General features: G+C 72.8%; 44 protein-coding genes and 1 pseudogene (1 of these 45 running past the window's edge). 35 read left to right on the top strand and 10 right to left on the bottom strand.

What is annotated here, in order from left to right:
* A protein-coding gene (locus tag ACWGIS_RS23635) for a cysteine desulfurase family protein (protein ID WP_453364452.1) crosses the window boundary here: on the top strand, positions 1 to 454 show its 3' end. It extends 716 nt beyond the left edge of the window; only the last 454 of its 1,170 coding nucleotides appear in the window; its start codon lies off the left edge, out of view; its stop codon occupies positions 452 to 454.
* A 40-nt stretch (positions 455 to 494) separates the two neighbouring features.
* Here the strand turns inward: ACWGIS_RS23635 and ACWGIS_RS23630 are convergent, their stop codons facing one another.
* Entirely contained in the window at positions 495 to 1,175 is a 681-nt protein-coding gene (locus tag ACWGIS_RS23630) for an N-acetylmuramoyl-L-alanine amidase (RefSeq protein ID WP_453364451.1), read from the bottom strand.
* A 60-nt stretch (positions 1,176 to 1,235) separates the two neighbouring features.
* Between ACWGIS_RS23630 and mnmA the strand changes: the two genes are divergently transcribed.
* Positions 1,236 to 2,363 carry a tRNA 2-thiouridine(34) synthase MnmA gene (gene mnmA, locus ACWGIS_RS23625; protein WP_453364450.1) on the top strand — a complete coding sequence of 376 codons (1,128 nt, stop codon included), beginning with the start codon at positions 1,236 to 1,238 and terminating at the stop codon, positions 2,361 to 2,363.
* 70 nt (positions 2,364 to 2,433) lie between these two features.
* Here the strand turns inward: mnmA and ACWGIS_RS23620 are convergent, their stop codons facing one another.
* Positions 2,434 to 2,757 (bottom strand): DUF427 domain-containing protein, encoded by a 324-nt coding sequence (locus ACWGIS_RS23620; protein ID WP_453364449.1) that lies wholly within the window; start codon positions 2,755 to 2,757, stop codon positions 2,434 to 2,436.
* A gap of 51 nt (positions 2,758 to 2,808) precedes the next feature.
* Here ACWGIS_RS23620 and ACWGIS_RS23615 point away from each other — a divergent pair, with 51 nt between their 5' ends.
* The 14 genes from ACWGIS_RS23615 (at position 2,809) to ACWGIS_RS23550 (ending at position 21,089) form a co-directional block, all read left to right on the top strand.
* Positions 2,809 to 3,348: an LOG family protein gene (locus tag ACWGIS_RS23615; protein WP_453364448.1), complete on the top strand. Its 540-nt coding sequence runs from the start codon at positions 2,809 to 2,811 to the stop codon at positions 3,346 to 3,348.
* 7 nt (positions 3,349 to 3,355) lie between these two features.
* Entirely contained in the window at positions 3,356 to 4,054 is a 699-nt protein-coding gene (locus tag ACWGIS_RS23610; RefSeq protein ID WP_453364447.1) for an SDR family oxidoreductase, read from the top strand.
* Positions 4,055 to 4,087: 33 nt separating this feature from the next.
* Positions 4,088 to 5,095, top strand: coding sequence for a methionine synthase (locus ACWGIS_RS23605; RefSeq protein WP_453364446.1), 1,008 nt, complete (start codon positions 4,088 to 4,090; stop codon positions 5,093 to 5,095).
* Between the two features lie 15 nt (positions 5,096 to 5,110).
* A complete protein-coding gene (gene ligA, locus ACWGIS_RS23600; RefSeq protein ID WP_453364445.1) occupies positions 5,111 to 7,315 on the top strand; it encodes an NAD-dependent DNA ligase LigA in 2,205 nt (734 codons plus the stop codon).
* Between the two features lie 260 nt (positions 7,316 to 7,575).
* Positions 7,576 to 9,816: a putative bifunctional diguanylate cyclase/phosphodiesterase gene (locus ACWGIS_RS23595; RefSeq protein ID WP_453364444.1), complete on the top strand. Its 2,241-nt coding sequence runs from the start codon at positions 7,576 to 7,578 to the stop codon at positions 9,814 to 9,816.
* 496 nt (positions 9,817 to 10,312) lie between these two features.
* Positions 10,313 to 10,609 (top strand): Asp-tRNA(Asn)/Glu-tRNA(Gln) amidotransferase subunit GatC, encoded by a 297-nt coding sequence (gene gatC, locus ACWGIS_RS23590; RefSeq protein ID WP_003966094.1) that lies wholly within the window; start codon positions 10,313 to 10,315, stop codon positions 10,607 to 10,609.
* Positions 10,610 to 10,614: 5 nt separating this feature from the next.
* Positions 10,615 to 12,120 (top strand): Asp-tRNA(Asn)/Glu-tRNA(Gln) amidotransferase subunit GatA, encoded by a 1,506-nt coding sequence (gene gatA, locus ACWGIS_RS23585; RefSeq protein ID WP_453364443.1) that lies wholly within the window; start codon positions 10,615 to 10,617, stop codon positions 12,118 to 12,120.
* Positions 12,117 to 12,359: a hypothetical protein gene (locus ACWGIS_RS23580; protein ID WP_453364442.1), complete on the top strand. Its 243-nt coding sequence runs from the start codon at positions 12,117 to 12,119 to the stop codon at positions 12,357 to 12,359. Before gatA ends, ACWGIS_RS23580 begins: the two co-directional genes overlap by 4 nt.
* A gap of 16 nt (positions 12,360 to 12,375) precedes the next feature.
* Complete coding sequence (gene gatB, locus ACWGIS_RS23575; protein ID WP_453364441.1) at positions 12,376 to 13,890, top strand: Asp-tRNA(Asn)/Glu-tRNA(Gln) amidotransferase subunit GatB; 1,515 nt, start codon at positions 12,376 to 12,378, stop codon at positions 13,888 to 13,890.
* 274 nt (positions 13,891 to 14,164) lie between these two features.
* Entirely contained in the window at positions 14,165 to 16,426 is a 2,262-nt protein-coding gene (locus ACWGIS_RS23570) for an MMPL family transporter (protein WP_453364440.1), read from the top strand.
* A gap of 97 nt (positions 16,427 to 16,523) precedes the next feature.
* The gene (locus ACWGIS_RS23565) at positions 16,524 to 17,075 is read left to right on the top strand and encodes a hypothetical protein (protein ID WP_453364439.1); all 552 of its coding nucleotides are present in this window, start codon (positions 16,524 to 16,526) and stop codon (positions 17,073 to 17,075) included.
* A 185-nt stretch (positions 17,076 to 17,260) separates the two neighbouring features.
* On the top strand, positions 17,261 to 17,446 hold the full coding sequence (locus tag ACWGIS_RS23560; protein ID WP_453364438.1) for a hypothetical protein: 186 nt from the start codon (positions 17,261 to 17,263) through the stop codon (positions 17,444 to 17,446).
* Between the two features lie 191 nt (positions 17,447 to 17,637).
* Positions 17,638 to 20,745: a helix-turn-helix transcriptional regulator gene (locus tag ACWGIS_RS23555; RefSeq protein WP_453364437.1), complete on the top strand. Its 3,108-nt coding sequence runs from the start codon at positions 17,638 to 17,640 to the stop codon at positions 20,743 to 20,745.
* Between the two features lie 32 nt (positions 20,746 to 20,777).
* Positions 20,778 to 21,089, top strand: coding sequence for a DUF6191 domain-containing protein (locus tag ACWGIS_RS23550; RefSeq protein ID WP_453364491.1), 312 nt, complete (start codon positions 20,778 to 20,780; stop codon positions 21,087 to 21,089).
* A gap of 42 nt (positions 21,090 to 21,131) precedes the next feature.
* Here ACWGIS_RS23550 and ACWGIS_RS23545 read toward each other — a convergent pair whose 3' ends face one another.
* Positions 21,132 to 22,301, bottom strand: a complete 1,170-nt coding sequence (locus ACWGIS_RS23545; protein ID WP_453364436.1) for a PQQ-dependent sugar dehydrogenase — start codon at positions 22,299 to 22,301, stop codon at positions 21,132 to 21,134.
* A gap of 88 nt (positions 22,302 to 22,389) precedes the next feature.
* The gene (locus ACWGIS_RS23540) at positions 22,390 to 23,388 is read right to left on the bottom strand and encodes an aldo/keto reductase (RefSeq protein ID WP_453364435.1); all 999 of its coding nucleotides are present in this window, start codon (positions 23,386 to 23,388) and stop codon (positions 22,390 to 22,392) included.
* Positions 23,389 to 23,462: 74 nt separating this feature from the next.
* Between ACWGIS_RS23540 and ACWGIS_RS23535 the strand changes: the two genes are divergently transcribed.
* The 6 genes from ACWGIS_RS23535 (at position 23,463) to serA (ending at position 33,593) form a co-directional block, all read left to right on the top strand.
* Entirely contained in the window at positions 23,463 to 24,404 is a 942-nt protein-coding gene (locus tag ACWGIS_RS23535; protein ID WP_453364434.1) for a 2-hydroxyacid dehydrogenase, read from the top strand.
* Between the two features lie 403 nt (positions 24,405 to 24,807).
* Entirely contained in the window at positions 24,808 to 27,852 is a 3,045-nt protein-coding gene (locus ACWGIS_RS23530) for an EAL domain-containing protein (protein WP_453364433.1), read from the top strand.
* A gap of 239 nt (positions 27,853 to 28,091) precedes the next feature.
* A complete protein-coding gene (locus ACWGIS_RS23525; protein WP_453364432.1) occupies positions 28,092 to 29,963 on the top strand; it encodes an acetolactate synthase large subunit in 1,872 nt (623 codons plus the stop codon).
* A gap of 26 nt (positions 29,964 to 29,989) precedes the next feature.
* Positions 29,990 to 30,514: an acetolactate synthase small subunit gene (gene ilvN / locus ACWGIS_RS23520; protein WP_355781014.1), complete on the top strand. Its 525-nt coding sequence runs from the start codon at positions 29,990 to 29,992 to the stop codon at positions 30,512 to 30,514.
* A gap of 156 nt (positions 30,515 to 30,670) precedes the next feature.
* A complete protein-coding gene (gene ilvC / locus ACWGIS_RS23515) occupies positions 30,671 to 31,672 on the top strand; it encodes a ketol-acid reductoisomerase (protein ID WP_121406125.1) in 1,002 nt (333 codons plus the stop codon).
* Between the two features lie 331 nt (positions 31,673 to 32,003).
* Positions 32,004 to 33,593, top strand: coding sequence for a phosphoglycerate dehydrogenase (gene serA, locus ACWGIS_RS23510; RefSeq protein ID WP_453364431.1), 1,590 nt, complete (start codon positions 32,004 to 32,006; stop codon positions 33,591 to 33,593).
* 103 nt (positions 33,594 to 33,696) lie between these two features.
* Here the strand turns inward: serA and ACWGIS_RS23505 are convergent, their stop codons facing one another.
* Positions 33,697 to 36,711 carry a helix-turn-helix transcriptional regulator gene (locus ACWGIS_RS23505; protein WP_453364430.1) on the bottom strand — a complete coding sequence of 1,005 codons (3,015 nt, stop codon included), beginning with the start codon at positions 36,709 to 36,711 and terminating at the stop codon, positions 33,697 to 33,699.
* Between the two features lie 553 nt (positions 36,712 to 37,264).
* Positions 37,265 to 38,821 carry an MFS transporter gene (locus ACWGIS_RS23500; RefSeq protein WP_453364429.1) on the bottom strand — a complete coding sequence of 519 codons (1,557 nt, stop codon included), beginning with the start codon at positions 38,819 to 38,821 and terminating at the stop codon, positions 37,265 to 37,267.
* A 122-nt stretch (positions 38,822 to 38,943) separates the two neighbouring features.
* Here ACWGIS_RS23500 and ACWGIS_RS23495 point away from each other — a divergent pair, with 122 nt between their 5' ends.
* A complete protein-coding gene (locus ACWGIS_RS23495; protein ID WP_453364428.1) occupies positions 38,944 to 39,534 on the top strand; it encodes a TetR/AcrR family transcriptional regulator in 591 nt (196 codons plus the stop codon).
* A gap of 46 nt (positions 39,535 to 39,580) precedes the next feature.
* Here ACWGIS_RS23495 and ACWGIS_RS23490 read toward each other — a convergent pair whose 3' ends face one another.
* Complete coding sequence (locus ACWGIS_RS23490; RefSeq protein ID WP_453364427.1) at positions 39,581 to 40,858, bottom strand: PucR family transcriptional regulator; 1,278 nt, start codon at positions 40,856 to 40,858, stop codon at positions 39,581 to 39,583.
* Between the two features lie 168 nt (positions 40,859 to 41,026).
* On the opposite strand from ACWGIS_RS23490, the gene ACWGIS_RS23485 reads away from it, so the two are divergent.
* The 3 genes from ACWGIS_RS23485 to ACWGIS_RS23475 all read left to right on the top strand — a co-directional run bounded on the left by ACWGIS_RS23485 (position 41,027) and on the right by ACWGIS_RS23475 (position 44,356).
* The gene (locus ACWGIS_RS23485) at positions 41,027 to 41,953 is read left to right on the top strand and encodes a proline dehydrogenase family protein (RefSeq protein ID WP_453364426.1); all 927 of its coding nucleotides are present in this window, start codon (positions 41,027 to 41,029) and stop codon (positions 41,951 to 41,953) included.
* Between the two features lie 127 nt (positions 41,954 to 42,080).
* On the top strand, positions 42,081 to 43,712 hold the full coding sequence (gene pruA / locus ACWGIS_RS23480; protein ID WP_453364425.1) for an L-glutamate gamma-semialdehyde dehydrogenase: 1,632 nt from the start codon (positions 42,081 to 42,083) through the stop codon (positions 43,710 to 43,712).
* A 104-nt stretch (positions 43,713 to 43,816) separates the two neighbouring features.
* Entirely contained in the window at positions 43,817 to 44,356 is a 540-nt protein-coding gene (locus ACWGIS_RS23475) for a GNAT family N-acetyltransferase (RefSeq protein ID WP_453364424.1), read from the top strand.
* 7 nt (positions 44,357 to 44,363) lie between these two features.
* Here ACWGIS_RS23475 and ACWGIS_RS23470 read toward each other — a convergent pair whose 3' ends face one another.
* Positions 44,364 to 45,404 carry a zinc-binding dehydrogenase gene (locus ACWGIS_RS23470; RefSeq protein ID WP_453364423.1) on the bottom strand — a complete coding sequence of 347 codons (1,041 nt, stop codon included), beginning with the start codon at positions 45,402 to 45,404 and terminating at the stop codon, positions 44,364 to 44,366.
* A gap of 101 nt (positions 45,405 to 45,505) precedes the next feature.
* On the opposite strand from ACWGIS_RS23470, the gene ACWGIS_RS23465 reads away from it, so the two are divergent.
* A complete protein-coding gene (locus ACWGIS_RS23465) occupies positions 45,506 to 46,405 on the top strand; it encodes a LysR family transcriptional regulator (RefSeq protein ID WP_453364422.1) in 900 nt (299 codons plus the stop codon).
* 266 nt (positions 46,406 to 46,671) lie between these two features.
* Entirely contained in the window at positions 46,672 to 46,800 is a 129-nt protein-coding gene (locus tag ACWGIS_RS23460; protein WP_121406138.1) for a hypothetical protein, read from the top strand.
* A gap of 93 nt (positions 46,801 to 46,893) precedes the next feature.
* Here ACWGIS_RS23460 and ACWGIS_RS23455 read toward each other — a convergent pair whose 3' ends face one another.
* A complete protein-coding gene (locus ACWGIS_RS23455; RefSeq protein WP_453364421.1) occupies positions 46,894 to 48,459 on the bottom strand; it encodes a purple acid phosphatase family protein in 1,566 nt (521 codons plus the stop codon).
* Positions 48,460 to 48,613: 154 nt separating this feature from the next.
* Between ACWGIS_RS23455 and ACWGIS_RS23450 the strand changes: the two genes are divergently transcribed.
* Together ACWGIS_RS23450 and ACWGIS_RS23445 are read left to right on the top strand one after the other, a co-directional pair.
* Positions 48,614 to 49,666, top strand: coding sequence for a 3-isopropylmalate dehydrogenase (locus ACWGIS_RS23450; RefSeq protein ID WP_453364420.1), 1,053 nt, complete (start codon positions 48,614 to 48,616; stop codon positions 49,664 to 49,666).
* Positions 49,667 to 49,917: 251 nt separating this feature from the next.
* On the top strand, positions 49,918 to 51,006 hold the full coding sequence (locus ACWGIS_RS23445; RefSeq protein ID WP_453364419.1) for a branched-chain amino acid aminotransferase: 1,089 nt from the start codon (positions 49,918 to 49,920) through the stop codon (positions 51,004 to 51,006).
* Positions 51,007 to 51,087: 81 nt separating this feature from the next.
* Here the strand turns inward: ACWGIS_RS23445 and ACWGIS_RS23440 are convergent, their stop codons facing one another.
* Positions 51,088 to 52,521, bottom strand: coding sequence for a cytosine permease (locus tag ACWGIS_RS23440; RefSeq protein WP_453364418.1), 1,434 nt, complete (start codon positions 52,519 to 52,521; stop codon positions 51,088 to 51,090).
* A gap of 166 nt (positions 52,522 to 52,687) precedes the next feature.
* Here ACWGIS_RS23440 and ureA point away from each other — a divergent pair, with 166 nt between their 5' ends.
* From ureA to ACWGIS_RS23415, 5 genes and pseudogenes are all read left to right on the top strand, one after another.
* Complete coding sequence (gene ureA / locus ACWGIS_RS23435) at positions 52,688 to 53,392, top strand: urease subunit gamma (protein ID WP_453364417.1); 705 nt, start codon at positions 52,688 to 52,690, stop codon at positions 53,390 to 53,392.
* Complete coding sequence (locus tag ACWGIS_RS23430) at positions 53,389 to 55,113, top strand: urease subunit alpha (protein ID WP_453364416.1); 1,725 nt, start codon at positions 53,389 to 53,391, stop codon at positions 55,111 to 55,113. The genes ureA and ACWGIS_RS23430 overlap by 4 nt, the downstream gene beginning before the upstream one ends.
* 10 nt (positions 55,114 to 55,123) lie before the next feature.
* Positions 55,124 to 56,161: an agmatine deiminase family protein gene (locus ACWGIS_RS23425; RefSeq protein ID WP_453364415.1), complete on the top strand. Its 1,038-nt coding sequence runs from the start codon at positions 55,124 to 55,126 to the stop codon at positions 56,159 to 56,161.
* An 80-nt stretch (positions 56,162 to 56,241) separates the two neighbouring features.
* On the top strand, positions 56,242 to 56,802 hold the full coding sequence (locus ACWGIS_RS23420) for a TetR/AcrR family transcriptional regulator (RefSeq protein WP_453364490.1): 561 nt from the start codon (positions 56,242 to 56,244) through the stop codon (positions 56,800 to 56,802).
* Positions 56,803 to 57,291: 489 nt separating this feature from the next.
* A pseudogene (locus tag ACWGIS_RS23415) lies at positions 57,292 to 57,671 on the top strand (citramalate synthase); the annotation flags it as partial.

The raw sequence follows: 57,671 nt of genomic DNA, 5'->3' as shown, positions 1-57,671 counted from the left end.
CGGGACCCTCGACGTGCCCGCCGTCGCCTCGTTCGCCGTCGCCGGACGGCTGGCCGCCGAGCAGCGCGAATGGTTCGCCCGGGAGATCGGCGCGCTGCGCGACGACCTGGTGAGCGCCGTGCGCGAGGCCGTGCCCGACGCGCTGCTCGGCGGCGACCCCGACCCCTCCGGACGGCTGCCGGCCAACGCGCACTTCACCTTCCCGGGCTGCGAGGGCGACTCCCTCCTGCTGCTGCTCGACGCCCAGGGCATCGAGTGCTCGACCGGGTCCGCCTGCACGGCGGGCGTCGCCCAGCCCAGCCACGTCCTCCTGGCCACCGGCGCCGACCCCGAACTGGCCCGCGGCACCCTGCGCTTCTCCCTCGGCCACACCTCCACGGAGGCGGACGTCGAGGCACTGGCCCGCGCGATCGGCCCGGCGGTGGAACGCGCCCGCACGGCGGGCCTCACCTAGGTTCTGCCCCGCCGCCGTACCGGTGCCGTGCCGATGCGCGTCAGGCAGGCGTCGTGCTCGCGCGCCGCACCAGCCGTATGTACCGGTCCCAGTCCCAGTGCGGGCCGGGGTCCGTGTGGTCCGTGCCGGGGACCTCGACGTGCCCGATCAGGTGCTCCCGGTCCACGGGTATCCCGTACCGCGCGCAGATCCCGGCCGCCAGCCGCGCCGAGGAGGCGTACATCGCGTCGGTGAAGGACGCGGGGCGGTCGACGAAGCCCTCGTGCTCGATGCCGACGCTGCGTTCGTTGTACTCGCGGTTGCCCGCGTGGAAGGCGACGTCCAGCTCGCGGATCATCTGCGTGACGTGCCCGTCCCTGCGCACGATGTAGTGGGCGGCCGCCCCGTGCCCCGGGTCCTGGAAGACCTTCACGGCGTCCCGGAAACTGCCCTGGGTGACGTGGACGACGACCCGGTCTATGCCGTAGTCGTCGGGGCGGTCCGCGCGCCGCCAGTTCGCCGGGGACGCCGCCACCCAGCGGGCTCCCGCGAAGTCCACCGCTCCCGCCTCGCGCGGCTTCTCCACCCCGGGCAGCCGCCACCACAGGTGCGTCAGCTCGTCCCGGGCCAGCGCGACACTGCCCACCGCCGCCGCCGTGCCGCCGATGAGCAGTGCCCGGCGGCCGAGGCGCCGGTCTCCGTCCGCGCGGCCCCCGCCGGGCGCGCCCTTCGTCTCCCCCATGCGCTGCTCAACGGATATGCGGGGGCTCCGGTTCCCGGCGCCCCGTACTCTGGAGGGGCTATGACTGAGACCCCGCAGCGCACCCGCCCCCTTCGCGTACTCGCCGCCATGTCCGGCGGTGTCGACTCCGCCGTCGCCGCCGCCCGCGCCGCCGAGGCCGGGCACGACGTCACCGGAGTGCACCTCGCCCTCTCGGCGAACCCCCAGTCCTTCCGGACGGGCGCGCGCGGCTGTTGCACCATCGAGGACTCCCGCGACGCCCGCCGCGCCGCCGACGTCATCGGCATCCCCTTCTACGTGTGGGACCTCGCCGAGCGCTTCCGCGAGGACGTCGTGGAGGACTTCGTCGCCGAGTACGAGGCCGGGCGCACCCCGAACCCCTGCCTGCGCTGCAACGAGAAGATCAAGTTCGCGGCGCTCCTCGACAAGGCGCTCGCCCTCGGCTTCGACGCCGTCTGCACCGGCCACTACGCCCAGGTGATCGTCCGCGAGGACGGTACCCGCGAGCTGCACCGCGCCTCCGACATGGCCAAGGACCAGTCGTACGTCCTCGGGGTGCTCGACGACCGCCAGCTCGCGCACGCGCTGTTCCCGCTCGGCGACACCGTCACGACGAAGAACGAGATCCGCGCCGAGGCGGAGCGCCGCGGCCTCGCGGTCGCCAAGAAGCCCGACTCGCACGACATCTGCTTCATCGCCGACGGCGACACCCAGGGCTTCCTCGCCGGCCGCCTCGGCCGGGCCGAGGGTGACATCGTCGACGAGTCCGGCGCCAAGCTCGGCACGCACGAGGGCGCGTACGGATTCACCATCGGCCAGCGCAAGGGCCTGCGCATCGGCACCCCGGCAGCCGACGGCAAGCCGCGCTACGTGCTGGACATCTCACCGGTCAACAACACGGTCACGGTCGGTCCCGCGGACGCCCTGGACGTCACCGCGCTGACCGCGATCAAGCCCCGCTGGTGCGGCGCCGCGCCCTCCGGCCCCGGCACGTACACCGCGCAGCTGCGCGCCCACGGCGGAGAGACCGAGGTGGCCGCCGAGCTGGTCGACGGCTCCCTGGAGGTCACGTTCACCGAGCCCGTCCGCGGCGTCGCGCCCGGCCAGGCGATCGTCCTGTACGACGGCACGCGCGTGGTCGGCTCGGCGACGATCGCGACGACCACGCGCGCGAAGGCCGCCGTCTAGGGCACGTCCGGCCCCATGGTCGCCGGCCGTCCGCGGACCGACCCGCGGGCGGCCGGCTCCTCACCGGCGCTCAGACGACCTCCACCTCGTAGAAGCACAGGTGGTCCTTGATCCGCGCCACGTCCGGCTTGGGATCGGGATACGCCCACACCAGGTCGGGCGCGTCGGGCAGCGACCAGTAGGAGGCCGTGCCCTTGAACGGGCAGTACGTGTGGGTCTCCGAGGGCGTCAGCAGGTCGAGACGGACGTCCTCCGGCGGCAGGTAGTAGCGCACGGGACAGCCGGTCTCGCGCAGCAGCAGTGGCCGCTCGGTCTCCGCCAGTACCCGGCCGCCGTGCACGACGCGTACGCGTTCGGTGCCTTGCTCGATCGTGATCGTGTGTCCTTCAGCCATATCCGGACAGCACCGGCGGGCCCGCGCTTCTTCCCCTCGTACGGTGGACGCATGAACATCTGTGTCTTCCTCTCCGCCGCCGACCTCGACGACCGCTACACCCGGCCCGCCCGCGAGTTCGCGGAACTGCTCGGCAAGGGCGGCCACACCCTGGTGTGGGGCGGCTCCGACGTCGGACTGATGAAGGTGGTCGCCGACGGCGTGCAGCAGGCCGGCGGACGGCTGCTGGGCGTCTCCGTCGACTTCCTGTCGGCCAAGGCCCGCAAGGGCGCCGACGAGATGGTCGTCGCCCGCGACCTCGCCGAGCGCAAGGCGCTCCTCCTCGGCAAGGCCGACGCCGTAGTGATCATGGTCGGCGGCACCGGGACCCTCGACGAGGCCACCGAGATCCTGGAGATGAAGAAGCACGGCATGACCGAGATGCCGGTGGTCCTGCTCAACACCGCGGGCTTCTACGACGGCCTCAAGGAGCAGTTCCGGCGCATGGACGACGAGGGCTTCCTGCCCCGGCCCCTCACCGACCTGGTCTTCTTCGCCGAGGAGCCGGTCGGCGCGCTGGCCTACCTCGAGGAGAGCCACGGCACCCGGTGATGCGAGCATGGCGGGCATGGCTACACATGTGATCACCGGGGCCGGTTCCGGCATCGGCGCCGCCGTCGCGCGCCGCCTGCACGCGCGCGGGGACGAACTCGTGCTGCACGCGCGCGACGCGGGCCGCGCGAAGGAGCTGGCCGGGGAGTACCCCGGCTCGCGCACCCTGGTCGGCGACCTCGCGGACCCCGACAAGCTCTCCTGGGCGTTCTCCCACCAGTCGCTGCCCGACCGGATCGACTCGCTCCTGCACATCGCGGGCGTGGTCGACCTCGGTCCGGTCGGCGAGCTGACGCCCAAGACCTGGCGCCACCAGCTCAACGTCAACCTGATCGCCCCGGCCGAACTCACCCGCCACTTCCTGCCCCAGCTGCGCCTCGCCCAGGGGCACGTGGTGTTCGTCAACTCCGGTGCCGGACTCAGCGCCCACGCCGACTGGTCCGCTTACGCCGCCTCCAAGCACGGCCTGAAGGCGCTGGCGGACTCCCTGCGCCACGAGGAGCACGCCAACGGCGTCCGCGTCACCTCCGTGTACCCCGGCCGCACCGCGAGCCCGATGCAGGCCAAGGTGCACCAGCAGGAGGGCAGGCCCTACGAGGCGTCCCGCTGGATCGACCCCGAGTCGGTCGCCACGACCGTGCTGCTGGCCCTGGACCTGCCGCGGGACGCCGAGATCAACGACCTGACGGTACGACCGGGCCGCTGACCTGGCGGCGGAGGGATTCCGTAGGCTGCCGGGGTGAGCGAAAACAGCGTGTTCAGGTTCGGGCCGGCGACCGGCGTCGGATCCATGCCGGGCGGCGACGCCCGGGAGGCCGCCAAGACCGTCGTCGGATCGTTCGAGGACTTCCCGTTCCTGCCCGAACTCCCCGCGCGCGGACCCGGGGCCGACATGATCGGCCGGACCGCCGGCCTGCTCGTCGAGCTGTACGCGCGCGTGGAGCCCAGCGGCTGGCGGCTCGGCGACCGGCCCGGACGGGACACCCGGCGGGCCCGGTCCTGGCTCGGCGAGGACCTGGACGCCTTCGAGGAGTTCACCCAGGGCTACGAGGGCCCGCTCAAGGTGCAGGCGGTCGGCCCCTGGACGCTGGCCGCCGCACTGGAGCTGCGCAACGGCGAGGTGGCGCTCTCCGACCCGGGCGCCTGCCGGGACCTCGCCGGATCGCTCGCGGAGGGGCTGCGGACGCACCTCGCCGAGGTGCGGCGGCGGGTACCGGGCGCCGACGTCGTCCTCCAGCTCGACGAGCCCTCCCTCATGTCCGTGCTGCGCGGCCAGGTCAGGAGCGCCAGCGGATACCGCACCCACCGCGCCGTCGACCGGCAGGTGATCGAGTCCACGCTGCGGGACGTCGTCGGCGTGCACGGCGGGGGACCGGTCGTCGTGCACTCGTGCGCGCCCGACGTGCCGTTCGCGCTGCTGCGCCGGGCGGGCGCCGCGGCGATCTCCTTCGACTTCTCGCTCCTCACCGAGCGTGACGACGACGCGATCGGGGAAGCGGTGGAGGGGGGCACCCGGCTGTTCGCGGGTGTCGTGCCCGGCACGGACGCCCCATTGTCAGACCCTGCCGGTAGCGTCATGGGTGTCAGGACGCTGTGGCGCAGGCTGGGACTGAATCCGGGACTTCTCGCGGAGGCGGTCACGCTCACTCCGTCGTGCGGGCTCGCGGGGGCCTCCCCCGACTACGCGCGCACGGCGCTCGCCCACTGCGCCCGGGCGGCGAGATCCCTCGCGGACAACCCTGAGTAACGGGAGGACGACACGGTGGCCGGCGACCAGGACGCACAGACCGCCTCGACCGCGCACCCCTTGCCCGCCGAGGCACGGGAGAAGCACGCGCAGCTCGCCGAGCAGATCGAGGAGCACCGCTTCCGGTACTACGTGAAGGACGCTCCCGTCGTCAGTGACGCGGAGTTCGACAGGCTGCTCCGTGCGCTGGAGGCGCTGGAGGAGGAGTACCCGCAGCTGCGGACGCCGGACTCGCCGACGCAGAAGGTCGCGGGTGCCTACGCGACCGAGTTCACGGCCGTCCAGCACCGCGAGCGCATGCTCTCCCTGGACAACGCCTTCGACGACGCGGAGCTCACCGCCTGGGCCGACCGCGTCGCCAAGGACGTCGGCACCCCCGGCTACCACTTCCTGTGCGAGCTCAAGGTCGACGGCCTAGCGGTCAACCTCACGTACGAGCACGGCCGCCTCACGCGCGCGGCGACCCGCGGCGACGGCCGCACGGGCGAGGACATCACGCCGAACGTCCGCACCATCGCGGAGATCCCCGACCGGCTGAAGGGCGACCGCGTCCCCGACCTCGTGGAGATCCGCGGCGAGGTGTACTTCCCGATGGAGAAGTTCGAGGAGCTGAACGCCCGTCTGGTCGAGGGCGGCGACAAGCCCTTCGCCAACCCGCGCAACGCGGCGGCGGGTTCACTGCGCCAGAAGGACCCCCGGGTCACCGCCACCCGCCCGCTGCACATGGTCGTGCACGGCATCGGCGCGCGGCAGGGCTTCGACATCGAGCGCCTCTCGCAGGCGTACGAGCTGCTGCGTGAATGGGGCCTGCCCACCGCCCAGCACAACAAGGTGGTCGACGACCTCGCCGGTGTACGGGAGTTCATCGCCCACTTCGGCGAGAACCGCCACTCCGTGGAGCACGAGATCGACGGGGTCGTCGTCAAGCTCGACGAGATCCCGCTCCAGGGGCGCCTCGGCTCCACCTCCCGCGCGCCCCGCTGGGCCATCGCCTGGAAGTACGCGCCGGAGGAGGTCAACACGAAGCTGGTCAACATCCGCGTCGGCGTCGGCCGTACGGGACGCGTCACGCCCTACGCGCAGGTCGAGCCCGTGACCGTGGCCGGCTCCGAGGTCGAGTTCGCGACCCTGCACAACCAGGACGTGGTGAAGGCCAAGGGCGTCCTCATCGGGGACACGGTGGTGCTGCGCAAGGCCGGTGACGTCATCCCGGAGATCCTCGGGCCGGTCGTCGACCTGCGCGACGGCAGCGAGCGGGAGTTCGTGATGCCGGCCGAGTGCCCCGAGTGCGGCACACCGCTGGCACCCGCGAAGGAGGGCGACATCGACCTCCGCTGCCCGAACGGCCGCACCTGCCCGGCCCAGTTGCGCGAGCGCCTCTTCTACCTCGCGGGCCGCAAGAGCCTCGACATCGAGAACTTCGGCTACGTCGCCGCCGCGGCCCTCACCAAGCCGCTGGAGCCCGCCGAGCCGCCCCTCGTGGACGAGGGCGACCTCTTCGACCTCACCATCGAGCAGTTGCTGCCCATCAAGGCGTACGTGCTGGACCAGGACAGCGGTCTGCCCAAGCGCGACCCCAAGACCGGCGAGGAGAAGATCGTCACGGTCTTCGCCAACCAGCAGGGCGAGCCGAAGAAGAACGCCCTCGCCATGCTGGAGAACATCGCCGCGGCCCGACAGCGCCCGCTCGCCCGCGTGCTGACCGGACTGTCGATCCGCCACGTCGGACCGGTCGCGGCCGAGGCCCTGGCGCGCGAGTTCCGCTCCATCGACCGCATCGAGCAGGCCACCGAGGAGGAGCTCGCGAACACCGACGGCGTGGGCGCGATCATCGCGGCCTCGCTGAAGCAGTGGTTCGCCGTCGACTGGCACCAGGAGATCCTCCGCAAGTGGCGGGCCGCCGGCGTGCGCATGGAGGAGGAGGACTCCGGCGAGGACCAGGGCCCGCGCCCCCTCCAGGGCCTCGTGGTCGTCGTCACCGGCACCCTCGAACACCACACGCGGGACGGCGCGAAGGACGCCCTGCAGAGCCGCGGCGCGAAAGTGACCGGATCCGTCTCCAAGAAGACGTCCTTCGTCGTCGTGGGTGACAACCCCGGGTCGAAATACGACAAGGCCATGCAGCTGAAGGTTCCGGTTCTGAACGAGGACGGGTTCGCGGTCCTGTTGGAGCAAGGGCCGGAAGCCGCCGCCGAACTCGCACTTCCGACCGAGGAGTAGCGGTTGAAGGCCACCCGTTCGGCGCATATCAGATGCATACGGGTGGCCGGGTCGCATTCGGGCAACCGTCGACGACCGCTGCCCGTGGAAGCCTTCCGCGGCCTACTGTTGAGACGTGCGTCTGCCGTGCCCGGCCGCGGCCGGCGCATCCCCTTGGCCCTCACGGGCCGGGTGAAGGCTTTTCAGACGCGGAGCCGCGGATGGTTCGCCGGGCACCGGACCGCGTGGCGTGGGCACCGCCGGCTGTGAGAGGGACGGGAATGGAACCGACCGAGAGCGCCGCTCCGGGCTCCCGGCTGCGCCTGCGCCGGATGTCCGGCGCCTGGCTGGCCGGACTCCGGACGGGGCGGCCGTCGGCGGGCGCGCGCGTGGACGCCCGCGGCGCCGCACAGCTCACCGTCGGGAACTCCCCGAAGTCCTACGGGCACCCCACCGCGCGCGCCGCGGATCCCTCCGGCCACGAGACCGAGCGGCACCTGTCCTGGCCGACGCTGCCCGCCGCCGTCGTGGGATCGGCCGCCCTCGTCCTCGGCGCCGGTTTCCACCGCGCCTTCAGCGGGCACCACGCGCTCTTCCCGTCCGGCACCGCCGGCTGGTCGCTCGCCGTGCTCACCGGCGTCATCGTCGGCCATCTGGTCGCCCTCGGCCGCTCCCGCTGGTGGGGCGGCACGGGCTCGGGCGCCGCCCTCACCCTCGCGGTCCTGCTGCTGTACGGCTGGGTGCCCGCCGGCATGGTGAGTCTCACCGTCGTCGTGCTGGTCGGCGTCGCCCGCCGCAACCGCTGGCGCCAGGGCGTCCTGCACGGCGCGGTCGACATCCTCGGCATCGGCGCCGGCGCGCTGGTCCTGGCCGCCTTCGGCCGGGTCCCGTCCGTCGAGACGCCCTGGGACCCGCAGACCTGGACCCTCTACGCGGCACCCGAGGTGGTCCTCGTCGCCGCCGGCTACCTCGCGGTGACCCGTGCCCTGCTCTGGTACCTGCACGCGCCGCGCACCGGCGGACTGCCCACCGTCGCGCGCACCGCCCTCGCCCGCCAGGGCCTCGTCGCCGTCGCGCTGCTCGGCATCGCGCCCCTCATATGCGTGGTGGCGCAGGCGCTCCCCCTGCTGCTGCCGCTGTTCGCCGTCCCGCTGATCGCGCTCGACTCCACGCTGTGGATAGCCCGCGCCCGCGCCGAGGAGCAGCTGCGCGACCCGCTGACCGGGCTGCCCAACCGGCAGTGGCTCCTGGAGCGGACGTGGACGGCGCTGGACGACGCCGAGCGGATCGGGGCCCGCGCCGCCTTGATGCTGATCGACCTCGACCGCTTCCGATCGGTCAACGACACGCTGGGGCACCTCGCGGGGGACCGGCTGCTGCTCCAGATAGCCGACCGGCTGCGACTGGCCCTGCCGCGCGGAGCGGAGGCCGCGCGGCTCGGCGGTGACGAGTTCGCCGTCTTACTGCCGGTGGCGGACTCCACGACCTCCGCCACCCGGCTGGCCCGCGGTCTCGTCGCCGCCCTCGGGTCGCCCCTCGACCTCGACGGCCTCACGCTCGTCCTGGAGGCGAGCGCCGGCCTCGCCGTCTTCCCCGACCACGCGCTCGACGCGGAGGGACTGCTGCGCCGCGCCGACGTGGCGATGTACCAGGCGAAGCGGGACCGTACGGGGGTGGAGGTGTACGAGTCCAAGCGGGACTCCAACACCCCGGACCGGCTCGGCCTGCTCGGCGACCTGCGCCGGGCGCTCGACGCCGGTGACGTGGAACTGCACTACCAGCCCAAGGTCCGCTTCGACGGACAGGTGGCCGGGCTGGAGGCCCTGGTCCGCTGGGTGCACCCGGAGCGCGGGAAGGTGCCGCCGGACGAGTTCATCGCCATCGCCGAGTCCTCCGGGCTGATGCCGCACCTCACGGAGTACGTGCTGGAGACGGCCCTCGCCCAGGTCGCGCGCTGGCGGGCGCAGAAGCTGTACGTGCCGGTCGCGGTGAACGTGTCCCCGCGTGACGTGCACACTCCAGGGTTCGCCGGGTCGGTCGCCGCCCGTCTCGCCCGGCACGGGGTGCCCGCCGGAGCGCTCCAGCTGGAGATCACGGAGCACGTGCTGCTGGAGGACCCGCAGCGTGCCGCGGACACCCTGGCCGCGCTCACCGGGCACGGCGTGAAGATGTCGCTCGACGACTTCGGCACCGGTTACTCCTCCCTCGTCCATCTGCGGCGGCTGCCCGTCAGCGAGCTGAAGATCGACCGGTCCTTCGTGGCGCGGCTCGCGGTGGACAACGAGGACGCGGAGATCGTGCGGTGCACGGTCGATCTGGCGCATTCGCTCGGTCTGCTCGTCGTCGCCGAGGGGGTCGAGGACGACGAGACGTGGGAGCGGTTGCGGGATCTCGGCTGTGACGCCGTGCAGGGGTGGCTGGTCGCGGCGGCGATGCCTCCGGAGGAGGCCACGGCGTGGTTGCTCGCGCGGGGGGCTCGGGGGTGGCAGCGGCCTCGCGCCGCGTTGCCCGCGGCGGACTAGGTCTCTCTTCCCGGGGTGCCTGGACCGGCCTTCGGCCGGATGTCTCCCGCCCACGCGCCACCTGTTGCTGCTTCCCGATGGGCTGGCCTTTCCCGTGCCTGCCGTTCGCCGTTGGCGTCCGGCCGGCCGTGGGGGTGTCCTGGACCGGCCTTCGGCCGGATGTCTCCCGCCCACGCGCCACCCGTTGCTGCTTCCCGGCGGGCTGGCCTTTCCCGTGCCTGCCGTTCGCCGTTGGCGTCCTCCGGCCGTGGGGGGTTTCTGGACCGGCCTTCGGCCGGATGTCTCCCGTCCACGCGCCACCCGTTACTGCTTCCCGGCGGGCCGGGCTCTCCCGTGCCTGCCGTTCGCCGTCGGCGTCCGGTCGGCCGTGGGGGGCCGGCTTCGGGCGGTTCTTCGTGGTCGGGCCCGGGCCCCGGGGAAACCCGTGCGCGGGCATCCGTGCCCGCCCCATAGGATTGGGGCCAAACCACACTCACTCACCCCAGAGGATCGCTGCATGCCTGGCATCACGCGCGAGGAGGTCGCCCACCTCGCACGGCTGGCGCGTCTGGAGCTGAAGGGCGAAGAGCTCGACCACTTCGCCGGCCAGCTCGACGACATCATCGGCGCGGTCGCCCGCGTCAGCGAGGTCGCCGACCAAGACGTACCGCCGACCTCTCACCCGCTGCCGCTGACGAACGTCATGCGCGCGGACGAGGTCCGTCCGTCGCTCACCCCCGCGCAGGCGCTCTCCGGCGCCCCGGCCCAGGAGCAGCAGCGTTTCAAGGTGCCGCAGATCCTGGGGGAGGACTAATCACCATGACGGACACCAACGTCAACATCATCAAGCTGACGGCCGCGGAGATCGCGGACCGGATCGCCGCCGGCGAGCTCACCGCCGTCGAGGTCACCGAGGCCCACCTCGCCCGTATCGGCGCGGTCGACGAGAAGGTGCACGCCTTCCTGCACGTGGACCGCGAGGGCGCGCTGGCCCAGGCCCGCGCCGTCGACGCCAAGCGGGCGCGGGGCGAGAAGCTCGGCCCCCTGGCCGGCGTCCCCCTGGCGCTCAAGGACATCTTCACCACCGAGGGCGTGCCGACCACCGTCGGCTCCAAGACCCTCGAGGGCTGGATCCCGCCGTACGACGCCACGGTCACCAAGCGCCTGAAGGACGCCGACGTCGTCATCCTCGGCAAGACCAACATGGACGAGTTCGCCATGGGGTCCTCGACGGAGAACAGCGCCTACGGTCCGACCGGCAACCCCTGGGACCTCACCAGGATCCCCGGCGGCTCCGGCGGCGGCTCCTCCGCCGCGCTCGCCTCCTTCCAGGCGCCGCTCGCGATCGGCACGGACACCGGCGGCTCGATCCGCCAGCCCGCCGCCGTCACCGGCACCGTCGGCGTCAAGCCGACCTACGGCGGCGTCTCGCGCTACGGCATGGTCGCCTTCTCCAGCTCCCTCGACCAGGGCGGCCCCTGCGCCCGTACGGTCCTGGACGCGGCCCTCCTGCACGAGGTCATCGCCGGGCACGACCCGCTCGACTCGACCTCCATCGACGCGCCGGTCCCGCCGGTCGTCGAGGCGGCCCGCAACGGCAGCGTGGCGGGCATGCGCGTCGGTGTCGTCAAGCAGTTCGCGGGCGAGGGCTACCAGGCCGGTGTCGTCCAGCGCTTCAACGAGTCGGTCGCCCTCCTCAAGGAGCTCGGCGCCGAGATCGTCGAGCTGGACTGCCCGTCCTTCGACCTGGCCCTGTCGGCGTACTACCTGATCGCGCCCTCCGAGTGCTCCTCGAACCTGGCGCGCTTCGACGGCCTGCGCTACGGCCTGCGCGTCGGCGACGACGGCACCCGCTCGGCCGAGGACGTCACCGCCCTCACCCGCGAGGCCGGCTTCGGCGACGAGGTCAAGCGCCGCATCATGCTCGGCACGTACGCCCTGTCCAGCGGCTACTACGACGCCTACTACGGCAGCGCCCAGAAGGTCCGCACGCTCATCACGCGCGACTTCGAGAAGGCCTTCGAGCAGGTCGACGTGATCGTCTCGCCGACCACGCCCACCACCGCCTTCCCGATCGGCGAGCGCGCCGACGACCCGATGGCGATGTACCTCGCCGACCTGTGCACCATCCCGACCAACCTCGCGGGCAACGCGGCCATGTCGCTGCCCTGCGGTCTCGCCCCGGAGGACGACCTCCCGGTCGGTCTGCAGATCATCGCCCCGGCGATGAAGGACGACAGGCTCTACAAGGTCGGCGCCGCCGTCGAGGCCGCCTTCGTGGAAAGGTGGGGTCACCCGCTGATCGAGGAGGCTCCGTCGCTGTGAGCAAGACCCTGTCGAAGGCCAAAGGCTTCAAGAAGTCCAAGTCCGGCCTGTACCTGTCCATGGCCACCACCGCTTTCGGCGCGGTCAGCGTCGCCAAGCAGGCCAAGCTGGCCCGCACCGACAACGACACGCTGCGCCTGATCGACGCCGCCGTGTCCGCCGCCGCCATCGTCACCGGCCTCGCCATCCTCTACCGGGAGCTCAAGCGCCTGGGCGACGACGACGTCCTGCTGGGCTGAGAGGGAAGTTTTCACCGTGACCACCACGACCGACCTGGTGTCGTACGAGGACGCGCTGGCGTCGTACGACCCCGTCATGGGCCTCGAAGTCCATGTCGAACTCGGCACCAAGACGAAGATGTTCTGCGGGTGTTCCACCACGCTGGGCGCCGAGCCCAACTCGCAGACCTGTCCGACCTGCCTCGGCATGCCCGGCGCGCTGCCCGTCGTGAACGCGACCGGCGTCGAGTCCGCGATCAAGATCGGCCTCGCGCTGCACTGCGAGATCGCCGAGTGGTGCCGCTTCGCCCGGAAGAACTACTTCTATCCGGACATGCCGAAGAACTTCCAGACCTCCCAGTACGACGAGCCGATCGCCTTCAACGGCTACCTGGACGTCCAGCTGGAGGACGGTGAGGTCTTCCGCGTGGAGATCGAGCGCGCCCACATGGAGGAGGACACCGGCAAGTCCACGCACGTGGGCGGTGCCACCGGCCGCATCCACGGCGCCTCCCACTCGCTGCTCGACTACAACCGCGCCGGCATCCCGCTCATCGAGATCGTCACCAAGCCGATCGAGGGCGCGGGCGAGCGCGCCCCCGAGGTCGCCAAGGCGTACGTCGCCGAGCTGCGCGAGCTCATCAAGGCGCTCGGCGTCTCCGAGGCCCGTATGGAGATGGGCCAGATGCGCTGCGACGTCAACCTGTCGCTGCGCCCGCACGGCCGGGAGAAGTTCGGCACGCGGAGCGAGACGAAGAACGTCAACTCGCTGCGCTCGGTGGAGCGCGCGGCGCGCTACGAGATCCAGCGCCACGCCGCCGTCCTCTCCTCCGGCGGCACGATCATCCAGGAGACCCGCCACTTCCACGAGGACACCGGGTCCACGACCTCGGGCCGCGTGAAGGAGGAGGCCGAGGACTACCGGTACTTCCCGGAGCCCGACCTCGTCCCCGTGGCGCCGTCCCGCGAGTGGGTCGAGGAGCTGCGCGCGGGCCTGCCCGAGCAGCCGCTGGCCCGCCGCAACCGGCTGCGCGAGGAGTGGGGCGTCGGCGCCCACGACATGCAGTCGATCCTCAACGCCGGGGCCATCGACCCGATCGTCGCGACGATCGAGGCCGGTGCCGACGCCGCCTCCGCCCGCAAGTGGTGGATGGGCGAACTGGCCCGCAGCGCCAACGAGTCGGCGACGTCCCTGGAGGACCTCCCGATCACCCCGGCGCAGGTCGCCCGGGTGGCGCAGCTGGTCGCCGCCGGTGACCTGAACGACAAGCTCGCCCGGCAGGTCATCGAGGGCGTTCTCGCCGGCGAGGGCACCCCGGACGAGGTCGTCGACAAGCGCGGTCTGAAGGTCGTCTCGGACGAGGGCGCGCTGACGACCGCCGTCGAGGAGGCCATCGCCGGCAACCCGGGCATCGCCGACAAGATCCGCGGCGGCAAGGTCCAGGCCGCGGGCGCGCTCGTCGGAGCGGTCATGAAGGCCACCCGTGGCCAGGCCGACGCGGCCCGCGTCAAGGAGCTCATCCTGGAGAAGCTGGGCGTCAGCGAGGGCTGAGTCCCGGTTCCCTGTCTCCACCCACCTCGGGGGGACGCGCCGTTCGCGGCGCGTCCCCCCGAGTGCGTCCTGGCGCGCCGCCCGGGGTGACGGAAGTCGCGGAAGTGTCCTGTGAGCTGCGTCGTGCTCCTGTGAGTAAGCCCACGAAAGGGACAAAAGATCTCTTCCGACTGTAAGAGTGTCTGGGCATTGCTCATACGTTCTTTGCGGGCTGTTCCGTTACATTGTCGGCTGTTCCCGATCAAAGACCACGAATCATCCAGGGAGCACGTCCGTGGCAGCCCTTGCGCGCTGGTGTGTCCGACACCGCCTCGTCGCCGTTCTGCTGTGGCTCCTCGCTCTGGGCGGCACGACCGCCGCCGCGGCCGTGGCGGGCTCCGCGTACTCGAACGACTACGAGGTCCCCGGCACCGAGTCCGGCAGCGCCACCCGGCTGCTCCAGGAGGGCTTCCCGAGCCTCGGCGGCGACGCCGACACCGTGGTCTGGCACACGGCACCGGGCAGCGTGCGCTCCGCGGACGTCGAGCAGACGATGAGCCGCACCCTGGACCGGATCGCCGGCCTCCCCGGCGTCGCCTCGGTCGTCAGCCCGTACGAGGGCCGCCACAGCGGGCAGATCAGCGCCGACGGACGCACGGCGTACGCGGCGGTCACCTTCGAGGACCGGGCCGAGAACATCGACCCCGCCGAGGCGAAGGCCGTCGTCGACACCGCCCACGAGGCCGGGACCGACGGACTCCAGGTGGAACTGGGCGGCACCGCCGTCGCGGCCACCGAACCGGCCGGGGGACACCTCGCCGAGGTCATCGGCGTCCTGGTCGCCGCCGTGGTCCTCTTCCTCGCCTTCGGCTCCTTCGCCGCCTCCATGCTGCCCATCGCCACCGCACTCGTCGGCGTCGGCACCGCCTACGCCGCGATAGTGCTCCTCGGGCACGCCATGACCGTCGCCGACTTCGCGCCGATGCTCGGGATGCTGATCGGGCTCGGGGTCGGCATCGACTACGCGCTGTTCATCGTGACCCGGCACCGGCGGGGCCTGAAACGGGGCCTGCCGGTCGCGGAGGCCGCGCAGAACGCCGTGGCCACCACCGGCCGGGCCGTCGTCTTCGCCGGCGCCACCGTCTGCATCGCCCTGCTCGGCATGCTCATCCTGCGGCTCGGCTTCCTCAACGGCGTGGCGATCGCGGCCTCGCTGACCGTGGTCCTCACGGTCGCCGCCTCCGTGACCCTGCTGCCCGCCCTGCTGTCCTTCATCGGGCCGCGCGCGCTCAGCCGGCGCGAGCGGCGGCGGCTGGCCGAGCACGGACCCGAACCGGAGATCACCACCGGGCTCGCCGCCCGCTGGTCCGCGTTCGTGGAGCGGCACCCGAAACTGCTGGGGAGCCTCGCGGTGGCCGTCATGGCGCTCCTCGCGCTGCCGACGCTCTCCCTGCACCTGGGCACCTCCGACCAGGGCAACGGGCCCACCTCGTCGACCACCCGGCAGGCCTACGACCTCATCGCGGACGGCTTCGGACCCGGCGTGAACGGTCCCCTGACCCTCGTCACCCCGGTCGGCGGCGCCGCGGACCGGCTGGCGCTCGACAACCTCGACGCCACGCTGAGGTCCACCGAGGGCGTCGCCTCGGTGACCCCCGTGACGTACGGATCCGGGGGCGGCACCGCGTACCTCACCGTCGTCCCGGAGTCCGCCCCGCAGTCCCAGCGGACCAGCGAACTCGTCGACCGGCTGCGCGGCGAGGTGCTGCCGCGCGCCGAGACGGGCACCTCGCTCGACGTGCACGTCGGCGGGGTGACGGCGAGCTACGACGACTTCGCGGACGTCATCGTCGGCAAACTCCCGCTGTTCGTGGGCGTGGTGATCGGACTCGGCTGCGTCCTGCTCCTGGTCGCCTTCCGGTCCCTCGGCATCCCGGTCAAGGCCGCCGTCATGAACGTCGCCGCCGTCGCCGCGGCCTTCGGCGTGGTGGTCGCGGTCTTCCAGTGGGGCTGGGGCAGCGAGCTGCTGGGGCTGGGCAGGGCCGGGCCGATCGAGCCGTTCCTTCCCGTGATCATGGTCTCGGTGCTCTTCGGCCTCTCCATGGACTACCAGGTGTTCCTGGTCAGTCGGATGTACGAGGAGTGGCTGGAGACCGGCGACAACCGGCGGGCCGTGCGCGTCGGCCTCGCCGAGACCGGCCGCGTGATCAACTCGGCCGCCGTCATCATGATCTCGGTCTTCCTCGCCTTCGTGCTCAGCGGCGACCGCGTCATCGCGATGTTCGGGATCGCCCTCGCGGCGGCCGTCGCCCTCGACGCCTTCGTCCTGCGCACGCTGCTCGTCCCCGCCCTGATGCACCTGCTGGGCGACGCCAACTGGTGGCTGCCGGGCTGGCTCGACCGGCGCCTGCCCCGGATCAGCATCGAACCCCCCGAACGCCGTACCCCCCAGGGCGCCGGAGCGAGCGTCCCCGGGAAGCGCCGCGAGGACGACGTCGCCCTGGTCGGCGTACTGGAGAACGAGCGACGGCGCGACGTGAGCGACGCCGTCGGCTGAGGGCGGGCGCCGGCGCGTCTCCTCATGCGCCGATCGTTATGCACCGACACAGAGAACATTAAGAAACCTCTCAGACTTCGTCCGTACCGTGCGACGCATGGGAACCAAGACAGCTGACGAGGCCGGAACCGAGACCGGCACCGAGGCGCAGAGCGACGAGAAGACCGAGCACGTCACGAAGGCCGGCCTGCCGGACGGGACCGCGGCCGAGGAGCAGGACGCGGCCGAGGCCGAGGAGCGGGCCGCCCGGGACTCCTCCGGAGTGGGCCAGGGTGCCGCCGCGGTCGTCTCCGCCGGGCTCGGCGTCGTCTCGCTCACCGGCAGCTGGGTCGGCACCGTGGCCGCCGCCCGCGAGACGCTCGTCGGCCAGCTCCGGACCTCGTCGTCCGCGAGCGTCGCCAAGCAGGTCCAGGAGGTCTACGGGGACGCCTGGCAGGTCACGGCGCTGATCGGCGGCCTGTTCGCGCTGGCCGCCCTGATCGTCGGCGTCGTCGTGCTGGCCCGCCCCGCCTTCGGGGCCCCCGGCAGGCCGCAGGCGCCCTGGATCAAGTCGGTCGCCTGGGCCGGCGTCGCACTCGGCGTCGTGGGGCTGCTGCTGGCCGTCGCCAAGTACTCCGACCTCCTGCTCGGACTGCCTTCCACCAGCTGAGACCCCGTACCCCCGCACGACCTGAGGGGCCTTAGAGCCGCCGTGAGTCACCCACGGCCGTTCTAAGGCCCCTTCCGCGTCCAAGATGCGGAACTCTCCCGATGTGGCGGACCCCCCTGGGAGACGAGAGTTGAGTCATCGCACCGAGCGAGGACCGAGACCGACAGCTCTTCAGGGGAGACGAGATGTACGAGTACGAGATCCACCAGACCCGCTCCGCCGACCTCATCCGCCAGGCCGACCACCACCGCATGGTCCGGGAGGCCCTGCGCAGCCGCCGGGCCGCCGCCCGCGCGTCAGCCGGCCAGGACACCGGAGGGCAGGCCCATACCGACCGCCCCCGCCGGCACCGGTTCGCCCGCGTCGCGTGAGCGCCGGGGCGGGGGAGGACGGCCGTACGGGGGTCGGCCGCCCTCCCTCCGACGCCCTCGTCCCGGCAGCCGACACGGCTGCCGGGACGACGGCCGTTCCGGCTCCCGGCAGCGGTCCGGCCACCTCGCGCACGGGGCGGGCCGGGGCCGCGCCGCCGATAATCGGTGCCGCTCGGTCGGACCCCTGTGCGATGCTCGGCGCTGTGGAAACCAGGTCTGTCAGCCCGGTGTTCATCGGCCGAGCCGACGAACTGGAGGCCCTGCGCGAAGCCCTCGCCCGTGCCGCCGCCGGCGAGCCGCAGGCGCTGCTGCTCGGCGGTGAGGCCGGCGTCGGCAAGACCCGCCTGATCGAGGAGTTCGCCACCGCGGCCGCCGCCGGGGGAGCCGTCGTCGCGGTCGGCGGCTGCGTCGAGATCGGTGCCGACGGACTTCCCTTCGCCCCGTTCTCCAGCGCCCTGCGCGCCCTGCGCCGCGAACTCCCGGACGAACTGGCCGCGGCGGCCGCGGGACAGGAGGAGGAACTGGCCCGGCTGCTGCCGGAACTCGGCGAGGCCACCCGCGGGCGCGGGCACGAAGAGGACGGCATGGCCCGCCTGTTCGAGCTCACCGCCCGGCTCCTGGAGCGCGTCGCCGCCGCCCGCACCGCCGTCCTCGTCCTGGAGGACCTGCACTGGGCCGACGCCTCCACCCGGCACCTCCTGGCCTACCTCTTCCGCACCCTGCGCAGCGGCCGCCTCGTCGTCGTCGCCACCTACCGCGCCGACGACATCCACCGGCGCCACCCGCTGCGCCCCCTGCTGGCCGAGCTCGACCGGCTCCGCACGGTCCGCCGCATCGAGCTGAGCCGGTTCAACCGCGTCGAGGTCGGCCGCCAGATCGCCGGCATCCTCGCCCACGAACCCGACCCGGCCCAGGTCGACGAGATCTTCGAACGCTCCGACGGGAACGCCTTCTTCGTCGAGGAACTCGCCGTCGCCTCCCACGAGGGCGGCTGCGCCGGCCTCACCGACTCCCTGCGCGACCTGCTGCTCGTCCGCGTGGAAGGGCTGCCCGAGGACGCCCAGCGGGTCGCCCGGATCGTCGCCGAGGGCGGCTCCACCGTCGAGTACCCGCTCCTCGCCGCCGTGGCCCGGCTCGCCGAGGACGACCTGATCGAGGCGTTGCGGGCGGCCGTCGGCGCCAACATCCTGCAGCCCGCGCCCGGCGGCGACGGCTACCGCTTCCGGCACTCCCTGGTCCGCGAGGCCGTCAGCGACGACCTGCTGCCCGGCGAGCGCTCCCGCCTCAACCGCCGGTACGCCGAAGCCCTCGAAGCCCGCCCCGAGCTGGTCCCGGCCGACGCGCGCGCCACCCGCCTGGCCAGCTACTGGTACCACGCCCACGACGCCGCCAAGGCCCTGCCCGCCGTCCTGCACGCCGCGGTGGAGGCCCGCCGCCGGCACGCGCCCTCCGAGCAACTGCGCCTGCTGGAAAGGGCGATGGAGCTGTGGGAGGTCGCCCCCGAGACCGTACGGGCCGGACTGCGCCCCGTCGACTACACCGAGGTGTACCCTCCCCCACTGTCCGAAAGACGTGGGGGGACCCCCAGCGGCTGCGACCCGGCGACCACGCCCCTGCGCTACCTCGACCTGATGGCCGAGGCCGCCGTCGCGGGGCGTCTGTGCGGGGAACGCGAACGCGCCATGAAGATCACCAAGCGGGCGCTGCGCCTCCTGGAGGACGAGCCGGATCCGTTGCGCGCGGCCTGGTTCTGGGTCCAGCGCTCCCGCCTCGTCCAGGGCCAGGCCCGCGGCGACGGCTGGAAGGAACTCGCCACCGCCCAGGACCTCGTACGCGGTCTGCCGCCGTCGGAGGTGCACGCCGAGGTGCTCGCCATGGTCGCCGGCTGGTCGATGCTCCACGACCCCGGCCCCGACGCGCTCTCCGACGCCCAGCGCGCCGTGGAGTACGCGCGCATGGTGGGCGCCGACGACATCGAGCTGAACGCCCGGCTCACCCTCGGCGGCCTGATGGTCGACGCGGGCGCCACCGAGGCCGGACTCGCCGAGATGTTCGAGGTCAGGGACCGGGTGGTGGAGCGCGGGGTCACCCAGGTCGTGGGCCGCAGCCACGTGAACCTGCCGTCGGTCCTGGAGGGCGTCGGCCGCTCCGAGGAGGCGGTCTCCATCCTCCGCGAGGGCCTCACCCTCACCCGGCGGATGGGTCTGCTGGACTCCGAGGCATGGGTGTGGACCAACCTCTCCGAGTCGCTCTACTCGCTGGGCCGCTGGGACGAGGCGACGGAGGCCGCGACGAACGCCCACACCACCGGGCAGAGCGCCAAACCGCGCGGCGGCGCCTCCAGCCGGCTCGCCCACATCGCCCTCGCCCGGGGCGAGTTGGCCGCCGTGGCCCGTCATCTGGCCGCCGCCCGCGGGTTCTACGGCACCCACGACCCGATGCCGCAGAACTCCCTGCCGCTGCTGCGCATAGCCATCGGCCTGGCCGCGGGCGAGGGCCGTCACGAGGAGGCCCGCACCGCGCTGTGCGAGGCCCTGGACGCGGGTTTCCCGCCCGGCACCCAGCGCTACGGCTGGCCGCTGCTGCTGGCCGGCACCACGGCCGAGGCCGACTTCCGGGGGCTGCCCCCGGCCGGGCCGGGCCGCGCCGAGATCCTCGGCCGCATCCGCGCCGCCGCCCGCTCCCTCGCCACCGGAGCGCCCATCTGGCGGGCGTACGAGCAGTGGGTGCGCGCCGAACTCCGGCGCGCCGAGGGCACGGCGGCCCCGCGGGTCTGGTCCGACGTGGTCACCGCCGTCGAACCCCTGGCCCGCCCCTATGACCTGGCCCGCGTCCGGCACCGCCTCGCCGAGTCGCTGCTCGCCTCCGGCGCGGACGACGACGACCGGGCCCGCGCCACCGAACTGCTGCGGCTGGCCGGCGCGGTCGCCGGGCACCTCGGAGCCCGGCCCCTCGCCGACGCCGTCGCCCTGCTCGCCCGGCACGCACGCCTCACCCTGTCCCACGCCCCGGCCGAGCCCGTACGGGCGGCCGGTGCCTGCGCCGACCCCGTGGAGGCGCTCGGGCTCACCAGCCGCGAGCGGGACGTCCTGCGTCTCGTGGCCGCCGGCCGCAGCAACCGCCAGATCGCCGAGCGGCTGTTCATCTCGCCGAAGACGGCCAGCGTCCACGTGTCGAACATCCTCGCGAAGCTCGGTGTCTCGGGTCGCGGGGAGGCCGCCGCGCTGGCACACCGGCTGCGGCTGTTCCCCCCGGAGACACCGGCCGCCCGGGCGACGGGCGGCGGACCTACGCTGTGAGGAGCCGGGCCGAGGGAGGCGCCGTGTTCAACATGTTCGAGGAGCTGTTCGCACCGGGCCGCAAGCACACCGACGACGAGCGCAAGCGGCTGGAGCTGAGCCGCGTCGACCTGAACGACGGCGACCCCGGGCGGGGCCCGATAGACCTCACCTCGGGCAAGGTCGTCGTCCGCGCGCGGCCGCCCGCCCCGGACCCGCCGGAGGAAACGCCCGCGGCCGGTCCGGCGCCGCGGGACCCGGCGACGGAGCCCGCCACCCCGCCCGGCGCGGACCGAACGGAGCCCGAGCCGTCCGGCGCGGACCGACGGGCCCCCGCGGAGCCCGAGCCGCCCGGCGCGGGGTGATCCGGCCGGCTCGCTCACCGCGAGCCGGCCCGTCCGGCGCCCCTACTTCACCGCGAGCTCCAGGATTCTGTCGTCGCCGCCCTCGGGGGAGCCGCGGCCGTCCGTCTCGCTCGTCACCAGCCACAGCCGGTCGCCGCCCGCGGAGACCACCGTGCGCAGGCGGCCGTACTCGCCCTTCAGGAACGCCTGCGGTTCGGCGGACGCCTCGGTGCCCTTCAGGGGAATCCGCCACAGCCGCTGGCCCCGCAGGCCCGCCATCCACACCGACCCCTCGGCGTAGGCGATGCCGCTGGGGGACGCCTCGTCCGTGTGCCACTGGGCGACCGGGTTCTCGAACGCCTTGTCGTCGCTCTTGCCCTCGGCGTCGGGCCACCCGTCGTTGTCGCCCGGCCCGACGTGGTTCAGCTCGTCCCAGGTGTCTTGCCCGAACTCGGACGCCCACAGGCGCTGCTTGTCGTCCCAGGCCAGCCCCTGGACGTTGCGATGGCCGTACGAGTACACGACGGAGTCGCCGAAGGGGTTCCCCGGAGCCGGCTCGCCCTCCGGGGTCATCCTCAGGATCTTGCCGCCCAGCGACTTCTTGTCCTGGGCGAGCCCCGTGTCGCCGGTCTCGCCCGTGCCCGCGTACAGCATGCGGTCCGGGCCGAAGGCGATCCGGCCGCCGTTGTGGATGACGCCCTTGGGGATGCCCCGCAGGATCGTGTCCGGGGCGCCCAGCTGCTCGCCGGCCGGCTTCTCCTCCTCGTACAGCAGGCGGGCGATGCGGTTGTCCGACGCCGTGGTGAAGTACGCGTAGACCATGTGGTCCGAGGCGTACGCGGGGGAGAGCGCCAGCCCCAGGAGGCCCCCCTCACCCGACGCCGCGACCCCCGGCACCCTGCCCAGCTCCGACTTCTCACCGGTCTTGGCGTCGATCCGCGTGATCGTGCCCTCGTCGCGCGAGGCGACCAGCAGGTCGCCGTCCGGCAGCGGGGCCAGGCCCCAGGGCGACTTCAGGCCCTCGGCGACGGTACGCACCACCTCGACCGAGCCCTTCGCGGGCGGCGCGCTCTCCCCGGGCGCCCCGGAGGACGAGGCCGCCGGGGTCCTCCTGTCCGGCCCCGCGCTCCCGGTGGCGTCCGGCCCTCCTCCGTCGTCGGAGGAGCAGCCGGCCGTCAGCAGGAGCGCGGCCGTGGCCAACACGGCCGTCACAGCTCGACGTTGCACGATCAAGGTCCCTTCGACGCGGTGGTCCTACTGTTCATACACCGCCCGCGCGCCACAGGTTCCCGATCACCGCCGCCGACGCCGGGAGATCCGGTCAGTCCCAGGATCCCCGCGCCGCCGGAAGCCGCGCCACCGCCGCCAGATCCTCGGCCGACAGCCGCAGCTCCGCCGCTCGCGCGTTCTCCGTCGCCCACCGCTCCCGCTTGGCCCCGGGCACCGGCACCACGTGCGGGCCCTGCGCCAGGACCCAGGCCAGCGCCACCTGCGCGGGCGTCACCCCGTCCCCGTACCGCTCGGCGATCCTGCGCAGCCCGACGACGATCGGCTGGTTGGCGGCCATCATCTCGGCGGTGAACCGCGGGTGCCGGGCGCGCAGGTCGTCCGGCTCGAACCCCTCGCCGGGCGTCAGCGTCCCGGTGAGGAACCCGTTGCCCAGCGGCATCGCGGCGAGGAAGCCCACCCCGCGCGCCGCGCACCACGGCAGCAGCGCGTCCAGCGCCTCCGGCGACCACACCGACAGCTCGGCCTGCACGGCGCTCACCGGGAACACCTGCTGCACGCGCTCCAGTTGCCGGATCGTCCCGTCGTGCAGCCGGGCCCCCGGACGACGGCGGGAGCGCGCGCCGACCGCGCACAGTCCGAGCGCCCGGACCTTGCCGGCCGACACCAGCTCCGCCATCGCCCCCCAGGTCTCCTCGACCGGTATCTCCGGGTCCGCGCGGTGCAGCTGGTAGAGGTCGATCACGTCCGTCTGGAGCCGGCGCAGCGAGGCGTCGCAGGCCCGTCTCACGTAGCCGGGGCGGCCGTTGGCCACGATGTGCTGCTCGCCCACCAGCAGTCCGACCTTGGTGGACACGAACGCCTCCGAGCGCCGCTCCTTCAACACCCTGCCCAGCAGCAGCTCGTTGGTGAAGGGGCCGTACATGTCGGCGGTGTCCAGCAGCGACGAGCCGAGATCCAGGGCCCGGTGAACCGTCCGCAGCGACTCGTCGCTCCGCTGCCGCGAACCGGTGTACGCCCAGTTCATCGGCATGCACCCCAGTCCGACGGCCCCCACATCGAGCGTCGCCGCACCGATCGTCCTGCGCTCCACCTGGCCGCACCCTCCCTCTCTGGCACCCCAAACTAACCAATGGACCCGTGCGGCCTTCGCATAGCCTCCTGACCATGACTTCCGATGTGTGGCTCCCGTTCCGCGCGGACGAGATCGACGGCCTGCCCGACGGCCTCGACTACCGCTTCTGGAACGGTGACCAGGACTTTCCCGCGGACCCCGCCGAGTGTGCCTTCTACGTCGTGCCGTACATGAAGGGGGCCGAGGTCTCCGCGCGCCCGCTGCCCCGCATGACGTCCGTCCAAGCCCTGCAGACCCTGTCCGCGGGCATCGACCACGTCGAGCCGGGCCTGCGCCACCTGCGTCCCGGCGTGCGGCTGTGCAACGCCCGCGGGGTGCACGAGGCCAGCACCGCCGAACTCACCCTGGCGCTCGTCCTCGCCTCGCTGCGCGGCATCCCCGACTTCGTCCGGGGACAGGACCGCGAGGAGTGGCGCTCCGGGTTCCGCCCGGCCCTGGCCGACAAGTCCGTCCTCATCGTGGGATACGGGTCGATCGGCGCCGCCATCGAGGACCGGCTCGCACCCTTCGAGCTCGCGCGGGTGGCGCGCGTCGCACGCTCCGCCCGCACGACGGAGCGCGGTCCGGTGCACCCGCTCACCGAACTCCCCGCCCTGCTGCCCGAAGCGGACGTCGTCATCCTGTCCACGCCGCTCAACGACACCACCCGTGGCCTGGCCGGGGCCGACTTCCTCGCCCGCATGAAGGACGGCGCCCTGCTCGTCAACGTCGCCCGCGGCCCCGTCGTGGACACCAAGGCCCTCCTCTCCGAACTGGAGAGCGGCCGGATCACCGCGGCCCTCGACGTCACCGACCCCGAACCGCTGCCCCCGGGGCACCCGTTGTGGCATGCGCCGGGCCTGCTCGTCAGCCCGCACGTCGGCGGACCCACGTCCGCGTTCCTGCCCCGCGCCAAGCGGCTGCTGGTCGCACAGTTGACCCGGTTCGCGCGCGGGGAGGCGCTTCACAACGTAGTGCTCACAACCGGCGGTTGATCGGCGTACCGTTCACTCCCCGTCCGGTTCGGGCACCCTTCGCAGTCGCCCGAACGCGTTCCGTACGGGCATACGTGCTGGTCGTCACGGAGCGTAGAGGAACTATGTCCCTGAGTGACGATACTGGTGTATCGTCCCGACAGGGGCTGCGCCGCGCACCGTTCGGCGCCGGGGACGAAGAGTCAAGACTGCGAGGGGGGCGACGGGCGATGCACGGCCTATGGACCAACGATCCGACGCGGCGGGGCCGCCGACGGCGACCCTGGCGGGCGGCGACGCGCAGGCGCGGCCACGGCCACAGCGGTCATCACCACCACCGCAGGCACAGCGGCCGCAGGAGGCACACGCACCCCGCACCCCGCGATCAGCGGGACCCCGCGGCGGCACGGACCGGGTGGGCGCGGTGAGTTCCCCGCCGCCGCCCACCGCCTTCGAGGGAGCGCTGCGCCCGCAGCGGCTCCTCGGGACGCTGCTGACCCGCAGGCCGGCACCCGGCGGCGGGGCCGGCATGCGGTCGCAACTCGTCCTGGCCCTGGTGTGCGCGGCCTACGGAATCGGGGCCGCGCTCGGCTGGGGCTCGCCCCGCGCCGCCCTCGTCATGGGCGACTTCGGCCTGAGCGCCGCGGCGGGCGCCGCCGCGGTCTCCTGCTACCTGTACGCCCGCAGGCGACGCATCCGCTTCCGGCCCGCGTGGCTGCTGTTCTCGCTGTCCTCCGCGATGGCCTCGCTGGGCAACCTGGTCTGGGGGTGGTACGAGGTCGTGCTCGGGATCACCGTGCCCAGCCCCAGCTACGCCGACCTGTTCTTCCTCTGCTTCGCCCCGCCCGCGATCGTGGGCCTCCTGGTGCTCGCCAAGAGGCCCGTGACGAAGGCCGGCTGGGTCTGCCTGGCCCTGGACGCCTGGCTGATCGGCGGCTCGCTGCTCACGCTGTCGTGGAGCCTGGCGCTGGCGCAGGCGGCCAAGATGGACGGCCCGAGCGTCGCGCACACCGCGCTCTCGCTCGCGTACCCCCTCCTGGACATCGCCCTCGTCAGCATGGTGCTCGCCCTGCACTTCCGGCGCTCGGCGGTCAACCGGTCCGCGGTGAACACCGCCATCGGCGCCCTCGCCCTCACCGTCATGTGCGACGCCCTGTTCACCTCGCCCCTGCTGCACAACAACTACCGCTCGGGGCAACTCCTCGACGCGGGCTGGTTCGCCGGCTCCCTGCTGCTCGCCTACGCCCCCTGGGTCGGCCTGCGCGACGGCCGCCACCCGGACCGCGAGGGGCACACGCGCGTGGTGCACGAGCACGTCCCCGGGCAGCGCCCCGGAGGCCACCTCCACGAACCGGCCCAGGACGAGGCACCGGCCCAGGACCGGACACCCGCTCCGGGGCACACCCCGCTGCCGGGGCCCGCGCACGGCGGCGAGCGCGGACGCTGTCCGGCCACCCGGCCCATCACCGGCTCGCTGGCCGCGCTGACGCCCTATCTCGCCGCCGCGGTCTGCACGCTGGGCATCCTCTACAACGTGCTGAACGGCCACAGCGTCGACCGCGTGGTGCTGATCACCGGCGGCACGGTCGTGCTCGCCCTCGTCGTGCGCCAGGGCATCATGCTCCTCGACAACATCACCCTCACCCAGGAACTGGCGCAGAAGGAGAACCACTTCCGCTCCCTGGTGCAGGGGTCCAGCGACGTCATCATGATCGCCGCCCCCAACGGCATCCTCCGGTACGTCAGTCCGGCCGCCGCCGGGGTGTACGGCCGGCCCGCCGAGGAGCTCGTCGGGTCCGAACTGGCCGCGCTCATCCACCCCGAGGACCTCGGCTGCGTGGTGCACGAGGTGCGCCGCTTCCTGGCCGCGAGTCCCGCCGAGGAGCCCACCACCCGGATCGAGTGCCGCTTCAAGTCCGGCGACGGCGGGTGGCTCAATGTCGAGTCCACCGTCAACCGCCACCACGGCGGCCTCATCTTCAACAGCCGTGACGTGACCGAAAGGGTGCGCCTCCAGGCGCAGTTGCAGCACAACGCCGAGCACGACCCGCTCACCGACCTGCCCAACCGGGCCCTGTTCGGCAAGCGCGTCCAGCAGGCCCTGTCCGGCCGCCGCTCCACGGACCGCGGCACCGCCGTCCTCTTCATCGACCTCGACGGCTTCAAGGCGGTGAACGACACCATCGGCCACCAGGCGGGCGACGAACTCCTCGTCCAGGCCGCCCGCAGGCTCCAGGACTCGGTACGGCAGGGCGACACGGCCGCCCGCCTCGGCGGTGACGAGTTCGCCGCCCTCATCGTCGGCGACGGCGCCCGCGACCGCTCCGCCCGCGAACGGCACATCATGGACCTGGCCGACCGGCTCCGGATCACCCTGTCGCAGCCGTACGCCATCGACGGCAACGATGTCCGGGTCGCCGCCTCCATCGGCGTCGCCTTCGCCGAACCGGGCCTCGGCGCGGGCGAGCTCCAGCGCAACGCGGACCTCGCCATGTACCGCGCCAAGGGTGCGGGCAAGGGCCGTGTCGAGCTGTACGCCCCCCAGATGCAGCAGGACGTCGTCCGCAAGGCCGAGCTGGCGACCCGGCTGCGGGCCGCCCTGCACGACGGCGAGTTCGCCCTGCTCCACCAGCCCGTCGTCGCCCTGGAGAACGGCCGGATCACGTCGGTCGCCGCCCAGGCCCGCTGGCGCTCCTCCCAGGGCGTCTTCTTCACCCCGGCCGAGTTCCTGCGGGTGGCCGAGGACAACGACCGCACCGCCGAACTCGGCCGCTGGATGCTGGAGCAGGCCGTCGAGCAGGCCGCCGAGCGCACCGCCACCGGTCTGTCCGTCCCCGTCGCCGTGCGGATGAGCGCCCGCAGACTGCTGGACCGCTCCATGCCGCTCGGCTCCGTCGAGGCGCTGCTGACCCGGCACGGCCTCGCGTCGGGCGCCCTGGTCGTCGAGCTGTCCGACATGGACCCGCGGGTCTCCCTGGACGAGCTGGAGCGCCGGCTGAACGCGCTGCGGCGCATGGGCGTCCGGATCGCGCTGGACGGCTTCGGCAGCGGCTACGCGGCCATCACGGCGCTGCGCCGGCTCCCCGTCGACGTACTGAAACTCGACCGCGGGCTGGTCGAGGGCGTCGTGGAGTCCGCGCGGCTGCACAAGATCACCAGCGGGCTGCTGCGCATCGCCACCGACCTCGGGCTGCAGTCCGTGGCCGACGGCGTGGACCTGCCGGAGCAGGTCGTCGCCCTGCGCGCGATGGGCTGCACGCACGGGCAGGGCATGGCGTTCTCCGGACCGCTCGACGAATACCGGCTGCGCCGGGCCCTGTCCCTCGGCCACTACGCGGTCCCGCACGGCCCGGTCGAGCCCGCCTTCGCCGGCGGCGGCGCGGGAAGGTACGGCAGCGGCCTGCCCGCCGTCTACGGGGGCGGCACGGCGCTCCGTTCACATAATGAGACTCCCGTCCCACCCACTTGACAGTCGGTGCGTGCCGGGGGGAGGGTCAATGCCATGCGCACCCGAATTCTCGTACTTGGAAAGCGCGTCGGCTGAAGCTGGGGCACACCGGAGGACGATCCGGAACACCCAGCGACCGCACCCGGCGCGCTCCCCTCGCTTGCCTCACGGCACGAGGGGTTTTTTGTTGCACAGACGCCTTTCCATCAGCAAACGCACACCGCACAAACCTCGCAAAAACCCTCAGCATCGAGAAGAGAATGCCGATGACCGAGCAGGCCACCGGGGCCCACCATCCGCAGCCGCGGCCCCGTTCCGGAGGACATCAGTCCGCCCCCGAGCACGTCACGGGTGCGCAGTCCCTCATCCGCTCTCTCGAGGAGGTCGGGGCCGACACGGTATTCGGCATTCCCGGCGGTGCGATCCTCCCGGCGTACGACCCGCTGATGGACTCGACGCGCGTGCGGCACGTGCTCGTCCGTCACGAGCAGGGCGCGGGCCACGCGGCCACCGGCTACGCGCAGGCCACCGGCCGGGTCGGCGTCTGCATGGCGACGTCGGGCCCCGGCGCCACCAACCTGGTCACGCCGATCGCCGACGCGCACATGGACTCCGTGCCGCTGGTCGCCATCACCGGCCAGGTCGCCTCCAAGGCGATCGGCACGGACGCCTTCCAGGAGGCGGACATCGTCGGCATCACGATGCCGATCACCAAGCACAACTTCCTGGTGACCAAGTCCGAGGACATCCCGCGGACGATCGCGGAGGCCTTCCACATCGCCTCCACCGGCCGGCCCGGCCCCGTCCTCGTCGACATCGCCAAGGACGCCCTCCAGGCGAAGACCACCTTCAGCTGGCCGCCCACCCAGGACCTGCCCGGCTACCGCCCGGTGACCAAGCCGCACGCCAAGCAGATCCGCGAGGCCGCCAAGCTGATCACCGCCGCCAAGCGGCCGGTCCTGTACGTCGGCGGCGGCGTCCTGAAGGCGAAGGCCACCGCCGAGCTCAAGGTCCTCGCCGAACTCACCGGAGCGCCCGTCACCACCACCCTGATGGCGCTCGGCGCATTCCCCGACAGCCACCCGCTGCACGTGGGGATGCCGGGCATGCACGGTGCGGTCACCGCCGTCACCGCGCTGCAGAAGGCCGACCTGATCGTCGCCCTCGGAGCCCGCTTCGACGACCGCGTCACCGGCAAGCTGGACAGCTTCGCCCCGTTCGCCAAGATCGTCCACGCCGACATCGACCCGGCGGAGATCGGCAAGAACCGCGCCGCCGACGTGCCGATCGTCGGTGACGCCCGCGAGGTCATCGCCGACCTGGTCCAGGCCGTCCAGAAGGAGCACAGCGACGGCCACCTGGGCGAGGCCGCCCGGTCGAAGTACGCGGCCTGGTGGAAGGACCTCGACCGCTGGCGCGAGACGTACCCGCTGGGTTACGAGCAGCCCGAGAACGGCTCGCTGTCGCCGCAGCAGGTCATCGAGCGCATCGGCCAACTCGCCCCCGAGGGCACGATCTTCGCGGCGGGCGTCGGCCAGCACCAGATGTGGGCCGCGCACTACATCCAGTACGAGCAGCCCGCGACCTGGCTGAACTCGGGCGGCGCCGGGACGATGGGCTACGCGGTCCCGGCCGCGATGGGCGCCAAGGCCGGGGCCCCGGACCGCACGGTCTGGGCGGTCGACGGCGACGGCTGCTTCCAGATGACCAACCAGGAACTCACCACCTGCGCCCTGAACAACATCCCGATCAAGGTCGCCATCATCAACAACGGCGCCCTCGGGATGGTCCGCCAGTGGCAGACCCTCTTCTACAACCAGCGGTACTCCAACACCGTGCTGCACTCCGGCCCCGGGGCCAGCGGCAAGGAGCCCAGCGCCGGCACCCGCGTCCCCGACTTCGTGAAGCTGTCGGAGGCCATGGGCTGCCACGCCATCCGCTGCGAGTCCCCGGACGACCTCGACAAGGTCATCGAGGAGGCGAACTCGATCAACGACCGCCCGGTCGTCGTGGACTTCATCGTCCACGAGGACGCGATGGTGTGGCCGATGGTCGCCGCCGGCACCTCGAACGACGAGATCATGGCCGCCCGGGACGTCCGCCCCGACTTCGGCGACAACGAAGACGACTGAGAGCCGCAGGAGAAGGAACGCCACCCATGACCAAGCACACGCTCTCCGTCCTGGTCGAGAACAAGCCGGGTGTCCTCGCCCGGATCACCGCCCTGTTCTCGCGTCGCGGTTTCAACATCGACTCCCTCGCGGTCGGTGTCACCGAGCACCCCGACATCTCCCGCATCACCATCGTGGTGAGCGTCGCCGACCTCCCCCTGGAGCAGGTGACGAAGCAGCTCAACAAGCTCGTCAACGTCCTGAAGATCGTCGAACTGGAGCCGGGTTCCGCCGTTCAGCGGGAACTCGTTCTGGTGAAGGTGCGCGCGGACAACGAGACGCGCTCGCAGATCATCGAGATCGTCCAGCTGTTCCGCGCCAAGACCGTCGACGTCTCCCCGGAGGCCGTCACCATCGAGGCCACCGGCGGCAGCGACAAGCTGGAGGCCATGCTCAAGATGCTGGAGCCGTACGGCATCAAGGAGCTCGTCCAGTCCGGCACGATCGCCATCGGCCGCGGCGCCCGCTCCATCACCGACCGGTCGCTGCGCGCCCTCGACCGCTCCGCCTGACCCTTCCGGCCGGGGACCGACCGTCCCCGGCCACGGCACGACCGGAAACGGGCGGTCCGCACCCGCCGACCGCCCGCATCCCGAGACCCGAAGACTTCCCTTCCCCCGCCCGCCGTACGGTGGGACGCAGCACTACCGCAAACGAGGAGAACCCCAGTGGCCGAGCTGTTCTACGACGACGATGCCGACCTGTCCATCATCCAGAACCGCAAGGTCGCGGTCATCGGTTACGGCAGCCAGGGCCACGCCCACGCGCTGTCGCTCCGTGACTCGGGTGTCGACGTCCGGGTCGGTCTGCACGAGGGCTCGAAGTCCAAGGCCAAGGCCGAGGAGCAGGGCCTGCGCGTGGTGACGCCGTCGGAGGCGGCGGCCGAGGCCGACGTCATCATGATCCTGGTGCCGGACCCGATCCAGGCCCAGGTCTACGAGGAGTCCATCAAGGACAACCTGAACGACGGCGACGCGCTGTTCTTCGGCCACGGCCTGAACATCCGCTTCGGCTTCATCAAGCCCCCGGCCGGCATCGACGTCTGCATGGTCGCCCCCAAGGGTCCGGGCCACCTGGTGCGCCGTCAGTACGAGGAGGGCCGCGGCGTCCCCTGCATCGCGGCCGTCGAGCAGGACGCCACAGGCAACGCCTTCGCGCTGGCGCTCTCGTACGCCAAGGGCATCGGCGGCACCCGCGCCGGCGTCATCAAGACGACGTTCACCGAGGAGACCGAGACCGACCTGTTCGGCGAGCAGGCCGTCCTCTGCGGTGGTACCGCCGCGCTGGTCAAGGCGGGCTTCGAGACGCTGACCGAGGCCGGCTACCAGCCGGAGATCGCGTACTTCGAGTGCCTCCACGAGCTGAAGCTCATCGTCGACCTGATGTACGAGGGCGGCCTGGAGAAGATGCGCTGGTCGGTCTCCGAGACCGCCGAGTGGGGCGACTACATCACCGGCCCGCGGATCATCACGGACGCCACCAAGGCGGAGATGAAGAAGGTCCTCGCGGAGATCCAGGACGGCACGTTCGCCCAGCAGTGGATGGACGAGTACCACGGCGGCCTGAAGAAGTACAACGAGTACAAGACCCAGGACGAGAACCACCTCCTGGAGACCACCGGCAAGGAGCTGCGCAAGCTCATGAGCTGGGTCAACGACGACGAGGCGTAGGTCTCGGGGCGACGGGCCGGGGCAATACGCTCCGGCCCGTCGCCGAACCCGGGGTAACGGTGTTGTCCACTGAGGCCAGCCACGTCCGGGTGATCCTTCCGCGGAGGCGCAAGACGGCCCCCGCAGCAGCACTAGACTGCTGCACAACAAACGCGTCAGGCCCACAGCGTCGTGCGTCTTCCACGCGGCTCAAGCGACACCGAGGAAGTGAAGGCACGCCCCCACGCCACTCGGCGCGGGACGGCACCAGCACCTCCCCGGGGCCGCCGACAACCCTCCACCGCATGCGGCCGTCGGGACGGCCGTCCGCATTGGACTTGTGAGGACTCACGTGAGCTCGAAACCTGTCGTACTCATCGCTGAAGAGCTGTCGCCCGCGACCGTGGACGCCCTGGGCCCGGACTTCGAGATCCGGCAGTGCAACGGCGCGGACCGCGCCGAGCTGCTGCCCGCGATCGCCGACGTGGACGCGATCCTGATCCGGTCGGCCACCAAGGTCGACGCGGAGGCCGTCGCCGCCGCGAAGAAGCTCAAGGTCGTCGCACGAGCCGGCGTCGGCCTGGACAACGTCGACGTCTCCGCCGCCACCAAGGCCGGCGTCATGGTCGTCAACGCCCCCACCTCGAACATCGTGACCGCCGCCGAGCTGGCCTGCGGCCTCCTGCTCGCCACCGCGCGCCACATCCCCCAGGCCAACACCGCCCTGAAGAACGGCGAGTGGAAGCGCAGCAAGTACACGGGCGTCGAGCTGGCCGAGAAGACCCTCGGCGTCGTCGGCCTCGGCCGCATCGGCGCGCTGGTCGCCCAGCGCATGTCCGCGTTCGGCATGAAGGTCGTCGCCTACGACCCCTACGTGCAGCCCGCGCGCGCCGCCCAGATGGGCGTGAAGGTCCTGTCGCTGGACGAGCTGCTCGAGGTCGCCGACTTCATCACCGTGCACCTCCCCAAGACGCCCGAGACGCTCGGCCTGATCGGCGACGAGGCGCTGCACAAGGTCAAGCCCTCGGTGCGCATCGTGAACGCCGCCCGCGGCGGGATCGTCGACGAGGAGGCGCTGTACTCGGCGCTCAAGGAGGGCCGCGTCGCCGGCGCCGGCCTCGACGTGTACGCCAAGGAGCCCTGCACGGACTCCCCGCTCTTCGAGCTCGACCAGGTCGTCTGCACCCCGCACCTCGGCGCCTCCACCGACGAGGCCCAGGAGAAGGCCGGCATCGCCGTCGCCCGCTCCGTGCGCCTCGCCCTCGCCGGTGAGCTCGTACCGGACGCGGTGAACGTGCAGGGCGGTGTCATCGCCGAGGACGTGAAGCCCGGTCTGCCGCTCGCCGAGAAGCTGGGCCGCATCTTCACCGCCCTCGCCGGTGAGGTCGCCGTCCGCCTCGACGTCGAGGTCTACGGCGAGATCACCCAGCACGACGTGAAGGTGCTCGAACTCTCCGCGCTCAAGGGCGTGTTCGAGGACGTCGTCGACGAGACCGTGTCGTACGTGAACGCCCCGCTGTTCGCGCAGGAGCGCGGCGTCGAGGTACGTCTGACGACCAGCTCCGAGTCCCCGGACCACCGCAACGTGGTCACCGTCCGCGGCACGCTCGGCGACGGCCAGGAGGTCGCCGTCTCCGGCACGCTGGCCGGCCCCAAGCACCTCCAGAAGATCGTCGCCGTCGGCGAGTACGACGTGGACCTCGCGCTCGCCGACCACATGGTCGTGCTGAGCTACGAGGACCGCCCCGGTGTCGTCGGCACCGTCGGCCGCGTCTTCGGCGAGGCCGGTATCAACATCGCGGGCATGCAGGTCGCCCGTGCCGCCGTCGGCGGGGAGGCCCTCGCGGTCCTCACGGTCGACGACACCGTCCCGCAGTCCGTCCTCACCGAGGTCGCCGACGAGATCGGCGCCACGTCGGCCCGCTCGGTCAACCTCGTCTGAGTCGCGCACAACCGCCGCGCGCCGTACGGGAGTACGGGCCGCGCGAGCTGAGGGCCGGGTCACCTTCGGGTGGTCCGGCCCTTCGGCGTCCGGCGGGCGGACGTCAGGGGGACGCGGTGCGCTCCGGCTCGATCAGGCCCTGCCGGTAGGCGATGGCGACGGCCTCCGTGCGCCCGGCCGCGCCCAGCTTGCCGAGGATGTTCGAGACGTGGACGCTGGCCGTCTTGCCGCTGATGAACAGCTCCTCGCCGATCTGGCGGTTGGTGCGGCCGAGGGCCAGGAGCCGCAGCACGTCGTACTCCCGGGCGGTCAGGACCGCGGCGCCGTCCTGCGCGGCGGGCCCGGCCTGGGCGAGCCGGCCGCGCCGGGCCAGGGCGTCCAGGTCCTCGCACAGGGGCACGGCACCGAGCCGTTCGGCGGTCTCGTGGGCGGCGCGGATCTGCTCGGCGGCCTCCTCGCGGCGGTCCGCCGTCAGCAGCGCCTCCGCGAGCCGCCGCCGGCACCGCGCCAGCTCGTACGGGTCGCCGTACCCGAAGGCCGCGACGGCCTTCTCCCAGGCGGTGACGTCGGGACCGGTGCGGGCGCGGGTCCACTCGGCCTCGGCGCGGGCCAGCCAGGCGAGCCCCTCGGGACCCTGCCGTGAGCCGTCCTCGCCCTTGGTGGCGGTGGCCCGGGCCAGCTCGACCAGCTCGTCCGCCGTCTCCGTCCACCGGCCCGCCTCCGTACGGTCGCCGGCCGTCCGCAGCTGCTCGGCCCGGTCCGCGACCGCGGCCAGGGCGAGCCCGGCCAGGTGCACCGCGACGTCCGGCCGTTCGGCCCCCGCCTCGCCCGCGAGCGTGGTGATCGTCGTACGGACCCGGGCGACGGCCGCCTCCGCGTCACCGCGCAGCGCCGCGGCGTCGGTCAGCACGATGCCCGCGACGAGCGTGGCCATCCAGTCGAACGGGCCGTCGAGCAGGGCGTGCGCGCGGTCGGCGGCCGTGTGGTCGCCGCGCGCCAGCGCCACGTACAGGGCGGGGCCGGTCGCGAAGCCGCCGGCGCTCGGCAGCCGCCCGGCGTCGGCGGCGGCCGCGCGGGCGCAGTCGTCCCAGCGGCCCAGCGTGTAGAACAGCAGGGACTGGAGGTAGCGCAGTTCCAGCGCGTACGGCGAGGACAGCAGGCCGGAGCGGCCCGCGCGGTCGAGTCCGTCGGCGAGCCAGGTCAGGCACTCGTCCAGGTCGCCCGACTCGTAGCAGCCGACCGCCAGGTTGAACAGAGCCCGCATCTCCACCGAGACGTTGCCCGCGAGCCGGGCAAGGCCGCGTGCCTCCGCCAGTCTGCGGCGGCCCTCGGGAGTGCGGCGGTTGTGCCCTTCGAGCCCGACCAGGGAGATCGTCAGGTCCGCCTGGGCGTCGCGGAGTCCGAGGTCCTCGGCGACGCGCAGGGCCTGCCGGGCGACGCGCTGGGCGTCCTCGTCGTGGCCCATGTAGCGGGCGGCCATGGAGTGGGTCGCCGCGGCCCAGACCCAGGTGCGCGACGGCGGCTCGGCGGGGATCATCGCCAGCGCCTCACTGCTGTACGTGAACGCGGCCTTCAGCCGGTCGACGCGCATGAGGTTGCCCGCGAGGGTGTAGCGGACGCGCACGGCCAGTTCGGAGTCGGCGTCCGAGCCCGCCCGCGCGAGCGCCGACCGGGTCAGGGTCACCGCCCGGTGGCTCTCGCCCGCGTGCGCGGCGGCGGCCGAGGCGCGCAGGGTCAGCGTGACGGTGTCGAGGCTGTCCTCGGGCCGGGCGGTGGGCGCCACGGCGGGCCACAGGTCGAGGGCGGACTCCAGGTGGCGCAGTTCCTCGGCGGGTGCGCCGACGCCGGCGGCGTGGTCGGCGGCCTCCAGGGACGCGCGCAGGGCGTCGGCGAGGTCGTGGCTCTCCCGTGAGTGGTGGGCGCGCTCGGCCGCGCTCTTCGCCGGGTCACCGCGGCCGGCCAGCAGCCGGGCGAACTCCCGGTGCAGCCGCACCCGTTCACCCGGCAGCAGGTCGGCGTACACCGCCTCGCGGATGAGGGCGTGCCGGAAGGTGTACGTGTCCTGCTCGGCCGGGACGAGGAGCTGCCGGCCGACGGCCTCGCGCAGCGCCGACTCCAGTTCCTCCTGCGGGAGTTGGACGGCGTCGCGCAGCAGCTCGTGCTCCACGCGGCGGCCGGCCACGGCGGCGGTGCGCAGCACCTGCTGGGCGGTGGCGGGCAGTTGCTCGAAGCGGATGAGCAGGACGTCGGCGAGGCCGCTGGGCACGGCGTCCGCCGCCGGGTCCGGAGAGCCGGGTACGGCGTCGGCGGTGGCGGCGAGCAGTTCCTCCGCGTAGAAGGCGTTGCCCTCGGCGCGCTCGACGATGCGGCGGACCGTGGTGTCCGGCACCGGGCCGGTGTTGAGGGCGCGCACCAGGGTGGCCACCTCCGCGTCGCGCATCGGGCGCAGCTCCAGGCGGTCGACGGCGGGCAGCCGGACCAGCTCGGCGAGCAGGGGGCGCAGCGGGTGGCGGCGGTGCAGGTCGTCGGCGCGGTACGAGGCGAAGACGGCGAGCCGCCGGGCGGGGGCGCCGGCTCCCGTCCCCGGTGCCGACGGGCCCCGGGTGTGCGGGAGTTGGAGCAGACCGCGGCTGAGCAGGAAGCGCAGCAGGTCGCGGGAGGACTGGTCCGCCCAGTGCAGGTCCTCCAGGACGAGGAGGAGCGGGGCGATCGCGGCGGCGTCGCCCAGCAGGCCGGCGACGCCCTCGAACAGGCGCAGGCGCCCGCCCGCGTCCGAGGCGCCGTCGGCCCCGCTGCCGAGGAGGCGGTCGACTGCGGGGTGCGCGGCGAGCGCGGGGGCGAACCGCTCGTCCGCGGCGAGCGACCCGAGGATCTCGGTGAACGGCAGATACGGCAGGCCCACGTCGCCGAGGTCCACGCAGTGGCCGGTCAGGACGGTCATGCCGGTCGTGGCGGCGTGTGCGGCGGCCTCGGTCAGGACGCGGGTCTTGCCGACGCCGGCGTCGCCCGCCACCAGTACGGCGCGGGGGTCGCCGGCTCCGGCGCGGTCCAGCACGCCGGTGAGCCGGGACAGTTCCTCTGACCGGCCGATGAACGGCGTACCGAAAGTCTGTGCCACGGGTCCATCCTGGCATGCGGTGGTGACTCGGCACCCTGCAATAAGGGTGCCCTCCGGGGGCTGCGCCCCCGGCCCCCCGCTTCGGCCTGGACGGCCTCGTCCTCAAGCGCCGGACGGGCTGGACTTCCTGGGCCGGGGTTTGGTTCCTCGGCTTGGCTGCTGGCGCGGTCGTGGGGCTGCGCCCCCTGCGCCTCCGTCTGCGGGCTCCCGGGGTTGTCGGTGCCGTGGGGGGGGGGGGCCGCCGCCGCCCCCCGCGCGCGGCGGGCCGGGGCGGGGACCAGGCCCCCGCCGGCCGGGGGCGGGGCTGGACGGCTTCGTCCTCAAGCGCCGGACGGGCTGAGTTTCCTCGGCCGGGGTGAGGTCCTTGGGCCGGAATTGCCCGGCCGTCCAGGGGCTGCGCCCCCGGACCCCGCTTCGGTCTGGACGGCCTCGTCCTCAAGCGCCGGACGGGCTGAGTTTCCCCGGCCGGGGTGAGGTCCCCGGCCGAGGTGAGGTTCCCGGGCCTCCAGGTGCGCTTCCTCGGCGGAGTCGTAGTCCCCTGCCTCCCCGTCCCTCAGGTCAGAGTCGCTTCCTCAGTGGGCCGGGGGTCCGGGGTCGGGCGTGGGGTGGTGCGGTGGCGGAGGGTTGTGGTGGTCAGGGCCGCCGCCGCCAGGAGGAGCAGCGCTCCGGCGACGGCCGCGGCGTTCATGCCGCTGGTGAAGGCGTCGCGGGCGGCCGTCGTCAGGGCGTCGCCCGCCCGGTCGGGCAGGTGGCGGGCGGTGGCCAGCGCGCCGCCGAGGGTCTCGCGGGCCGTGGCCGGGGCGGCGGACGGCATCTCGTGGCGGTAGACGGCCGTGCCGATGGAGCCGAGGACCGCCATGCCCAGCGCGCCGCCGAACTCCGCGCCCGTCTCCAGCAGGGACGACGCGGTGCCCGCGTTGCCGACGGGGACCGTGCCGAGGGCGAGGTCCATCATCTGGGACATCACGGTGACGATGCCGGAGGCGAGGACGCCCGCGCCGGCCAGCACCAGCCACATCGAGTCCGTACCGGCGAGGACGAGCAGCCCGTAGCCGCACGCGGCGACGACGAAACCGCCGGCGACGACGTGGGCGCGGTCCACGCCCCGCTGCACCAGGAGCGCGGCGACCGGCGCCGCGACCCCGACCAGGACCGTCGGCAGCAGCGCCCAGAGGGCGGCCTCCATGGAGCTCTTGCCGAGCACGGACTGCAGGTACTGGGTGGTGAAGAACGCCGAGCCCATCATCCCGAACGAGGAGACCAGGTTGAGGACGACCGCCGGTGCGAAGCCGCGCCCGCGGAACAACTCCGGTGAGATCAAAGGGGAGTCGGCGGTGCGCTGGCGGTGGACGAAGAGCGCGGTGAAGAGCAGGCCGACGGCGACGCAGGCCACGTACCGCGGCTGCCAGCCCTCGGAGGGGATCTCCTTGACGCCGTAGATCAGGGGCAGCACGGCGGCCATCGACAGCGGCACGCTCACCAGGTCGAAGCGGCCGGGCCGGGGGTTCCTGGACTCGGGCAGCAGGACCGGGCCGAGGACCAGCAGCAGCACCATCGCGGGCAGGTTGACGAGGAAGACCGAGCCCCACCAGAAGTACTGGACGAGGACACCGCTCATCACCGAGCCGAGCGCGATACCGCCGGTCATGACGCCGGACCACATGCCGATGGCCTTCGCGCGCTGGCCGGGGTCGGTGAACATCGTGCGGATGATCGCCATGGTCGACGGCATCAGCGTCGCGCCGCCGACGCCGAGGAGGGCGCGGGCCGCGATCAGGGTCTCGGCGCTGTTGGCGTACGCGGCGAGGACCGAGGCCGTTCCGAAGGCGGCGGCGCCGAACAGGAGCAGTCTGCGGCGTCCGACGCGATCGCCCAGGGAGCCCATCGTCATCAGGAGCCCGGCGAGCACGAACGCGTAGATGTCGAAGATCCAGAGCTGCTGGGTGCCGCTCGGCTCCAGGTCGGCGCTGATCGCGGGGATCGCGAAGTACAGGACCGAGACGTCCATGGAGACCAGGAGCAGCGGAAGCATCAGAACGCCGAGGGCGGTCCATTCGCGGCGGCCGGCACGGGGGCCGGGCACGGGGGAGGGGCTCGTCGAGTGCGTCATGGCCGTGACTGTACGGGCGTATTACACGCCTGTCTAGAACGCTTGTATAAGATCAGCGCCGGAGACGTGTGTATGGGACGGCTGTATGGGACGCTTGTGTGGATCCGGGTACGCTCGTCCGCATGGGACACCGTGAGGATCTGCTCGAGGGCGCCAAGCGCTGCCTGCTGGAGAAGGGGTTCGGGCGCACCACCGCCCGCGACATCGTCAAGGAGTCGGGCACGAACCTGGCGTCCATCGGCTACCACTACGGCTCCAAGGACGCGCTGCTCGCGCAGGCGTACGTCGATCTCATCGCGAACGTGGGCGAGGGCTTCGACGTCTTCGGCGGGGACGGCACGGTGGGGGAGCCGGGTTCCCTGGAGCGTTTCCAGGAGGTCTGGACGAACGTCACCCGGTCCTTCCGCGAGGCCCGCCCGGTCTGGATGCTGACCTTCGAGGTGATCACCGACGACGGGCGGCTCCCCGGGGTCCGCGAGCAGCTGGTGAAGGCCCAGGACGAGGGGCGCCGCGGTCTCATCCCCCTGCTCATGGGCGGCCGGGAGTCCGACGTCGACGACGAGACGCTGCGCACGGTCGGCGGTTTCTACCAGACCCTGCTCAACGGCCTGTGCGTGCAGTGGCTGTTCGACCCGGGGTCCGCGACGGACGCCGCGCACCTCACGGAGGGCCTGCGGCGGGTGATCCAGGCGTCGGCGAAGGCGGGCGGCTGACGCGGCTCGCGCACGTTACGGCACACGGCGGTGCCGGACGCGCCGGTTACAGGCGGGCCCCCTTCAGGGCCATGTGCAGCAGCAGGCGGTCCTCGCCGTCGTCCAGGTCGAGGCCCGTGAGCTGCTCGACCCGGGACAGGCGGTAGTACAGGGTCTGCCGGTGGATGCCCAGCGCCGCCGCGGTGCGTCCCGCCTGGCCCGCGCCGTCGAGGAACACCTCGGCGGTGCGGGCGAGTTCGCGGTGGGCTGGGGTCAGCAGGACGCGGACGGCCGGGTCCCGGGCGGCGCCCGGCGGGAGCGAGGTCAGGAGCCGGAAGGGGCCGATGGACGCCCACTCGGCGACCGGACCGAGGCGCGGTTCGGCCAGCACGGCCCGGGCGGCGGCCGACGCCTCCTGCCAGGCGGCGCCCAGCTCGGCGAGCCCGGCGCGCGCCGCGGCGACCCCGGCCGCCACGCCTCCTCCGCCGGCCGAGGTGTCAGGGGTGCCGGCCGCTCCCGTGGGGCGCCCGGCCGCCGGGGCGCCCGCGCCGGTCGCCTCCCGGACGAACCGCGTCGCCGCCGTCAGCGCCGGTGTCAGCACCTCCGGCGACCGCAGCCGCATCAGCAGCGCGAGGCCCTGCCCCGTCGTCCCCCAGGGCACCGTGCACAGCGCGGTCGCCCCCGGCACCGTACGCACGGACGGGGCGTCGTCCGGGTCGGCAGAGGGCCACGGGGCGACGCACACCACCGTGTGCAGCCCGTCCCCGCGCGGGCCGAGCGCGGTGCGCAGCTCGGCCACCGCCATGTCCCGCTGCCAGCCGCGCTCGGCGGTGAGGACCGCCCGCAGCTCCCGGGTGAGGTCCGCGCCCGCCTGCGCCTCGTCGGCGAGCAGCGCGCCGATGCGGGCGGCCACCTCCATGGCGGCGGTCAGCTGCGCCGCCGTCGGCCCCGGATCGCCGTCCAGGAGCCACACGTAACCGAGGACGACCCCCCGATGGCGTACCGGCAGGCAGACGCGTCCGCGGTGGACCCCGGCCTCCGGCGCCGGCGGGATGCGGACCGGGCCTGTCGCCCGTGCGATGCCGAAGCCCTCGAACCAGGCGCGGACCGCCGAGGTGGAGCGGCGGGTGAGGATCGAGCGGGTGCGCACGGGGTCGAGGGCGGCCTCGTCGAAGTCGCTCTCGCTGTCGTACGCGCCGAAGGCGATCAGCTCGAAGTCGCGGTTCTCCAGCGTCGCGGGGGCGCCGAGGAGCGCGGAGATCTCGTCCACCAATTCCTGGTACTCGCCGCGTCCGGCCGGCCGGCCCGCCATGAAATCGCCCGTCACACGGGCATTCTCCCTCATTCCCCCGCTGGCTTCATACAAATGTCTGAGATCCAGGGCAGGGATGCGTGACAGCTGTCGATGGCCGAGGATCGGGAGGATCCTTAGGTTTCACGGTGGTTCTCCGTGCCGTACCCGGGCGTCCCGTCCGGGGCCCGCGGCCGTCCGTACTTTCCGTGGAGGTGCCCCGTGCTGGGTCCCGTGATTCTCGCCGCGTCGCGCAGCGACAGGATGCGCCGCTTCGTGTCGGCGGCCCCCGGCACCAAGCAGGTGGTCGCCCGCTTCATCGCCGGTGAGACCGTCGGCCAGGTCGTGCCGATCGTCCGGGACGCCGTCGCGAAGGGCCTGGAGGTCACCCTCGACGTCGTCGGCGAGGACATCACCACGCGCGAGCAGGCCGCCGCCGCCCGGGACGCCTACCTGGAGCTCATCGAGCACCTCGCGGGCCTGGAACTCGGCACCCGGGCGGAGATGTCCGTCAAGCTGTCGATGTTCGGCCAGGCGCTGGAGGGCGGGCACGAGCTGGCGCTCGCCAACGTGCGCCCGGTCGTCGAGGCCGCCGCCGCCATCGGCACCACGGTCACCCTGGACGCCGAGGACCACACCACCCTCGACTCGATGTTCGCCATCCACGAGGAGCTGCGGAAGGACTTCCCGCAGACCGGCTGCGTCATCCAGGCCTACCTCTTCCGCACCGAGGCCGACGCCCGACGCCTCGCCGCGAACGGCAGCCGGGTGCGCCTGGTGAAGGGCGCCTACAAGGAGCCCGCCGAGGTCGCGTACCAGGACAAGGCCGAGATCGACAAGGCGTACGTCCGCGTCCTGCGCACCCTGATGGAGGGCGACGGCTACCCGATGATCGGGTCCCACGACCCCCGGCTGATCTCCGTCGCCCAGGAACTCGCCCGGCGCGCCGGCCGCAAGCCCGACGAGTACGAGTTCCAGATGCTCTACGGCATCCGCGGCGAGGAGCACCTGCGGCTCGCCGCCGAGGGCCACCGCATGCGTGTCTACACCGCGTACGGCACCGACTGGTACGGCTACTTCATGCGGCGCCTCGCGGAGAAGCCGGCCAACCTCCTGTTCTTCATGCGAAGCGTGATCACACGTGGCTGATTTCTCTTGGCTGTGCCGCGGCTTCGGCCGGGAGTCCGGGGGTTGTCCCCCGGGCAGGCACAGCGCCCGCTCGATCCTCACCAAGGGCTGAGCCCGAACCACCGCTCACTAAGGAGTTACGGAACCCATGGACGCTGTGACCCAGGTCCCCACCCCCGTCAACGAGCCGGTGCACGGCTACGCCCCCGGCTCCCCGGAGCGCGCCCGTCTGGAGGCCAAGCTCAAGGAGCTGGCCGAGAACCCCGTCGAGCTCCCGATGACCATCGGCGGCGAGAAGCGGCTCGGCGGCGGTGAGCGCTTCGAGGTCGTGCAGCCGCACAACCACAAGGCCGTCCTCGGCACCGGCGCGCACGCCACCCGGCAGGACGCGCAGGACGCGATCGACGCCGCCCTCGCCGCCGCACCGGCCTGGCGCGCGATGTCCTTCGACGACCGCGCCGCGATCATCCTGCGCGCCGCCGAGCTGCTGTCCGGCCCGTGGCGCGAGACCCTCGCCGCCTCCACCATGCTCGGCCAGTCCAAGACCGCCCAGCAGGCCGAGATCGACTGCCCCTGCGAGCTCGTCGACTTCTGGCGCTTCAACGTCCACTACGCCCGCAACATCCTGGCCGAGCAGCCCCCGGCCAACTCCCCGGGCGTGTGGAACCGCATGGACCACCGCCCGCTGGAGGGCTTCGTCTACGCGATCACGCCGTTCAACTTCAGCGCCATCGCGGCCAACCTGCCCACCGCCCCGGCGCTCATGGGCAACGTCGTGGTCTGGAAGCCGTCCCCGACGCAGACGCACGCCGCCGTGCTGCTCATGCAGCTCCTGGAGGAGGCGGGCCTGCCCAAGGGCGTCATCAACCTCGTCACCGGCGACGGCATCGCGGTCTCCGAGGTGGCTCTGGAGCACCGGGACCTCGCGGGCATCCACTTCACGGGCTCGACCAAGACCTTCCAGTACCTGTGGAAGACGGTCGGCAACAACATCGAGAAGTACCGCTCCTACCCGCGTCTGGTCGGCGAGACCGGCGGCAAGGACTTCCTGGTCGCGCACCCGAGCGCCGACCGCGCCGTCCTCAGGACCGCCCTGACCCGCGGTGCCTTCGAGTACCAGGGCCAGAAGTGCTCCGCGACCTCCCGCGCGTACATCCCCGCCTCCATCTGGAACTCCGGCTTCAAGGAGGAGTTCGCGGCCGAGGTCGACGGCCTGACCATGGGTGACGTCACCGACCTCGCCAACTTCATGGGCGCCGTCATCGACGAGCGCTCGTTCGCGAAGAACAAGGCCGCCATCGACCGCGCCGGCTCCGACCCGGCCTGCACGATCGTCGCGGGCGGCTCCTACGACGACTCGGTGGGTTACTTCGTACGCCCGACCGTCGTCGAGTGCTCCGACCCGGAGAACGAGGTCTTCCGCACGGAGTATTTCGGTCCGTTCCTCGCCGTGCACGTCTACGAGGACGACCGGTACGAGGAGATGCTGACCCAGATGGAGTCGGTGTCGGACTACGCGCTCACCGGCTCGGTCGTCTCCAACGACCGCGCGGCGGCCGCGTACACGATGGAGAAGCTCCGCTACGCCGCGGGCAACTTCTACATCAACGACAAGTCGACCGGCGCCGTCGTCGGCCAGCAGCCCTTCGGCGGCGGCCGGGCCTCCGGCACCAACGACAAGGCCGGCGCCCCGCAGAACCTGATGCGCTGGACGCTGACCCGCGCCATCAAGGAGACGCTGGTCCCGCCGACCGACTACACGTACCCGCACATGGGCTGACCTCCCCCGAGGTCCCGGGCCGGGCACCGCCGAGCAGGGCGGTTCCCGGCCCGTGTGCGTCCCAGGGCCGCCCGGCGGGGCGCGGCGGCCGGAATACTGGGGCGATGGCCACCCGACTGCGTACCGCTCACACGGCGGACCTCGCGCCCGCCGAACTCCGCGCCGTCCGCGCCCTCCTGGACGACGCCTTCGAGGGCGACTTCGGCGACGAGGACTGGGACCACGGTCTCGGCGGCATGCACGCCCTCGTCCACGACGAGCGGGGCCTCGCCGCCCACGGCTCCGTCGTCCAGCGGCGCGTCCTGCACCGCGGGCGCTCGCTGCGCGTCGGCTACGTCGAGGCGGTCGGCGTGCGCTCCGACGTCCGCCGGACCGGCCTGGGCGGCCGGGTGATGGGCGCCCTGGAGGAGATCGTCGACCGCGCGTACGCCCTCGGCGCGCTCTCCGCGAGCGAGGAGGGCGCCGGCCTCTACGCGGCCCGGGGCTGGCAGGTCTGGCCCGGCCGGATCAGCGCGCTCGGCCCGGCGGGCGTGGTCCGGCTCGCCGAGGAGGAGGGCACCACCTTCGTCCGGCACGCCGGCGCGGGCCCGCTCGACCCGGCGCACGAGCTGGTCTTCGACTGGCGGGACGGCGACGTGCTCTGACGCCGCGTCAGTTTCCGCGCACGATCATCTTCCCGGTGTTGCCGCCGCGCAGCATCGAGAGGAACGCCTCCACGATCCGGCCGAAGCCATCCACCACCGTCTCGTCCAGGGCCAGCCGTCCGTCCCGCAGCGCCGGCACCGCGAACGCGTACAACTCGTCCTGGAGTCGCAGGTGATCGCGCACCAGGAAGCCCTCGATGCGCAGGCTCTTCTCCACCACGTCGGCGTGGTCGAACACCGCGAGCGGGGCGTCGGGCGTGTTGTACTGGCCGACCGTGCCCACCCGCACCACCCGGCCGTGCCGGCGCAGCGCGCCGACCGCCGCCCCGAGATGCTCGCCTCCCACGTTGTCGACGAACACGTCGATGCCGTCGGGCGCGGCGCCGGCCAGCAGGTCCGCCACCGGTCCGGTGCGGTAGTCGAACGCCTCGTCGTAGCCGACCTGTTCCGTCAGGTACCGCACCTTCGCGGCGCTGCCCGCGCTGCCCACCAGGCGCCCGGCGCCCATCAGCCGGGCGAACCGTCCGGTCGCCGTGCCGACCCCGCCCGCGGCGGCCGAGACGAACAGGTCCTCGCCCGCGCGCAGCCGGGCGACCCGGGTCAGGGCCACGTACGCGGTCAGTCCGGTGCCGCCGAGCAGGCCCAGGTGGGCGGACAGCGGAACGCCGTCGAGGCGGGGGAGCCGTCTGGCCTCGTCGGGCCGCACGACGGAATGGGTGCGCCAGCCGTGGCGGTGGAACACGATCTCGCCCTCGGGGAGCGCCGGATCGCGGGACTCGGTCACCCGCCCGAGCGTGCGGCCCTCCAGCGAGGCGCCGAGCGGGAAGTCGCCGTCCATCATCTCGCGGTGGTAGGGGTCGACGGACCAGTACAGGTTCTCCACGAGGGCGGTGCCGGGGCCCGGCTCGGGCACCGGCGACTCGACGAAGCGGAAGTGGTCCGGGGTCGGGAAACCGGTCGGACGGGCGGTCTGCTGGACGGTGAGCGCGGTCCCGCCGAGGGAGGCCGTCGCTGCGGGGGCGGGGGTGCCGAGGGGTGTGGTGGTCATGGACGTGACGCTAGGGAGGAACACGCGACCCGGGCAGAGGGTTGCGCTCATGCGACGGCTGCTTCCATGAGCCGTCCTCATGGAAGCAGGTGGGAGCCCCGATGACCGCAGCCGACCTCGCCCCGCAGGAACTGCGGACCCTGGTGGCCGTCGCCCGGGAGGGCGGCTTCTCGGCGGCCGCCGGGACGCTCGGCACGACCCAGTCCGCCGTCTCGCACGCGGTGCGCGGCATCGAACGCAAGGTGGGCGTCGTGCTGTTCGAGCGGGGCCGGTACGGGGCGCGGCCCACGCCCGCCGGTGAGCGGGCCGTCGTCCACGCCCGGCGGGTCCTGCGGATGCTGGAGACGCTCACCGCGGAGGCGCGCGGCGCCGGGGCGGGGCCGGACGGCGGCGACACCGTCGCCGGGCCGCTGCGCGTCGCGGCCTTCCGGGGCGCGGCCCTGCGTCTGCTGCCGCCCGCGCTGGAGCGGCTGGCCGCCCGGCATCCCGCGGTCGAGGCGACCGTCCGCGTGGTGCGCGAGGTGGGACCGGGTACGGCGGGCGAGGTGGCCGAGGGGCGGGCGGACATCGGGATCGTCACGCTGGGCACGAGCGCGCCCGTGCCGCCGGAACTCGTCGGCGACGTCCTCCTGGAGGAGCCGTACGCCCTCGTCCACCCGGCCGGCCATCCGCGCCCGCGCTCGCTGCCGCTGGTCGACTGGACCGAGAACTGCTCGTCGTACACCCGCGCGTGGTGGGCGGCGCAGGACTGGATCCCCTGCGCGACGGTGCGGGCCGAGGACGACGGAGCGGTGCTCTCCATGGTGAGCAGTGGTCTCGGCATGGCGATCATGCCCGCGCTCTCCCTCGCGAGTGCACCGCTCTCCGTCGAGATCACCGATCTCGGTCCGGACCGCCCGACCCGCTCCGTCGGCTACGTCACCACGCCCGAACTCGCCGCCACGGTCGCCGTGCGCGCACTGATCAGGGAGCTGCGGGCGCTGTACCCCCGGGAGGCATGACCCCCTGCATCACGTCACCGCAGGTCAGAGCGGTGAAGGGGGTGCCGCCGTCTCAGATAGTAGGAAGTCCGAGTAATTGTGGAGACAGACGCGCGCTCCTCCCCTAGCTTTGTAGGAGCCGAACGTCTCGCTCGATCAAGCGAATGGCGGTCGTGAGCCGGGCCCCGAGCAGGCAACCCCTGCGGCACCGCTCCCCGCCCCTCCGGCGTCTCGTATCCCTCACCCCACTTCCGGCGTCAGCGTCCGGAGGCAAGGAGCCGACCGTCATGGCCGAGACGACCGTCCGCCGAGTCCGTCACGTTTCCCGTACCAGCGAGTCCGACCGCAAGAACGCCGCCGCGGCCCTCCAGCGCGCCCTCGACCGCAGGGACAACGGCGGCGCCACGGGCCACTGAGGCCCGCCGGCGCACGCCCCGCGCCCGTGCGGCGGCGGCGCGAGGCCCACGCCCCGCGCCACCGCACCGCCCGGTGCGCGGCGCACACGCCGGTCACGTGCCGCGCCGCACCTCGAAGTGGTCGATCCGCTCGCCGTCCTGCGCCAGCGCGGACACGGTGAGCCGGGGCCGCGCACCGGCCTCCGCCTCCACGGAGAGGAACGAGTAGCCGGTGTACCGCACCCGCGACCACTCGACGGTGTCCCGCTTGCGCCGCTTCGCCTTCGTCCAGTGGTACGTCTCCACGGACTCGCGGTCGCGCACCTTCTTCTCGTGGCTGTCCTTCACCCCGTCCGGGAAGCTGTAGAGGCTCTTGCCCGCGCCGCCCGCCGTCACGTAGACGATGCCGTCGCGGGTCGGATCGGTCGAGGCGCCCACCGGGACCCGCCGTCCCACCGCGCCGCCCCGGATGGCGTCGGTCCGCTCGTAGACGTGGTTGTGCCCGTTGATCACCAGGTCCACCTGGTGCTTGGCGAACAGCGGCACCCACGTGTCCCGGACCCCGCCGTCGGAGGCGTGCGTCGACGTCGAGTAGGCGCAGTGGTGGAAGAACACCACGACGAAGTCGACCTGCTCGCGCAGCTGTCCGAGCCGCCGGTCGAGCCAGGCGGTCTGCCGGCCGTCCGAGTAGCCGAGGTTGGCGGGGATCTCGTACGACACGTCGTTGGCGTCCAGGGCGACGACGCCGACGTTGCCGTAGACGAAGGAGTAGACGCCCGGCGCCCGCCTCGCGTCGAAGCCGTTGTCGGGCAGCGACCAGCGGGCGGACTGGCCGCCGTAGCCGTTCGGCGAGTACCAGGCCTCCATGTCGTGGTTCCCGGTCGTCACCATCCACGGCACCGACCCGGCCACCGTCTCGGTCTGCTTCAGGAACAGGTCCCAGGCGGCCGGGTCGTAGATGTCCGACTTCTCGCCGTGGCCGGTGCCGTCCGCGTAGCAGATGTCTCCCGCGTGCAGGTGGAAGGCCGGGCCCCGGCCGAGGAGCGCCTTGTCGTTGGCCAGCGCGTCCGGCGTGACGCCCTGGTCGCCGAAGGCCGTGAACACGAACGTCTCCGGGTGCGCGGGCGCCGTGCGGAAGCGGCCGACCGTCCCGTGGTGCTCCTTGCCCGCGGGGTCGAAGCCCTCGTGGCCGACGCCGTAGTAGTACGTCGTCCCCGGGCGCAGTCCGTCGAGCGCCGCGTGCAGGTAGAACTGGTCGAGCGCCGGCCGCTGCCCCGGCACGCCCGGCGTGTGCAGGTCGCGCAGGTCGGCCTCGATCCGCCGGCTCAGCGACCAGGGCGTCAGGCCGACACGGACGTACGGCCCGCGGACCGCGGCCGGCACCTGCCAGGAGATCCGCATCTGCGTCTTCGGGTCCGCGCCGAAGGCGAGATGGCGCCCGAACGGCGCGAGGGCGGAGCCCGGATAACGGCTGGTGGCCGGGCTCGGCGACGCACCGGCCGGCCGCGCGTCGCTCGCGGTGCCCGGCGTGCAGCCGGCCAGCAGCCCGGCGCCCGCGAACGCGCTCGCCGACACCAGCGCGCGGCGCCGGGTGAGCCGCGTGCGCAGGTACTCGTGCTGCTCGGCCATGCTCATGCGGCGCGCGAGCTGCTCCGGAATGCCGACGTCAGGAGTGTCCATGCCGGTGAACTTCCCAGCAACGACCGACAACCGTCGAACGCCCGGGTGAACGGAGTCTGACGAATGGCTCCGCCGCCCGGCCGGACACCCTCGGCGGTGTCCGTATGGCGGACACCCCGTGTCATCCCATGGGACACGGAGTACGGTGCTGCGTATGTCGGCAAGCTCTCGCATCCTCAATCTCGCAGTGATCCCCGGTGACGGCATCGGCCAGGAGGTCGTGGCCCAGGGACTGAAGGTCCTCTCCGCCGTCCTTCCGCAGGATGTGAAGCTGGAGACCAAGGAGTTCGACTTCGGCGCCCGGCGCTACCACGCCACCGGTGAGACCCTCACCGACGCCGACCTCGACGCCCTGCAGAAGCACGACGCGATCCTCCTCGGCGCGATCGGCGACCCCTCGGTCCCCTCCGGCGTCCTGGAGCGCGGTTTCCTGCTCAAGCTCCGCTTCGCCTTCGACCACCACGTGAACCTGCGTCCGTCGAAGCTGCTCCCGGGTGTCGCCACCCCGCTCGCGGGCGAGCCCGAGATCGACTTCGTCGTCGTCCGCGAGGGCACCGAGGGCCCCTACACGGGCAACGGCGGCACCATCCGCAAGGGCACCCCGCACGAGGTCGCCACCGAGGTCAGCGTCAACACCGCCTTCGGTGTCGAGCGGGTCGTCCGGGACGCCTTCGCCCGCGCCCAGGCCCGCCCGCGCAAGAAGCTCGCGCTCATCCACAAGAACAACGTGCTGACCTTCGCGGGACACCTGTGGACGGACGTGTTCAACAAGGTGGCCGAGGAGTTCCCCGACGTCACCACCGAGTACATGCACGTCGACGCGGCGACGATCTACCTCGTCACGCAGCCCGAGCGCTTCGACGTGATCGTCACCGACAACCTCTTCGGCGACATCATCACCGACCTCGCCGCGGCCGTCTCCGGCGGCATCGGCGTGGCCGCCTCGGGCAACATCAACCCGAGCGGCGCCTACCCCTCGATGTTCGAGCCCGTGCACGGTTCGGCGCCCGACATCGCGGGCCAGGGCAAGGCCGACCCCAGCGCCACGGTCCTGTCCGTCGCCCTGCTGCTGCGCCACCTCGGCTACGAGACCGAGGCCGCGCGGATCGAGGAGGCGGTCGCCGCCGACCTCGCCGAGCGGGTCGGCGCACCCGCCCGCAGCACCGACGAGATCGGCGACGCCCTCGCCGTACGAGTAGCCGGCTGACCCCGCGCCACTCGCTTTCCGCACGAGCCGCCGGGTCGCATCCGCACCCGGCGGCTTTTCTTATGCCCTCGCCGGGTGCCACCATCGAACCCTGGGCCGCATTCACACCTTTTTCGTCCACGGCTCACCACACGCGATAATCGAACGTGGAGCCGCGGAATGAGGGAATGCTCGGACGTCCTAGCACTGGCCACTGGCAGTACAGGCGTGAGCGCGGCCCGTCACACACAACCGGTGAAGGACACCCACTCATGACGACGCCCACCATCGAGCTCAAGCCCTCGGCCGCCCCCCTCTCCGAGGCGGAGCGCGAGGCCATCCTGGCGAACCCCGGGTTCGGCCGCCACTTCACCGACCACATGGTGACGATCCGGTGGACCGAGGGCCGCGGCTGGCACGACGGCCAGCTCGTCCCGTACGGCCCGCTCTCCCTCGACCCGGCGAACATGACCCTGCACTACGCGCAGGAGATCTTCGAGGGCCTCAAGGCGTACCGCCAGCCCGATGGTTCCGTCGCCACCTTCCGCCCCGAGATGAACGCGCGGCGCTTCCAGGCGTCCGCCCGCCGGCTCGGCATGCCCGAGCTGCCCGTCGAGACGTTCATCGAGGCCTGCGACGTCCTGGTGCAGCACGACCGCGCCTGGGTCCCGGCGCACGGCGGCGAGGAGTCCCTGTACCTGCGGCCGTTCATGATCGCGACCGAGGTCGGCCTCGGTGTGAAGCCCGCCAACGAGTACCTGTTCCTGGTCATCGCCTCGCCCGCGGGCGCGTACTTCGCCGGGGGCGTGCGGCCCGTCTCGATCTGGCTCTCCGAGGACCGCGTCCGCGCCGTCCCCGGCGGCATGGGCGACGCCAAGACCGGCGGCAACTACGCCGCGTCGCTGCTCGCGCAGGCCGAGGCCGCCGCCAAGGGCTGCGACCAGGTCGCCTACCTCGACGCCGTGGAGCACAAGTGGGTCGAGGAGCTCGGCGGCATGAACCTGTACTTCGTGTACGGCGACCGGATCGTCACGCCCGAGCTGACCGGTTCGCTGCTCGCGGGCGTCACCCGTGACTCGCTGCTCACCGTCGCCCGCGACCTCGGCTACGAGGCGGAGGAGGGCCGCGTCTCCATCGACCAGTGGCAGCGCGACTCCGAGAACGGCACGCTCACCGAGGTCTTCGCCTGCGGCACCGCGGCCGTGATCACCCCGGTCGGCACGGTCAAGCGGACCGGCACCGAGTGGCAGCAGTCGGGCGGCGAGCCGGGCGAGGTCACCCTGCGGCTGCGCGAGGCGCTCCTCGACATCCAGCGCGGCATCAGCGAGGACAAGCACGGCTGGATGCACCCGCTGGGCTGAGCCCCGCCCCGGCCACGCGAGAGCCCGCTTCCCTCCGGGGGAGGCGGGCTCTCGCGTCCCGTGGAGCGGGCCGGGCGCCCGTCAGGACGGGAGGGGAGCCGCCTCGCGCTCGGCGTCCGAGGGCTCGGGCACGGCGGACGTGTCCCGGGTCAGGGCGAGGTAGAGGGCGCCGCCGACCGCCCCCGACAGCAGGAAGCTGCAGTCGACCCCGCCCGTCAGGGACAGCAGCGGGCCCTCGTACGAGGGGAGCGACACCGCCAGCAGGCCGACGCAGGCGCCGAGCGCCCAGGAGACGGTGGCCGGGACGTGCCAGCCCCCGCGGTACCAGTAGACGCCGCCCTTGGCGCGGCGGTTGAAGACCTGGAGCGCGTCCGGGTCGTAGACGCCGCCGCAGCGGACGAAACCGATCAGGGTGATCACCGCCCACGGTGTGCCGATCGCGGTGAGCAGCAGCACGAAGGACGTCATCGCGTCCTGGGCGCTGGACGCGTAGTGGCCGACGAACACGCAGGCGGTGGCGACGACGGCGACCGTGACGGTGGCCCGGGCGCGGGAGGCCCGCGGGAGGATCGCGTCGAGGTCCAGGCCCATGGAGTACAGCATCAGGCCCGCGTTGCCGACCGAGCCGGCCGACGCGGCGAGCAGCAGCGGGACGAGGTACCAGCCGGGCGAGGCGGCGACGAGCGGTCCCGCGTAGTCGAGGGCGGCGCGGGCCGCGTACGCGGTGAAGGTGCCGAACAGCTGCGGCACCAGGAGGCCGGCGAGCAGGCCGAGCCAGGTGGCGCGCAGGACGCTGCGGGAGCTGTGGCGGGCGGGGGAGATGTAGCGGGTGTAGTCGCCGAGGAGGGTGATGAAGGCGATGGGCCCGGACAGGCCCGCCGCGACCGCCGCGAGCAGCCACGTCGGCCAGAACGAGCCGAGCAGGTAGCCGCCGGTCCCGGGGAGCGCGGAGGTGGTGAAGTGCGGGGCGTACGCGATCACGCCGAGGACCAGCAGCGCGGTCATGCCGATCGCCAGCACCCGCGACATGGCGAGGAGCACGCGGTAGCCGTAGACCGCGCCCGCGACCGTCGCCGCGGCGAGCAGCGCGTACACCACCGCGTACGAGGTTCCCGTGGCCGGCAGCCCGACGAGCCGGTGCAGCACGCTCACCACCACGTCGCCGCCGATCCAGACGGTCAGCGCGGTGTAGCCGAGGGCCAGCAGGAGGCCGACGACCGAGCCGACCAGCCGGCCGCGGACGCCGAACTGCGCGCCGGAGGAGGTCGAGAGGTTCGTCGCGGTGCGCAGGGAGACCAGCGCGAGCGGGGCGGTGACCGCGGTGCCGACGACGGTGCCCGCCACGATCGAGCTGACGGACGCCCACCAGTCCAGGCCGAAGGACGGCGGCAGCCAGCCGAAGATGATCACTCCGAGGCACAGGTTGGACCCGAGCAGGATCGAGGCGAGGTCGCGGGGCCCGCTGGTGCGTTCCTCGTCCGGGACGGTGTCGACTCCGCGCTGTTCCATCGGCATGGCTGGTCTCCTTCGATCGGCCGCCTGCGTGCACACCCAAAAGTTTGAGCGGCGTTCAATGTGACCTGTACAGGCGAGCACGTCAATGTTTCCGTCCCGTGAATCTCGCCGTAGGCTGTGGTTAGAGTGGTGCTCTAAATGGTGGAAGGCAAGGAGGTGTCGCGTCGTGAGACTGACTCCCACCGAGCGTGACCGGCTGCTGCTCTTCGGGGCCGCCGAACTGGCGCGGGCCCGCCGGGCCCGCGGCCTCAGGCTCAACGTCCCGGAGGCGACCGCCCTCATCGCCGACACCGTCTGCGAGGCGGCCCGCGACGGGCGCCGTCTCGCCGACGCGGTCGCGGCGGCCCGCGCGGTGCTCGGACCCGACGACGTGCTGCCGGGGGTCGCCGACGTCGTCACGGAGGTGCACGTGGAAGCCGTCTTCGACGACGGTTCGCGGCTCGCCGTGGTCAGCGACCCGATCGGCGGAGGGCTCGGCGGGGACGCCCCGGGCGCGCTGATCCCGGGACCCGCGCACGCCGAACCCGAGGCCGTCGTCCGGCTCACCGTCACCAACACCGCGACGGTCCCCGTCTCCGTGACCTCCCACTTCCACTTCTTCGAGGCCAATCCGCGGCTCGACTTCGACCGGGCGGCGGCCTACGGCACGCGGCTCGCGGTCCCCGCCGGGTCCTCCGTCCGCTTCGGCCCAGGCGAGAGCGCCGAGGTCGGTCTCCTGCCGATCGGCGGCGAACGGATCGCCATCGGCTTCGCCGGTCTCGTCGACGGCCCCCTCGACGCGCCCGGAGCCCGGGACGAGGCCCTGCGCCGGGCCGCCGCCTGCGGCTACCTCGGCGTCCCCGACACCCGTGACCAGGAGGCCGAGCGATGAGCCGCCCCGGAGGCCACCCCGCGGAACCCCGCCGCCTCACCCCGTACGAGTACGCCGCGACCCACGGCCCCCGCGCCGGGGACCGGATCCGGCTCGGCGACTCCGGGCTGACGGTCCGGGTCGAGGCCGACTCCCAGCGGTACGGCGACGAGTTCCTGGCCGGCTTCGGCAAGACCGCCCGCGACGGACTGCACCTCAAGGCCGCCGCCGTCCGCGACACCTGCGACGTCGTGATCAGCAACGTCGTCGTGATCGACGCCGTCCAGGGGATCCGCAAGGTCTCCATCGGCATCCGCGAGGGCCGGATCTGCTCCATCGGGCGGGCCGGCAACCCGGACACCCTGGACGGGGTCGACGTCGTCGTCGGCACCGGCACGTCCATCGTGTCCGGCGAGGGGCTGATCGCCACCGCCGGTGCCGTCGACACGCACGTCCACCTGCTGTCGCCGCGCATCATGGAAGCCTCCCTCGCCTCCGGCGTGACCACGGTCATCGGCCAGGAGTTCGGGCCGGTGTGGGGCGTCGGCGTCAACTCGCCCTGGGCCCTGCGGCACGCCTTCGGCGCCTTCGACGCGTGGCCGGTCAACATCGGCTTCCTGGGCCGGGGTTCGTCCTCGCACGAGGCGCCCCTCGTCGAGGCGCTGGCCGAGGGCGGCGCGAGCGGGTTCAAGGTCCACGAGGACATGGGCGCCCACACCCGCGCGCTCGACACCGCCCTGCGGGTCGCCGAGGAGCACGACGTCCAGGTCGCCCTGCACAGCGACGGACTGAACGAATGCCTCTCCGTCGAGGACACCCTGCGCGTGCTGGACGGGCGCACCATCCACGCCTTCCACATCGAGGGCTGCGGCGGCGGCCACGTGCCGAACGTCCTGAAGATGGCGGGCGTCCCGAACGTCATCGGCTCCTCCACCAACCCGACCCTGCCCTTCGGCCGGGACGCGGTCGCCGAGCACTACGGCATGATCGTCTCCGTCCACGACCTGAAGACCGACCTGCCCGGCGACGCCGCGATGGCCCGGGACCGGATCAGGGCCGGGACGATGGGCGCCGAGGACGTCCTGCACGACCTGGGCGCCATCGGCATCACGTCCTCGGACGCGCAGGGCATGGGCCGGGCGGGCGAGACCGTCCGGCGCACCTTCGCGATGGCCGGGAAGATGAAGGCCGAGCTGGGACCGCTGGACGGCTCGGGCGACACCGGCGACGACAACGCGCGCGTGCTGCGCTACATGGCCAAGCTGACCGTCAATCCGGCCATCGCGCACGGCCTCGCCCACGAGGTCGGCTCCATCGAGGTCGGCAAGCTCGCCGACATCGTCCTGTGGCGGCCCGAGTACTTCGGCGCCAAACCGCAGCTCGTCCTCAAGTCCGGGTTCCCCGCGTACGGGGTCGTCGGCGACCCGAACGCGGCCACCGACACCTGCGAACCCCTCGTACTGGGACCCCAGTTCGGGGCGCACGGCGCGACGCCCGCCGAGATCTCGGTGGCGTTCGTCGCCCAGGCCGCGCTCGACCTCGGCCACGACACCATGCCGACCCGCCGCCGCCGCGTCGCCGTGCGCGGCACCCGCGGCATCGGCCCCGCCGACCTGCGCCTCAACTCCCGTACCGGAGCCGTCGACGTCGACCAGCGCACCGGCCTCGTCACCCTCGACGGGGACCCGCTGCGCTCCGAGCCGGCCGACTCCGTCTCCCTCAACCGCCTGTACTTCCTTTAAGGACCCCCCCATGTCTGCTGCCGCCGACGGCTTCCGCATGCCCGCCGAGTGGGCCCCGCACGAGCGCACCTGGATGGCGTGGCCGGGCCCCAACCCCACCTTCGACGACCCGGACGACCTGGCCGGGGCCCGCCGGGCATGGGCCGAGGTCGCCCGCGCCGTCCGCCGCTTCGAACCGGTGACGGTGGTGTGCGGCCCGGGCCAGACGGCCGGGGCGCGCGAACTCCTCGGTGACCGGATCGAGTTGGTCGAACGGGACCTCGACGACGCCTGGATGCGCGACATCGGCCCGACCTTCCTCACCGACGGGAAGGGCGGACTGGCCGCCGTCGACTGGACGTTCAACGGCTGGGGCGCCCAGGACTGGGCCCGCTGGGAGCACGACGCGAAGGTCGCCGCGTACGTCTCCGATCTGGCCAGGGCGCGCACGTACGCCTCGGAACTGGTCAACGAGGGCGGCGGCATCCACGTCGACGGCGAGGGCACCGTCCTCCTCACGGAGACCGTGCAGCTGGGCCCCGAGCGCAATCCGCACTGGACGCGTGAGCAGGTCGAGGCCGAGATCCACGCCCTGCTGGGCACCCGCAAGGCGATCTGGCTGCCGCGCGGCCTGACCGGGGACTATCCCCCCTACGGCTTCGGCACCCTCGGGCACGTCGACATCGTCGCCGCCTTCGCGCGGCCCGGCGTCGTCGTGGCGCACGCGCAGCCGGACCCGGCGCACCCCGACCACGAGGTCGGCAAGGAGATCATCGGCCTGCTCAGGGGACAGACCGACGCACGGGGCCGCCGCCTGGAGGTCGTGGAGGTGCCCGCCCCCACGGTGCTGGAGGCCGACGGGCACTGGGCCGACTACTCGTACATCAACCACTACCTCTGCAACGGCGGGGTGGTGCTGTGCGGCTTCGACGACCCGCGCGACGAGATCGCCGCCGGCATCTTCCGGCGGCTGTTCCCCGATCGGACGGTCACCCTGGTGGACGCCCGTACGATCTTCTCCGGGGGCGGTGGCATCCACTGCATCACCCAGCAGCAGCCGAGGACCTGAGCCGGGAGAAACACGTGGCCGAGAGCCGCACGCCGAGGAGGAGGAACGCGCCTCCGCGCGAGGATGTGCTGGCGGCCGCCATGGACATGATCGCCGAGCGCGGTCTGGAGAAGCTCACCATGGCGGCGCTCGGCCGCGAGGTCGGCATGAGCAGCGGCCACCTCCTCTACTACTTCCACTCCAAGGACGAGCTGCTGCTGCGCACCCTGGAGTGGAGCGAGGGGCGGCTCGGCGCCGAGCGCGGCCGGCTGCTCGCCGCGCGCGGGACGGCCCGCGAGCGCCTGGACGCGTACGTGGACCTGTACGTGCCCGACGGCCACCGCGACCCGCACTGGACGCTCTGGCTGGAGGTCTGGAACCGCTCGCAGAACGCCGACGAGGAGGCCCGCGACCGGCAGTCCGCCATCGAGGGCGCCTGGCACCGCGACCTGGTGGCGCTGCTCGCCGAGGGCGTCTCGCGCGGCGAGTTCCGCCGGGTCGACCCGGACCGCTTCGCCTCCCGGCTGCGGTCCCTGCTCGACGGCTTCTCCATCCACGTGGCCATCGGCCTGCGCGGGACGGACCGGGGGCAGGTCCTCGCCCACGTCCGCGAGTTCCTCGACGACTCGCTCAGGATCGGCTCACCCGGTCGGGAGTCCTGAGGCCGGGCCCCGACGGGGCGGAGGCCGGGAGGCCGGCCCTCGACAGAGCGGACGCCGGTGGCGGGGCCTCGGCGCTACGGGCGCCGGGAGGCCCTGCCTCAGTGGGGCGGACACGAGCTGCGGACCTCGCCCCGCCCGAGGCGCGGGACGCCGGCCGGAGTGGCCGGAAGCCGTCCCTCTCGGCGGGACGCGCGGCTCGCATCCTGAGACGCCGGTGAGCGGTGGGGCCCCGCTGTGCCAGACTGCCTCCGTGCTCTCGTTCGCCATGATTATTGGCAGCAGGCGCGCCGGTCCGCAGTGACCGCCACGTACCACCACGTACGGGCGGGCACCGTCGTCTCGACCCGCGCGCAGACCTCTCGCACCCGCGAGGGGTTTTTCGTTTTCCTGGCCCACCACAAGCCGGGGAGAGAGAGCGCGAGGGATCATTGGGGGACGGTGGAGCCGGTCATTCCGGTAGACCGAGAATTCTCACAGGAGCCACAGACCATGACGGAAACCAGCGAGCTCGACGACTCCTTCCACGTCTTCGACACGACGCTGCGCGACGGTGCGCAGCGTGAGGGCATCAACCTCACGGTCGCGGACAAGCTGGCCATCGCACGGCACCTGGACGACTTCGGCGTCGGCTTCATCGAGGGCGGCTGGCCCGGCGCCAACCCCCGGGACACCGAGTTCTTCGCCCGCGCCCGGCAGGAGATCGACTTCCGGCACGCCCAGCTCGTGGCCTTCGGCGCCACCCGCCGGGCCCACGCCAAGGCCGCCGAGGACCCCCAGGTCCAGGCGCTGCTGGACTCCGGTGCCCCGGTGATCACTCTGGTGGCGAAGTCCCACGACCGGCATGTGGAGCTGGCGCTGCGCACGACGCT

The organism is Streptomyces sp. NPDC054842, from assembly GCF_053611025.1.
Note: the sequence above shows the minus strand (reverse complement) of the source record. Positions and strands in the feature narration are given on the sequence as shown.

Excerpts from the sequence above, each read along its gene's own strand:
- gatA (WP_453364443.1), top strand. The coding sequence starts at position 10,615 with ATGACGGACACCAACGTCAACATCATCAAGCTGACGGCCGCGGAGATC.
- ACWGIS_RS23610 (WP_453364447.1), top strand. The coding sequence starts at position 3,356 with ATGGCGGGCATGGCTACACATGTGATCACCGGGGCCGGTTCCGGCATC.
- ACWGIS_RS23420 (WP_453364490.1), top strand. The coding sequence starts at position 56,242 with ATGGACATGATCGCCGAGCGCGGTCTGGAGAAGCTCACCATGGCGGCG.
- ACWGIS_RS23445 (WP_453364419.1), top strand. The coding sequence starts at position 49,918 with ATGACGACGCCCACCATCGAGCTCAAGCCCTCGGCCGCCCCCCTCTCC.
- ACWGIS_RS23470 (WP_453364423.1), bottom strand. The coding sequence starts at position 45,404 with ATGACCACCACACCCCTCGGCACCCCCGCCCCCGCAGCGACGGCCTCC.
- ACWGIS_RS23425 (WP_453364415.1), top strand. The coding sequence starts at position 55,124 with ATGTCTGCTGCCGCCGACGGCTTCCGCATGCCCGCCGAGTGGGCCCCG.
- ACWGIS_RS23555 (WP_453364437.1), top strand. The coding sequence starts at position 17,638 with ATGCTCGGCGCTGTGGAAACCAGGTCTGTCAGCCCGGTGTTCATCGGC.
- ACWGIS_RS23535 (WP_453364434.1), top strand. The coding sequence starts at position 23,463 with ATGACTTCCGATGTGTGGCTCCCGTTCCGCGCGGACGAGATCGACGGC.
- ACWGIS_RS23475 (WP_453364424.1), top strand. The coding sequence starts at position 43,817 with ATGGCCACCCGACTGCGTACCGCTCACACGGCGGACCTCGCGCCCGCC.
- ACWGIS_RS23560 (WP_453364438.1), top strand. The coding sequence starts at position 17,261 with ATGTACGAGTACGAGATCCACCAGACCCGCTCCGCCGACCTCATCCGC.
- gatC (WP_003966094.1), top strand. The coding sequence starts at position 10,313 with ATGCCTGGCATCACGCGCGAGGAGGTCGCCCACCTCGCACGGCTGGCG.
- ACWGIS_RS23455 (WP_453364421.1), bottom strand. The coding sequence starts at position 48,459 with ATGGACACTCCTGACGTCGGCATTCCGGAGCAGCTCGCGCGCCGCATG.
- mnmA (WP_453364450.1), top strand. The coding sequence starts at position 1,236 with ATGACTGAGACCCCGCAGCGCACCCGCCCCCTTCGCGTACTCGCCGCC.
- ACWGIS_RS23450 (WP_453364420.1), top strand. The coding sequence starts at position 48,614 with ATGTCGGCAAGCTCTCGCATCCTCAATCTCGCAGTGATCCCCGGTGAC.
- ACWGIS_RS23630 (WP_453364451.1), bottom strand. The coding sequence starts at position 1,175 with ATGGGGGAGACGAAGGGCGCGCCCGGCGGGGGCCGCGCGGACGGAGAC.
- ACWGIS_RS23495 (WP_453364428.1), top strand. The coding sequence starts at position 38,944 with ATGGGACACCGTGAGGATCTGCTCGAGGGCGCCAAGCGCTGCCTGCTG.
- ACWGIS_RS23565 (WP_453364439.1), top strand. The coding sequence starts at position 16,524 with ATGGGAACCAAGACAGCTGACGAGGCCGGAACCGAGACCGGCACCGAG.
- ACWGIS_RS23440 (WP_453364418.1), bottom strand. The coding sequence starts at position 52,521 with ATGCCGATGGAACAGCGCGGAGTCGACACCGTCCCGGACGAGGAACGC.
- pruA (WP_453364425.1), top strand. The coding sequence starts at position 42,081 with ATGGACGCTGTGACCCAGGTCCCCACCCCCGTCAACGAGCCGGTGCAC.
- ACWGIS_RS23550 (WP_453364491.1), top strand. The coding sequence starts at position 20,778 with ATGTTCGAGGAGCTGTTCGCACCGGGCCGCAAGCACACCGACGACGAG.
- ACWGIS_RS23490 (WP_453364427.1), bottom strand. The coding sequence starts at position 40,858 with ATGAGGGAGAATGCCCGTGTGACGGGCGATTTCATGGCGGGCCGGCCG.
- ilvN (WP_355781014.1), top strand. The coding sequence starts at position 29,990 with ATGACCAAGCACACGCTCTCCGTCCTGGTCGAGAACAAGCCGGGTGTC.
- ACWGIS_RS23500 (WP_453364429.1), bottom strand. The coding sequence starts at position 38,821 with ATGACGCACTCGACGAGCCCCTCCCCCGTGCCCGGCCCCCGTGCCGGC.
- ACWGIS_RS23430 (WP_453364416.1), top strand. The coding sequence starts at position 53,389 with ATGAGCCGCCCCGGAGGCCACCCCGCGGAACCCCGCCGCCTCACCCCG.
- ACWGIS_RS23620 (WP_453364449.1), bottom strand. The coding sequence starts at position 2,757 with ATGGCTGAAGGACACACGATCACGATCGAGCAAGGCACCGAACGCGTA.
- ACWGIS_RS23525 (WP_453364432.1), top strand. The coding sequence starts at position 28,092 with ATGCCGATGACCGAGCAGGCCACCGGGGCCCACCATCCGCAGCCGCGG.
- ACWGIS_RS23595 (WP_453364444.1), top strand. The coding sequence starts at position 7,576 with ATGGAACCGACCGAGAGCGCCGCTCCGGGCTCCCGGCTGCGCCTGCGC.
- ACWGIS_RS23465 (WP_453364422.1), top strand. The coding sequence starts at position 45,506 with ATGACCGCAGCCGACCTCGCCCCGCAGGAACTGCGGACCCTGGTGGCC.
- ACWGIS_RS23615 (WP_453364448.1), top strand. The coding sequence starts at position 2,809 with ATGAACATCTGTGTCTTCCTCTCCGCCGCCGACCTCGACGACCGCTAC.
- ACWGIS_RS23460 (WP_121406138.1), top strand. The coding sequence starts at position 46,672 with ATGGCCGAGACGACCGTCCGCCGAGTCCGTCACGTTTCCCGTACCAGC.